This is a genomic window from Nocardia sp. NPDC004860, from assembly GCF_040609015.1.
Classification (GTDB): Bacteria; Actinomycetota; Actinomycetes; order Mycobacteriales; family Mycobacteriaceae; genus Nocardia.
Genome location: NZ_JBEXJI010000002.1, coordinates 284,065 through 341,735 on the forward strand (window position 1 = coordinate 284,065; position 57,671 = coordinate 341,735).

A 57,671-nucleotide genomic window follows, 5' to 3' on the forward strand; every position below is an offset into this window, starting at 1 on the left:
TTCACGCCGCCGGTGACGAAGGTGAAGGGCGCATCGGGGTGGTCGGCGACCCACTCGTCGGGCACGGTGTGGGTGACCACCACGATGGGCTTGTCCGCCGGGTGCACGCCGCCCCAGCCGTCGGTCAGGGTGAACAGGCGCTTGCCGACGATGTAGACGCCGACCCCGTCGAGCCAGGCCCGCAGATACGCGGCGTCTTCCGGGGTCAGGTTGAACGGGATCTCGGGGTGGGTGCTGGGGATCGGGACGTCGCCGCTCTGGTACCAGGCGAACAGGTGCTCGAATCCAGTTTCGCCCGGGCCCGCGATGTATCCGTCGAGGGACATGCTCGCGCCGGTGACTACCTTGCTCATTGCCGAACTCCTTCATGGGTGGGACGAAGCGGCGGGGGATTGCCGTCTCTGCGATGAAGTCGGAGCCGATATCGGCAAATCATCGTTCATGCCCCGAGAAGTTGCCGGGAAACCATGGCGCGGAACCGGACCGGTGCACGCGCCGACCGCGCGCGGACCGATCCGCGCGCGGTCGGGCCACCGCCACGCCGTTCAGTCGTGGCGGGTGGCGTGCCGGGGCAGCAGCACGCACAGCGCCGCGCACCCGAGCATGGCGGCCACGATCCATGGCGCGGCGGCGTGGAAGCCCTCGGCCGGGCCCGCGGAGCTGTGGTGGAAGAACACCGTGCCGATCACCGCGACACCCAGCGCGCCACCGAATTGCTGTGCGGTGGAGAGGATTCCGGATCCGGCGCTCGCGGTCTCGGCGGGCACCGCGGACAGCACCACGTTCGCCAGCGGCACCACCAGGAACCCGAGGCCGGCACCCGCGAGCAGCAGTCCCGGCACCAGCGGCCAGGCCCCGGTGTGGTGGGCGGCGGCGTGGTCGACGGCGTAACCGACCCAGCCGAAACCACCCGCCATCAGCAGCGCGCCTGCCAGCAGCACCCAGCGGCCGAATTTCACGGCCAGGCCGTCGGCGGCGGGTGCGGTGAGGAATCCGCCCGCGGAGAACGCGACGGTGAGTACACCGGCCTGCATCGGGGTGTAGCCCTGGCCGGCCTGCAGCCACAGCGCGAAGATCAGGAAGAAGCCCTGCATGCCGATCGAGAACAGCAGCTGCACGAGCAGACCCACCGAGAAGGCCGGACGCCGGAACACCGGCAGCGGCAGCAGCGGCGCGGTCGCCTGACGCCGGGACTCGGCCAGCGCCAGCCCCGCCAGCGCCACGACACCCGCGGCCAGGCACAGCCAGCCCCACACCGGCCAGCCATTGTTCTCGCCCTGGACCAGTGGGTACACGACGGCCACCAGGCCGCCGGCCAGTACCAGCGTGCCGAGCAGGTCCGGGCGGGCCGCGCCGCGTTCGCCGGTGCCGGGAATCAGCAGCGCGCCCAGCACCACGACGGCCACCGCCACCGGGACGTTCACCAGGAAGATGGCCCGCCAGCCCCAGCCGAACAGATCGGCGTCGGTCAGGACACCGCCGAGCAGCAGGCCGATGGCCGAGGCGAAACCGGCGATGGCGCCGTACATTCCGAATACCGCGCCGCGCTCCTTGCCCTCGAACAGGGTACGGAACGAGCCGAGCACCTGCGGCACGATGAGCGCCGCCGCCACACCCTCCAGCGCGCGGGCCCCGATCAGCTGGCCGGGTGACTGCGCCAGCCCGCAGGCCAGGCTCGCCAGCCCGAATGCGGTGGTGCCGCACAGGAACAGCAACTTGCGACCGTACCGGTCGCCGAGGTGACCGGCCACGATGAGGCTGGCCGCGAATCCGAGCAGATACGCCGACACCAGCCACTGCAACTGATCGCCCGCGGCGTGCAGATCGGTCCCGATCGAGGGCAGTGCGACATTGACGATGGTGACGTCGAGCAGATCCATGAGCGCGGCCACCATCATGACCACGGCCGCGGCCCACCGTCGTGGATGCGGGATGACCTGCGAGTTCTCGGGTGGTGCGGGGGTTGTGAGGGTCATGTCGGACTCCTGGAAAGTATTTCGTTCGGCCGAACAAAACAATATGACCGACGCTGTAGTCCGTCAAGAGGTTCGTTCGGGCGAACGAAATACTTGGTAGAGTCGTGCCATGACCAGCGCCACCGAGCCGGGGGAGTCCGGCGACAGCACGGACGAGCGCCGCGCGGCGGTGATCGGCGAGCTCGACGATGTCGGCCGCGACTCCAGCACGGTCGCCGTCATGTTCCACAGCGCCATCGCCGCCAAACAGGGCCTGGGGGCGACCGATATGAAGGCCATCGACCTGCTCCAGCGGCACGGCCCGCTGACCGCCAAGGAACTGGGCGAGCGCAGCGGCCTGGCCCCCGCCTCGGTGACCGGTCTGGTGGACCGGCTCGAACGACGCGGCTACCTGCGCCGCGTCCCGCACCCTACCGACAAGCGCCGGATCCTGATCGAACTCTGCGAGCAGCCGGTCGACACCGAACTGGTGCCGCTGTTCGAGGACTGGGCCCGCGAAGTCCACTCGCACTACGAGGATTTCAGCACCGAGGAACTCGAAACCGTCATCCGCTTCCTGCGCGGCTCCACCGCCCGCCAGCGCGCACTGGCCGCCCGGCTCGACGCGGAGTAGCCACGGCGGCCGACGGTCTCGGCGCACCGTGCCTCACGGTGACGCGCGCTCACCCGCTGGCAAGCGCCACCGGAATCGTCATGATCGAGGTGCGAGGCGGCTGGAGGACGCCCGGCGCGACGCGGATCGCGCTGGGCGGCAATGGGATCCAGATTTTCGGTGCGGCGCCGCCGGACCGGGTCAGGTCGCCTGGCTCACCGAGGACATGTGGAAGTCGGGAATCCGCAAGGGCGGCATGGCCGTCCGGGTGAACCAGTCCTTCCACTCGCGCGGCAGGGTGATCTCGGTGCGGCCCGCCTCGCTGACCCGGCGCAGCAGATCCAGGGGGCTCTCGTTGAAGCGGAAGTTGTTGACCGCCGCGGTGACCTCACCGTTCTCGACCAGATAGACGCCGTCGCGGGTGAGGCCGGTGAGCAGCAGCGTGGCCGGATCGACCTCGCGGATGTACCACAGGCAGGTCAGCAGCAGCCCGCGTTCGGTGCGCGCGATCATGTCCGGCAGAGTGGCCTCGCCGCCGCCGGTCATGAGCAGGTTCTCACCCGGCACCGTGACGGGCGCGTCGAATTCGGCGGCCGTGGCGCGCGGGTAGACCAGTGACTCGATCACGCCCTCGCGGACCCAGTCGGTGCGCTGCGCGGTCAGGCCGTTGTCGAACACCGACAGCGACTCCGACGACGACGGTGTCGCCACGAACGGCCGGTACTCGAGCCCCGCCGCGCTCGGATCCGAGTACAGCGTGAGCGGAATCCCGGTCAGCCGCTCCCCGATTCGGGTGCCACCCGCCCGCGAGAACGCGGTGTGGCCCTCGTGCGCGCCGCGGCCCTCCATGGTCCAGGCCATGTAGATCATCAGATCGGCGACGGCCGAGGGCGGCAGCAGCGTCTCGTAGCGGCCCGCGGGCAGGTCGACGCGGCGCGAGCTCCAGTCCAGGCGGCGCGCCAGTTCGGCCAGCAGGCCGGGGGTGTCGACATCGGCGAAATCGGTGGTGCCGGTGCCGACCCAGGCGCTGGCCAGCTCCGCGCCCGCGCCCCGCTTGCCATTGATCTCCACCGAGCCGGTGGGCTGCACCCAACGCCGGCGCAGACCGGTGGAGGTGCCCAGCCAGGTGGAGTGCATCTGGTGGTGGGCGAAACCGTAGAGGCGGTCGGCGCCGTCGAAGCCGGCGGCGAGATCGGTTGCCAGCGTGGTGAAGACGCCGATGTCGGTGGTGGCCGGGTCGCCGTCCCAGTCGAGCAGCTTGTCGAGGGTGTCGGCGTCGACGGCGTCCGGGTGCAGCAGCGGCATGGCGTCGCGCGCGGGTTCGGCGGTGCGGGCCGCGGTTTCGCTGGCGCGCACCACGGCTTCGATATCGGCGGGATCCACGCTGGTGGAGCTGACGCTGCCGACGCGGGCGGTGTCCGGGCCGTCACGGAACACCGAGACGACCGCCCAGTCCCGCGAGACCGAGGAACCGTTGGTGGTCATGGAATTTCCGGCCCAGCGCAGCGACGCCTCGTGGGCGTCGGTGACGATCACCATGGCCTCGTCCGCGCGGGAGGCCCGCAGCGCGCGGTCGACGACCTCGGGGGCGGGGAGCACACTCACCGTGTCGGTCCTTTCCTACTGTCCGGCTTCGGCGCGGGTATTGAGAATATTGATGCCGCGCACCAGGACCGAGGGGCAGCCGTGGGAGACCGCCGCCACCTGACCGGGTTGCGCCTTACCGCAGTTGAACGCCCCGCCCAGCATCCAGGTCGAGGGCCCGCCGACCGCCTCCATCGAACCCCAGAAGTCGGTGGTGGTGGCCTGGTAGGCGACATCGCGCAGCTGCCCCGCCAGTTCGCCGTTGCGGATGCGGAAGAAGCGCTGACCGGTGAACTGGAAGTTGTAGCGCTGCATATCGATCGACCACGACTTGTCGCCGACGATGTAGATGCCGTTCTCCACGCGGGAGATGAGCTCGGCGGTGCTGGTGTCGCGGTCGGGATCGGGTTGCAGCGACACATTGGCCATACGCTGGATCGGCACGTGGTGTGCGGAATCGGCGTAGGAGCAGCCGTTGGAGCGTTCGAGACCCAGGCGCGGCGCGAACACGCGATCGAGCTGGTAGCCGACGAGCACGCCGTCGCGCACCAGGTCCCAGCGCTGCCCGGCCACGCCCTCGTCGTCCCAGCCGACCGTGGCCAGACCGTGCTGCTGGGTGCGGTCGCCGGTCACGTGCATGATCGGGGTGCCGTACCGCAGGGTGCCCAGCAGGTCGGGGGTGGCGAAAGAGGTACCCGCGTAGGCGGATTCGTAGCCGATGGCGCGGTCGTACTCGGTGGCGTGGCCGATGGACTCGTGGATGGTCAGCCACAGATTGGTCGGGTCGATGACCAGGTCGGCAGGCCCGGCCTGCACGGTCGGGGCCTTCACCTTCTCGGCCAGCCACTCCGGCATCCGCGCGAGTTCGCCCGCCCAGTCCCAGGTTCCGTCCGCGCCGGTCACGTACTCCCAGCCGCGCCCGGCCGGGGCGGCGAGGGTCCGCATGGTCTCGAACACGCCCGCCGACGGGTCGACGGTGATGGCCTCGAACTGCGGGTGCAGCCGGACCCGTTGCTGGGTGATGCGGGAGCCGAAGCTGTCGGCGTAGAAGGTCTGCTCCTTGACCTGCAGCACCGATGCCGTCACGTGATCCACGCCGTCGGCGGCCTGCAGCCGGCCCGAATAGTCCAGCAGCAGCGCCACTTTGTCCGGCGTCGGCACCTCGAAGGGGTCCACCTCGTAGGCGGAGACGTACTCCGCGCCGTCGTAGCGCGGTTCCGGGGCCAGCTCGACGCGCTCGCGATTGAGTGCGCGCAGGGTCCGCGCGACGGTGACCGCGCGGCGTGCCACCTCGGCGGCGGTACCGGTGGTGAGGTCGGCGTGCGAGGCGAAACCCCAGGTACCGTCGACGATCACGCGCACCGCGAACCCGAGATCGGTACTGTCGGACACTGATTCGACGCGTCCGTCGCGCAATCGGATGGACTGCTGCACGAGTCGATGCACGCGCAGGTCGGCGTACTCGGCCCCGGCCGCGCGGGCGGCGCCGAGCGCGGCGTCGGCCAGCGCGGACAGCGGCAGCGCGCGGAACTGCTCGTCCACGACCTTGGTAGCGATGCTCACCCGCACCACGCTAGAGGCCGACACGCCGGGCGTTCAAGAAACGACTCACCTCGAACCGAATTCACTCCACGCAAAAGTGCATACGCTGCAACGATGCACGAAGTGTGAAGCAGCACAGCCTGAAACGGCGCGCACGACAGCTGGACATGCCGCGTTTTGCTGACCGGATGCCGTACTGTCTGCCCGCGTGCCGCCATCCGCACTCCGCGATCGCAAACGGGAACGCACCCGCCGAGCCCTGCTCGAAGCCGCCGTCGAACAGTTCGAGAGCCGAGGTTATGAGGCGACCACCGTCGCCGATATCGCGGCCGCCGCCGAAGTCGGCACCCGGACGTTCTTCAACTACTTCGCCAGTAAAGAGGAACTACTGTTCCCCGAGCCGGACGAACGTGTGCAGGCCGCCGTGCGCGCCATCGCCACCCGCCGTGCCGGGGAACGCCCTGTCGAGGTGCTGCTGCGCGCCCTGCGCGCCGCCGGGGACAATCCCGGCGACCACCTCGGCGACACCCTCGCCGCCCGCATCGCCGTGCTGCGCGCGCAGGTTTCGCGCACCGTGCCCGCCGTCTCGGGTCGCGCCGCCTACGCCCAGCTCGCCTCCCAGCAGGAGATCGCGCGCCAGCTGCGCGCCGCCTTCCCCGACGAACTCGACGACGTCGGCGCGGCCGCGCTGGTGGGCGCGGTGGTCGGGGCCGTCTCGGGCGCGCTCACCGTGCTGTTCCAGCGGCCCGGCCTCGAGGACGGCGAAGCGCTGCAACGCAAGATCCAGGAGACCACCTCGAAGGTGCTGGCGCCGTGGCTGACCCAGCCCGAGACCGCCGCGCCGCGCGAATTGCCCGGCGAGCAGACCGCATTGCTGTCCGACGGGCCACTACGCCAGGAGTCCGACGCCTTCCGGCCGATGCCCACCGTGCACCGGCTCGGCCCGGAGTCCTTGCAGCGCTCCGCCTTCGACGGCGGCAGCCCGCGTTCGCTGCCGGGCGGTCACCGGCCCGCCGAGGACGCCCGCGTCTGACCGTCGCGGGTCCGGGGTCAGCCGCCGAACTGCTGCCAGCCCAGGCGGATCACCATGGCGACGACCACCGCCAGCAGGACGGCGCGGACGAAGCCGGCGCCCTTCGCCAGCGCCATGCGTGAACCGACCACGGACCCGGCCACATTCGCCACCGCCATGGACAGACCCAGCGCCCACAGCACGTGGCCGGTGCTCGCCAGGAACAGCAGCGAGCCCAGGTTGGAGCCGCAGTTGATGACCTTCGCCATGGCGGCGGCACGCACGAACTCGGTGCCGAGCAGGGTGGCGAAGGTGATGATCAGGAAGGTCCCGGTGCCGGGACCGAGAATGCCGTCGTAGAGCCCGATCAGGCCCGCGGCCAGGGCGACCACCAGGATCGTCTTGCGCCGGGTCGGCGGATGGGTGGCCATGGTGACGCCGACCGAGGGGCGAAGGGTCACGAAGATCGCCACGCCGACCAGCACGACCATCACGATCGGGACGAAGTATTTCTTGTCGATCAGCGCCACCGCCGCGGAACCGCAGGCGGCCGCGATCGCGGCGATGACCGCGCCCGGGATCAGGACCTTCCAGCGCATCGGCACCCGGCGGGCGAAAGTGAGGACCGCGGCGCTGGTGCCGGAGAACGCGGCGATCTTGTTGGTGCCCAGGGCCGTCTGCGGGGCCAGGCCGGGCAGCACCACGAACAGGGTGGGCAGCACGATCAGGCCGCCGCCGCCGACCACCGCATCGACCCATCCGGCCGCCGTCGCCGCGGTCAGCAAGACCGCCCAGTCCGCAAGATTCACAGGGCGACCCAACCAGAAACCCCGGAGCAAGATCAAACGGTTGAGTGCCCAGGACAGGCCGACCCGAGGCCGCCCGCGGGCACGACCGTAGGGTGGACGGGTGCGCCGGTTCAGTTTGTGGCTGCGCGGCAAGCCGCTGATCACCGATTCCGTGGTGGCGCTGCTGCTGCTCACCATCGATGTGCTCGCCCTGAGCAACAGTCAGTACAAGCCGACCTACCTGGTCTTCAGTGTGCTGCTGCCGCTGCCGATCGTGTTCCGCCGCACCCACACCCGCGCCGCGGCGCTCGCGGTGGTGCTGCTGTCCATCGCGGCCTCACTGGTGCACGGGGCGGTCGGTGACACCTCCGTGCATCCGGCGCTGCTCGGGCTGGGCATCATGCTCTACACCCTGGTCGCGTATGTCGGCCGCCGCCAAGGTCTGCTCTACCTGGGCATCCTGCTGCTCGACAGCCTCATCTCGGCGGCCGCCATCGGTAAACCATCGGGCACCGACATCGCCTTCACCGCCCTCTATTACGCACTGTGCTGGACGCTGGCCGAATTCGTCGGCGCCCGCCACGCCTACGACGCCGAGGTCGCCGCCCGCCTCGCCGTCGCCGACTACGACCGCGAACGCCGCGCCCACGACGCGGTCGCCGCCGAACGCACCCGCATCGCCCGCGAACTGCACGACGTGGTCGCGCACGCGGTCAGCGTCATCATCGTGCAGGCCGACGGCGCCCGCTACGCCCTGCGCCACGACCCGGACACCGCCGAACAGGCACTCACCACCATCGCCGGCACCGGCCGCGACGCCCTGCGCGAACTGCGGCGCACCGTCGAACTGCTGCGCACCGAGCATGCGCCCGAACAACTTCCGCAGCACGGCACCGCCGGCATCGCCAAGGTCGTCGACATGATGCGCAGCGCGGGCCTGGACGTCTCCCTCGAACTCAGCGGCGAACTCGACACCGTCACCCCCGAGGTCAGCCTCGGGATCCACCGCATCGTCCAGGAATCGCTCACCAACACCCTCCGCCACGCCGGCGCCGACCCGCACGCCGACGTCCGCGTCACCCGCCGCGACGCCGACGTCCTGCTCGACATCACCGACTCCGGCGGCGCCCCCGTCGAACCCGCGACCACCCCCGGCGGCTGCGGATCCCCCAGCGCCCCAACCACACTCACCATTCTCCCGCCCCCGGCCCGCATCCCGGGCAGCGGCCTGGGCCTGGTCGGCATGCGCGAACGCATCGCCGTCCTCGGCGGCACCCTCACCGCGGGCCGAAATCCCCACGGCGGCTGGACCGTCCGCGCCACCATCCCCCTGGACCGCGACGTCCCCGACTGACCGGCTCCCACCTGCGACGACCAGATCGTCCCGCGATCGGCCCCGGCCCGCGCGCACCACCGCACCGGGCGGCCGGATAGGTTGTGGGGGTGCCGATCACCGTTCTCGTTGTCGATGACCAGGAGCTCATGCGGGCCGGACTGCGGATGGTGCTCGGTGCGCACCCCGACCTCGAGGTGGTGGGAGAGGCGGACAACGGGGCCACCGCCATCGCGCGGGCGGGGGAGCTGCGGCCCGACGTGGTGCTGATGGATGTGCGGATGCCGGTGACCGACGGGGTGACCGCGACGGCGCGGATCATCGAATCCGGGTGCGGGAGCCGGGTTCTGGTGATGACCACCTTCGATCTCGACGAGCACGCGCTGGGCGCGCTGCGCGCCGGGGCCAGCGGATTCCTGCTCAAGGACACGCCTCCGGAGGATCTGATCTCCGCGATTCGCAGTGTCGCCGCGGGGGATGCGGTGGTCTCGCCCAAGGTGACCAAGCGGCTGCTGGACCGCCTCATCGCCGAGGACCCGGCCGCCGGGCGCGATCCCCGCGTCCTCGATGTGCTCACCGCCCGCGAACGCGAGGTCCTCGAGCACATCGCCGCCGGGCGCTCCAACGCCGAGATCGCCGGCGCGCTGTTCCTGTCCGAGGCCACGGTGAAGACCCACGTCGGCCGGGTGCTCACCAAACTCGGCCTGCGCGACCGGGTGCAGGCCGTGGTGCTGGCCTACGAGACCGGGTTGGTGCGGCCGGGCAGCGCCTAGCCGGTGTGACCGGCGACGCATCCGGGAGAAAAACCGCGCGGTCGCGCGTTGCACGGGTAGATCGATCGAAAGGATCGCCCGATGCCTGCCCTGTTGTTCCTCGCCTGGTTCGTCGCCGAGATCGCCACCCTCGTCGTGGTCGGCCACTTCATCGGCGTGTTCCCGACCATCCTGCTGCTGCTGGCGGGCTCGGCCGTGGGTCTGGTGCTGGTGCGCTCGCAGGGTCGGCGCGTGTTCCAGAGCTTCCGCCGCGCCGCCCGCGGTGAACTCGAACCCAGCACCGCCGTCGCCGACGGCGCCCTGGTCGCGGTCGGCGCGGTCCTGATGTTCGTGCCGGGACTGCTCACCACTGCGCTGGGTCTGCTGGCCCTGCTGCCCTTCACCCGTTTCCTGTTCCGCCCGGTCGTGGCCGCCTTCGCCGCCCGCCGCCTGAGCCGCGTCGCCACCGCGGTCGGCCCCTACGGCTACCGCAATGTCGTCATCGACCCCGACGGCGAGGTCATCGACGCCACCGTCGTGACCGAGTACTACGACGACGGCCAGGGCAACGGGTACAAGATGATCGACCCCCGCTGACCCACAGCGCCTTTCCTCACCCCGGTGTGTCCCGGCCTCAGAGCCGGTCGCGCACCGGGGTGATGACGTTGTCGACCAGCCAGGTGGCCACCTTGTCGGGATAGGGCGCCCGCAGGCTGAGCACGATGTGGGTGAAACCCGCGCCGATCAGATCCAGCACCGTGCCGCGGGTGCCCGCCGGGTCGTCGTAGTCGACGATGTACTGCACCGACCGGGTCAGTTGCGCCGCATCTCGCCCGAGCTCGGCGCAGTGCGCGTCCAGTGTCCGGGAGCGCTCGGCGAGGAAGTCCAGGCCGTTGTGCGGCGGGCCCGGAATGTTCCACAGATCGGCGTGCTCGGCGACCAGCCGCAGCGTGCGGTCACCCCAGCCGCCGATCAGCAGCGGCGGGCGGCGGACCGGTTTGGGTTCGTTGCGATTGCCGCGCAGCGTGTAATAGCGGCCGTGGAAGTCGAATTCCGGCTCGCTCCACATCTTTTCGAGGATCTCGATGGTCTCGGCCAGCCGGGCCAGGCCCTCGCCGGGCGAGACCATCGGCAGACCGTACGCCGCGTACTCGGCCTCGGCCGGATTCGGGCCCGCGATGCCGCCGGTATCGGCGGGCTGGCGGGTGCCGCCGACCCCGAGACCCATGATCAGCCGGCCCCCGGCGACCGCGTCGACCGTGCTCGCGATCTTGCCGAGCACCGCCGGTTCGCGAATCCGGTTGCTGGTCACCAGCACTCCCAGCCGCAGCCGCCGGGTGCGGGCGGCCAGGGCCGCGAGCAGGGTCCAGCCCTCGAGGATCGGACCGTCCGCGGGCCCGGCCAGGGGCAGCAGGTGATCCCACAGCCAGGCGTCCGCGATCTCCGGCAGGGTGTCGGCCTCCTCCCAGACCCGCAGGATGTCGGTGTACGCGACCCGCATGGGCGTGGTCTTCAGGCCGAATTCGATATCCATCACTTCATCAATACTACTGATGATCAGCATCGCTGACTATCAGTAGACGGTACGATCGGCGACATGGCCGCCCCCGACCCCGACGACGTGCTCCGCTCCCGCCTCGGCTACCTGCTCAAACAGGCGTACCACCGGTTGGCCGAGGAAATCGGAACCGCCCTGCGGCCCTTGGGAATCGACAGCCGGGAACTGGCCGTCCTGGTCCTGCTGGACGCCACCGACACCCCGCTCTCGCAGCTGGACGCGGCCCAGCGCCTCGGCATCGACCGCACCACCATGACCCAGTTCGCCGACACCCTCGAGGACAAGGGCCTGCTCGCGCGGCGGCGCAGTCCCGAGGACCGGCGCAAGAACATCGTCGAACTCACCGCCGACGGCCACGCCCGGCTGGCCGCGGCCGAACGGGTCCGAGCCGAGGCCGAGGCGAGATTCCTCGCACCGCTCGGTGACGGTGGCCCGGGCCTGATCGACACGCTGCGCACCCTGACACGCTGAACCCGGTGATGCGGTGACGGGCGCGTCGCGGGCGTCGGGCAGACTGGAGACCCGTGAGTACCCAGTTGCTTGTCGGCGGTCGTATCTACAGTTCGAGCAATCCTGACGCGACGGCCATGGCCGTCAGTGACGGGACCGTGGTGTGGGTGGGGCTGGACAAGCCGGGGCGGGCATTGCATCCGGACGCCGAGATCATCGAGCTGGACGGGGCGTTCGTGGCCCCCGGGTTCGTGGACCCGCACGTACACGTGACCGGGCTGGGGCTGACGCTGACGGGACTCGATCTGGCACAGGCCCGTTCGCTGGAGGAATGTCTGCAGCTGGTGCGGGAGTTCGCCGCCGCGCACCCGGACGGGGTGATCCTCGGCGAGGGCTGGGACGAGACCACCTGGGCCGGCGGACGACCGCCGGCCCGCGAGGAGATCGACGCCGCCGCACCGGGACGCCAGGTGTATCTGGCTCGCGTGGACGCACATTCGGCGGTGGCCTCGACCGCACTGCTGGACGCGGTACCCGGAATCACCGAGGCGACCGGGTTCACCCGCGGTGAGCCGCTGCGCGCGGATGCCCACCATCGCGTGCGCGGGGCCGCGCTGGGCGCGCTGAACCGGGCACAGCGGGATGCCGCCCGGCAGGTCGCGCTGGACGCGGCGGCCGCCAACGGCGTTGTGGCCGCGCACGAATGCGCGGGACCCGAGATCTCCGGTGCCGACGACGTGCGGGAACTCCTCGAATTCGGGCACGGCGTCGAGGTGCGCGCCTACTGGGGACAGGCCGTGCGCACCGCCGACGAAGCCCGCACCCTGGTCAAGGAACTCGGCGTGCACGCCCTCGGCGGCGACCTGTTCGTGGACGGGGCGCTCGGCTCGCACACCGCGTGGCTGCGCGAACCCTATGCCGACCGCGACACCACCGGCACCTCCTACCTCGACACCGAGGCCATCGCCGCGCACGTGCTCGCGTGCACCGAGGCCGGCATCCAGACCGGCTTCCACGTCATCGGCGACGCCGCCATGGACGCGGTCGTCGCCGGATTCGAGCGGGTCGTGGGCGAACTCGGCGGCCCGGCCGTCGCCTCCCGCGGGCACCGCCTCGAACACGCCGAGATGATGACCGCCGACCAGATCGGGAAACTCGCCGCCTGGGGCGTGATCGCCAGTGTCCAACCGGGTTTCGACGCCGCCTGGGGTGGACCGGACGGCATGTACGCCACCCGCCTCGGCGCCGGACGCGCCGCCACCCTCAACCCGTTCGCCGCCATGGCCGCCGCGGGTATCTCCCTCGCCATCGGCTCCGACGCGCCGGTCACCGCCCTGAACCCGTGGGAAGCCATCCGCGCCGCGGTCAACCACCGCACCCCGGGCCATCAGATCTCGCCGCGGGCCGCCTTCGCCGCGGCCACCCGCGGCGCCTGGCGCGCGGGTGGCGTCCGCGACGGTGTCGCCGGCACCCTGGTCCCGGGAGCCCCTGCCTCCTATGCCATCTGGGACGCTCGCGAGCTCGTCGTCGCGGCCGCCGCGGATACCGTGCAGCGCTGGTCCACCGACCCCCGCTCCCGCGTCCCCGGCCTCCCGCCCCTCACCCCGGACGCCACCCTGCCGCGCTGCCTGCGCACCGTGCACCGCGGAGTCACCATTCATGAAGCCTGAGCCCGACCCCGAGAACCGCACCGCCGCACCGTCTTCCACCGGACCGGCCACGCCGGATCCCGGACCTCGCGAGACCGACGGTCCCGGCGCCGAAGCACGGACCGGATCGGGACCATCGTCCGGCGATGCGGACACTGCCTCCGGGACCGCCGACGAGGGCCCGGATCGCGTGGCGACTGCCGGGGCCGGGCGTGACGGAGATCGCGCCGTCGGCGCGGCATCGGAAGGCGATGAGGGCGGCAGCATTTCGACGGTCGCGCGGGCCGGGGTCGAGTCCGCGCCGGAGTCCCGGCCGGGAGTGGCGGCGCGAGCGATCGCGGTGGCGACGGCACGCCCGTGGCTGACGCGGTTGCCGGCCGCGGCGGTGGCCGGGCTGCTGCTGTACGCGAGCTTCCCGCCCCGGACGCTGTGGTACCTGGCTCCGGTCGGGATCGCCGTGCTGACCCTCGCCGTGCGCGGAACCTGCCGGGCGCGTGGAGGATTCGGATTCGGGTTGGTGGCCGGGCTGGCGTTCTTCCTGCCGCTGCTGCCGTGGACCGGGATCTATGTCGGTCCGGTGCCGTGGCTCGCCCTGTCGACCGTGTGCGCCCTGTATGTCGGATTGTTCGGGCTGCTGACGCGATGGGTGGCGACGCTGCCCGGATGGCCGCTGTGGGTGGCGACCGTGTGGTCGCTGACCGAGTGGGCGCGGGCCAGCTTCCCCTTCGGCGGGTTCCCTTGGGGCAAACTGGCTTTCGGGCAGGCCGACGGGTGGTATCTGCCCTTCGCGATGGTGGGTGGCGCGCCGCTGGTGAGCTTCGCGGTGGCGCTCACCGGCACCGGGCTGGCGTGGCTTGCGGTGAGTTTGCTGCGCCGCTTCGCATCGGCCGCGGAGGCGAGCGGTGAGCCGGTCGCGGCCGCCTCGGATTCTCCCAGATCGGGGGCTATCCGTCCCACATCCTGGAACCGGATTGTTGCTGCGGCAATGCTTGTCGCTATAGTTCCCCTCACCGGAGTGATCCTCCGGACCGCGCTGCCCGGCCCGGAGGACGGCAACCGGCCGATCACGGTCGCCGCCATCCAGGGCAGCGTGCCGCGCCTGGGCCTGGACTTCAATGCCCAGCGCCGCGCGGTTCTCGACAATCACGTCAAGCGCACCGAGGAACTGGCCCGCGACATCGCGGCCGGCCGGGCCCCGCAACCGGACGTGGTGATCTGGCCGGAGAACTCCTCCGATATCGATCCGCTGCGCAATGCCGATGCGGCCCAGGAGATCTCGCAGGCGTCCAAGGATGTGAAGGCCCCCATCCTGGTCGGCGCGGTGCTCGTCAACGACGACCGCACCACCACCAACTCGGTCATCGTCTGGAACAGCGACGCCGGACCGGGGGAGCGGCACGACAAGAAGATCATCCAGCCCTTCGGCGAATACCTCCCGTACCGCAACTTCTTCCGGCACTTCTCCCAATACGCGGACCGCGCAGGCTATTTCGTCCCCGGTACGGGCGACGGCGTGGTGCACGCCCAGCCGTTCACCGGCGGCGCCCCGATCGCCATCGGCGTGGCCACCTGCTACGAGGTGGTCTTCGACCGCGCCTTCGAGGAGTCCGTGCGCGCCGGCGCGCAGCTGCTCGCGGTCCCGTCCAACAACGCCACCTTCGGCCGCAGCGAGATGACCTATCAGCAGCTGGCCATGTCGCGGGTGCGCGCGGTGGAACACGGGCGCGCGGTGGTGGTCTCGGTGACCACCGGCGTCAGCGCCATGATCACCGCCGACGGCGTGATCCGGCAGCAGACACCGCAATTCGAACCTGCGGCGCTGGTAGCGACGTTGCCGTTGCGGAACAATACGACATTTGCCACTCGTTTAGGCCCCGCGCCCGAGGCGATCGTGTGTATCCTGGCCGCTGCTGCCACCGCGGCAGCGCTGATCCGGCGTCGGGCTGTGCGCGCGTGACTCCGATCGACCGGATCTGATCCCGGAGGCTTTTCCGGCGTAGTACCCGCGGGCACGTGTGAGAGGGCCGTCCCGCGTCGGCGCGGCATTTTCGCCAGTTCATTGCCATGGCTTGTTGGAGTCTCCGGTCTGTCTGTGGTCGTGCGGTTTCCTTAGGCGAGTTAAGCGATCCTAGCGAGGTTTGCTATGGGGTAACTGAACTTAATCTTCGCGCCGTCAACGCCCGTTCGTTGCGGACAACTCGAGATCACCACCGATCCGCTCGGCGGGATGCTCCGAATCATAGGACGTGGATCACGTCCTACGGCTCGCGCATGCGCGCGATCGCCGGGCCATCGGGGCGGACCGTGATCGATTTTCGGGGCTCGGGGAGTTGCGTCTACAGCGGCAGAACGGAGTTTTTTGATGAGTTCATTGGCCACCGACCGTGTCGACCAATGTTCTTCTGGTGAATTCTCGGCTCAACCTTTCGCGCTCTCTCCCGCGCAGTCGGCTCTCTGGTACGCCCAGCGCATCCGGCCCGACATCCCCCTCACCATCGCGCAATACGTCGAGATTCACGGCGACCTGGACGTCGGCCGCCTGCTGTACGCCATCGAGCGCTACGGCGCCGAGAGCCAAGTCGGCCACGTGCGCCTGATCGAGATCGACGGGGTGCCGCACCAGCTGGTGGACTACCACCGGCGGCCCGGCTGGGCCCGCTACGACCTGCGCGCCGAGACCGATCCGCGCGCCGCGGCCCTCGCCTGGATGAACGAGCACGCCAGCTCGCCCATCGACATCGAGCACGACCCGCTCACCACCAATGTGGTGCTGCAGGTCGGCGACTCCGACTGGATCTGGTACAGCCGCGGCCACCACATCGTCATCGACGGCTACGGCGCCATGAACGCCACCACCCGCGCCGCGGAGATCTATACGGCCCTCGAAGCCCATGACGAGCCGGCCGACTCCCGGGCCACCCCGCTGGCCACCATCTACTCCGACGAGAACCGCTACCGGGAGACCAGCCGCTTCGTCACCGACAGCGACTACTGGCGCCAGCAGCTCGACGGCGCCGGCGAGCCGATCACCCTGTCCAGCAACGGAATGCTGCCGGCGGTGTCCGACGCCGGCCGCCGCAGCGCGACCGGCGTGCTCGCCGATGACGCCCAGGCCGCCGTCGAGGCCGCCGCGACTGCCTCCGGCTCCAACAGCTCCGCGCTGTTCGTGGCCGCCCTGGCCGCTTACGTGCGGGCCGTCACCGGCACCCAGGACGTGGTGCTGAGCCTGCCCGTGTCCGCGCGCACCACCGTGGCGCTGCGCCGTTCCAGCGGTGTGGTCTCGAACGTGGTGCCCATCCGCGTGCAGTTCACCGACACCCACACCGTCGCCGACACCGTGCGCGCGGTCGAGCTGCAGATCACCGGCGCCCTGCGCCACCAGCGCTATCGCAGCGACGACATCCGCCGGGACTGTGGCTATTCGCGCGACGCCCGCGGTTTCTTCGGCCCCATGGTCAACCTCATGCTCTTCCACAGCGAGCTGAAGTTCGGCAGCCTGATGGGCGCCATCAACGTGCTGTCCACCGGCCCGGTCGAGGACCTGTCGATCAACCTCTACAACGGCCTCGGCGATCGCATCCACATCGACTTCGAGGCCAACCCGCGCCTCTACAGCGATGCCGAACTCGCCGCGCACCACGACCGGCTGCTGGATTATCTGGCCCGCTTCGTGTCCGCCGACCCGGAGACGCCGGTCGCCGACATGCCGGTGCTCACCGATCCGGAACGCGAACGCGTCCTGCACGAGTGGAATTCGACCCAGGTGGCCCGCCAGGAGGGCACCCTGGCCGGGCTGTTCGCCGACCGGGCCGCCGCCTCCGCCGATCAGATCGCGCTCGACTTCGAGGGCGAGACCCTCACCTACGCCGCCTTCGACGAGCGCACCAACCGGCTGGCCCGCGAACTCATCACGCGCGGCGCGGGACCCGACACCCTGGTCGGCCTGGCCGTCCGGCGCAGCCTCGACCTGCTGGTCGGCATGTACGCCATCGTCAAGGCGGGCGCCGCCTACCTGCCCATCGACCCCGACCACCCGGCCGACCGCATCGAGGCCATCCTCGACCAGGCTCGGCCGCTGTGCGTGCTCACCGCGTCGCGCGACAGCCTCGACATGCCCGGCACCGCACCGCGATTCGACATCGACACCGCGGATGCGTCGCGGCACCCGGGCCGCCCGGTCACCGATACCGATCGGACCGCGCCGCTGCGTCCCGACCACCTCGCGTACGTCATCTTCACCTCCGGTTCCACCGGCACGCCCAAAGGCGTCGGCGTCACCCACGCCGCCATCGTGAACCGGCTGCGCTGGATGCAGGACGCCTACCCGCTCGACTCCTCCGACGTGGTGCTGCAGAAGACCCCCGCCACCTTCGACGTCTCGGTGTGGGAGTTCTTCTGGCCCTTGCAGATCGGGGCCCGCCTGGTCATCGCCGCCCCCGACGGGCACCGCGATCCCGCGTATCTGGCCCGCGTCATCGCCGAGAAGGGCGTCACCACCGCGCATTTCGTGCCGTCCATGCTGTCGGTGTTCCTCACCGACACCGATGTGCGGGGCTGCACCGGACTGTCACGGGTCTTCTGCTCCGGTGAGGCGCTGCCCGCCGCCACCGTCGCCGAATTCCACGCCGCCCTCGGCAGCGGCGCCGACGCGCCGCAGCTACACAACCTGTACGGCCCGACCGAGGCCGCCGTCGACGTCACCGCCTGGCACTGCACTCCGGGCAGCACCGACGTCCCGATCGGCTCGCCCATCTGGAACACCCGCACCTATGTGCTGGACGCCCGGCTCCAGCCGGTCGCCCCGGGCGTCGTGGGCGAGCTGTACCTGGCCGGCGTCCAGCTGGCCCGGGGCTATGTGGGCCGAGGCGCCCTCACCGCCGACCGTTTCGTGGCCAACCCGTTCACCCCCGGCGCCCGCATGTACCGCACCGGCGACCTGGTGCGCTGGCGCGGCACCGGCGCCGCCGGCGTCCTGGAATACCTGGGCCGCAGCGACTTCCAGATCAAGGTGCGCGGCCTGCGTATCGAACTCGGCGAGATCGAGGCCGTCCTGCTGGCCGACGCCCGCGTCGCGCGCGCCGTGTGCGTGGCCCGCCGCGGCCGCAGCGGGGACGAGCTCATCGCCTACGTCGTGCCCGCCCCCGGCGCGGGCGACCTCGACGCGTCCGACCTCACCGCCACGGTGCGCCGGACCCTGCCCAGCTACATGGTGCCGTCGTACCTCATGGTGCTGGACGAGCTACCGCTCAGCGCCAACGGCAAGGTGGACCGCAAGGCGCTGCCCGCACCCGATGCGGGCGCCCGCCGCCCGGCCCGGCCCGTCGCCGCCCCGCGCACCGCCATGGAACACCAGCTCACCGGCATCTTCGCCGAGGTGCTCGGCACCGACGAATTCGACGTCGAGGACAGCTTCTTCGACCTCGGCGGCAACTCGCTGACCGCCGCCCGGGCGGTCGCACGCGTGAACGCGGCCCTCGGCGCGTCGCTCACCATCCGCGATCTGTTCGAAACCTCCACCATCACCGCGCTCGCTACCCGGCTCTCGGCCGCGGAGCCGGAGAACACCTCCCCGAAACTGGTGGCCGGGCAACGGCCGCAACAGCTTCCGCTGTCGCTGGCCCAGCAGCGGCTGTGGATCCTCAACCGGTTCGCCGAGCACGCGGCGGCCTACAACATGGCCTTTGCGGTGAAACTGACCGGGCCCCTGGATATTCCGGCGCTGCGGGCCGGCCTGGTGGATGTGCTGGAACGGCACGAGAGCCTGCGCACCACCTTCCCCGACACCCCCGACGGGCCCTGCCAGCTGGTGCACCCGGCCTCGGAGATCCCGCTCACCCTCGATCCCATCGACGCCACCGGCGAGGACGCGGTCGCGCTGGCGAGCGAATTCGCCGGGTACGGCTTCGATCTGCGCAGCCAGGCCCCGGTCCGGGTGGCGCTGTACGCCATCGGGCCCGACACCCACCTGTTCCTGGTGGTGCTGCACCACATCAGCGGCGACGGCTGGTCCATCGCCCCGCTGAGCCGCGACATCATCACCGCGGTCGCCGCCCGCGCCCAGGGCGCGGCGCCGCGGTGGACGCCGCTGCCGGTGCAGTACGCGGATTTCGCACTGTGGCAACGGGAACTGCTCGGCGACGAGGCCGACCCGGCCAGCGCCCTGGCCCGGCAGCTCGCCTTCTGGCGCGCCGCGCTCGCCGACCTGCCCGACCAGCTGGACCTGCCGATGGACCGCCCCCGCCCGCGGCACCGCAGTACCGCCGGCGGCACCGTCGAGTTCGACATCTCCGCGCAGACCCGCCGGGCCCTGGCCGGGGTTGCCGCCGCACGCGGGGTCAGCACCTTCATGGTCCTGCACGCCGCGCTGGCCGCGGTGCTCGCGCGCCTGTGCAACACCACCGACATCGTGATCGGCACGCCGATCGCCGGGCGCAGCGATCCGGCGCTCGACGATCTGGTCGGTATGTTCGTCAACACCCTCGTGCTGCGCACCCGGGTGGACCCGGCCGCCGGGTTCGACCGCATGCTCGCCGAGGTCCGCGAAACCGACCTCAATGCCTTCGCCAATGCCGACGTGCCGTTCGAGCGGCTCGTCGAGGTGGTCAATCCCGAGCGCTCCGCCGCCCGGCACCCCCTGTTCCAGGTGATGCTGTCCTACGACAGCAACCCCGAGCTGGATGTCGACCTGCCCGGCGTGGAGACCGAGGTGGTGCCCCTGGCCACCGACGTCGCCAAGTTCGATCTGCAGCTGACCGTCCAGGAACCGGCCGGAGTCCCCGCCGAGGACGCCGGACTCATCGCCGAATTCGGTTATGCCGCCGACGTTTTCGACCGGACCACGGTGGAGGCCATCGCGCGGCGCTTCGGCGCGCTCCTGGCCGCCGCGGTCGCCGACCCGTCCACCCCGGTCGGCGACCTGCCGCTGCTGGACGTCCGGGAGATCGCGAAGCTGGTGCCCATCGTCGGTTCCCCCGCGGTGCCCAGCATCACCCTGGCACGGCTGCTCAGCGACACCGCCGAGCGGGTGCCCGACGCGGTCGCGGTCCGCTACCTGGGCGTCGACACCACCTACCGGGAGCTCGACGAACGCTCGAACCGCCTGGCGCGGGTGCTGATCGAGCACGGCGCGGGCCCGGAGGTGGTGGTGGCGATCGCGCTGCCGCGCAGCCTGGAGAGCATCCTCGCGGTGTGGGCGGTGGCCAAGACCGGTGCCGCGTACGTGCCCGTCGACCCCGACTATCCGGCCGACCGCATCGCCCACATGCTCGCCGATTCCGGCGCCATGCTCGGCATCACCAATGCCGAACGGCGCGAGAACATGCCGACCACCTGGCCCGGCAACCGGGGCCGCCACCGCAAGAGCTACGTCGACTGGCTGCTGCTCGGCTCCGAGCAGCTCACGCAGGAGTGCGCGCAGTTCCCCGACACCCCGGTCACCGACGCGGACCGGCACCACCCGCTGCGCATCGGCGGGCCGGCCTACCTGATCTACACCTCCGGTTCCACCGGCAAGCCCAAGGCCGTCGTGGTCACCAATGCGGGCATCGCCTCGCTGGCGCACGAGCAGATGCACCTGTTCAAGGTCACCGATTCGGCTCGCACCCTGCACTTCTCGTCGCCCAGCTTCGATGCGTCGGTGCTGGAACTGCTGCTCGGTTTCGCGGCCGGGGCCACCATCGTGGTGGTGCCCGCGGGCGTCTTCGGCGGCGCCGAGCTGGCTCGCATCCTGCGCGAGGAGCACGTGACGCACGCCTTCGTCACGCCCGCGGCCCTGGCCACCGTGCCCGCCGCCGACCTGCCGGAGCTGGAGGCCGTCATCGTCGGCGGCGAGGCCTGCCCCGAGGACCTCGTCGAGGTCTGGACCGCACCGGATTCCCGGCCCGGCCGCCCGGCGCGGCGCATGCACAACATGTACGGGCCCTCCGAGGCCACCGTCGCCGCCACCGCCACCGGGCCCATGCTCGCGGGGCAGCCGGTGCCGATCGGCGGGCCCGTGCGCGGTATGCGGCTGTTCGTGCTCGACGGCCGCCTGCACCCGGTGCCGCCGGGCGTGGCGGGTGAGCTGTACCTGTCCGGTCCCGGCCTGGCCCGCGGCTACCTGGGCCGGCACGGCCTGACCGCGCAACAATTCCCGGCCAACCCGCACGGACGGCGCGGCGAACGCATGTATCGCACCGGCGATCTCGTGGTCGCCGACCGGGCGGGACAGCTGCGCTTCCTGGGCCGGGCCGACGATCAGATCAAGATCCGCGGCTTCCGCATCGAACTGCGCGAGATCGACCACGTGCTGGCCGCGCATCCGGGAGTCACCTTCGCGCTCACCGTCGTTCACCACGACGAGCGCGGAATCCCACGTCTGGTCGCCTATCTCACCGCCGACACCGACATCGACCCGGCCGCGGTGCTCGAGACCGCGCGCGGACGGCTGCCGGGTTACATGGTGCCCGCCGCGCTCACCGTGCTCGACGCCGTACCGGTCTCCCCGACCGGCAAGCTGGACCGCAAGGCGCTGCCCGCACCGGAGTTCGTGGCCGCCGCGCCCACCCGCGCCCCGGAAACCGAACTGGAGCAACAGGTCGCGCTGATCTTCGGCAGTGTGCTGGGCGGCCTCATGCCGGGTGCGGACGACAACTTCTTCGAGATCGGCGGCAACTCGCTGCTGGCCACCCGCCTGACCTCGGCCCTGCAGGGCCAGTTCGGGGTGGAGCTGCCGGTGCGCGACATCTTCGAGCTGCCGACGGTGGCCGGGGTGGCCGCACGGCTGGCGGAAGCGCCCCGGGCCGAGCGGGTAGCGCTGGCTGTGCATACGCCGCGCCCGGAGCGCGTGCCACTGTCGTTGCCGCAGCAGCGACTGTGGTTCCTCAACAGATATTCCCCCGAATCCAGCGCTTACAACATCGCATTCGTGCTGCGGATCGATGGCGATCCGGACATCGACGCGTTGCGGGCGGCGCTGGCCGACGTGGCCGAGCGCCACGAGGTGCTGCGCACCGTCTTCCCGGAGGACGCCCAGGGCGCCTACCAGGTCGTGCTGGACACCGCACGGTGCCTGCCGATGCTGGACGTGGTCGAGACCGACGAGGTGGGCGCGCGCCACGCCCTGCGCTCGCTGGCGCGGCGCGGCTTCGACCTGACCCGCGAGATCCCGCTGCGAATGACCTTGCTGCGCACCGGAACCCGCCGGCACCTGCTCGGCATCGCGCTGCACCACATCGCCGCCGACGGCTGGTCGCTGGGCCCGCTGACCCGGGACCTGGCCATCGCCTACACCGCCCGCCACGGCGGTGCGGCCCCCACCTGGACGCCGCTGCCGGTGCAGTACGCCGACTTCAGCCTGTGGCAGCGCGCGATTCTCGGCACGGAGGACGACGCCGAGAGCGCCGCCGCCACCCAGCTGGCCTACTGGCGTGACGCGCTGGCCGAGCTGCCCGGGGAACTGCCGCTGCCCTACGACCGGCCCCGCCCGGCCGAACCCACCCACCGGGCCGGATCGGTGCGGTTCGAGGTGCCCGAAGCCGTGCAGCGCAGGCTCGCCGAGGTCGCCCGGGCACACGGCGTCAGCGTGTTCATGGTGCTGCGCTCCACGCTCGCCGTGCTGCTGCGCGTGGTCACGGGCGGCCGTGACGTGATCGTCGGCACCCCGGTGGCCGGGCGGACCGACACCCGCCTCGACGATCTGGTCGGCATGTTCGTCAACACGCTGATCCTGCGCTCGGATGTGGACCCCGACCGCGGCTTCGCCGAACTGCTGCAGGCCGACCGCGACACCGAACTGGCCGCCATGGCGCACGCCGAGGTGCCCTACGAGCGGGTCGTGGAGGAATTGCAGTCCGCTGACGCCGGGCAGCGCCGCTACGGCGCGAGCCCGCTGCTGCAGGTCGCGCTGACCGTGCAGGACACCCCGGTGCCCGCGCTGCGGCTGCCCGGATTGTCGCTGCAGGCCGAGGAACTCGATATCGCGCTGGCCAAGTTCGATCTGGAGCTGCGGGTGCTGCCCGGCGCGGGCGAGGACCAGCGGGCCTTCGAATTCGTCTACGCCGCCGAGCTTTTCGACCAGTCGACGGTCGGCATCCTGGCCGAGCGCCTGGTCAAGGTGTTCGGCGCCGTCACCACCGACGCGCACGTGCGCATCCGTGACATCGACGCGCGCACCGAACTCGAGCACGACATGCTCACCCCGGCCTGGGGCCCCACGCCGGAGCCCCAGTGCAGCCTGGCGGCCTACTTCGCGGCCACCGCGCACCTCCATGCCGACCGGGTGTTCCTGCGGCTCGACGACACCGAGCTCACCTACCTGGAATCCGACGTGTATTCGAACCGCTTGGCGCGGGCGCTCATCCACCGCGGCCTGGGCCCGGGTGACCGGGTCGCGCTGGGCCTGACCCGGTCGGTGGAGTCGGTGCTGACGGCGCTGGCCGTCACCAAGTGTGGCGCGGCGTTCGTGCCGGTGGACCCCAACTATCCGGCGGACCGGGTGCAGCACATGCTCGCCGACTCCGGCTGCCGGGTGGGTGTCAGCATGACCGAGCACGCCGACCGGCTCCACGCCGCCGACGGCGCCGACAGCGTGGAGTGGCTGCTGCTCGACGACGCCGTACTGCTCGACGAGCTCGAGGTCCTCGACGACGGGCCGATCACCGATGCCGAGCGCACCGGCACCCTGTGGACCACGGATCTGGCGTACATCATCTACACCTCCGGCTCGACCGGAAAACCCAAGGGCGTGGCCGTCACCCACGGCGGCCTGTCCAATTTCGCCGACGAGGTCCGTGAGCGCGCGCGGGTCGACCGGGACTCGCGGCCCATGCACTTCTCGTCCCCGAGCTTCGACGCCTCCGTCTACGACCTGCTGTTCGCGATCTGCGCGGGCGCGACCATGGTCATCGCCCCGCCCGACGTGTACGGCGGCGACGAACTGGCCGAGCTCATGGAACGCGAACGGGTCAGCCACACCTTCATGACCCCGGCCGCGCTGGCGACCATCGACCGGGACCGCTGGCCGCTACCGCACCTGCGCGCGATCATGGTCGGCGGCGAGGCCGTGGGACCGGAACTGGTGGCGCGCTGGGCCCCCGGCCGCCTGATGTTCAACGTGTACGGCCCGACGGAGACCACCATCGTGGTCACCATCTCCTCGCCGCTGCGGGTCGGCGAGCCCATCACCATCGGCAACCTGGTCCGTGGCGCCCGCGCCGTGGTCCTGGACGAGCGCCTGCGCCCGGTCCCGGTCGGCGTGCCCGGCGAGCTGTACATCGGCGGACAGGGTTGTGCGCGCGGCTATTTCGAGCGGTTCGAGCTCACCGCCTCCCGGTTCGTCGCGGATCCGTACGGCCCGGCGGGCTCTCGCATCTACCGCACCGGCGATGTGGTGCGCTGGACCCGCGACGGTGACATCGTCTACCTGGGCCGCAGCGACCACCAGGTGAAGCTGCGCGGTTTCCGTATCGAGCTGGGCGAGATCGACGGCGTGCTCACCGCCCACCGCGCGATCCGCTTCTCCCACACCGAGGTTCGCGAGATCGCGGGCGCGCGCCGCATCGTGTCGTTCGTGCTGCCCGTGGACCACGCCGCCGCACCCGATCTCGAGGAGCTGCGCGCGCACTGCGCCGAGCACCTGCCGGCGCACATGGTGCCCAGCGCCCTCGCCCTGCTCGACCACATTCCGCTCACCCCGGTCGGCAAGCTCGACCGCGAGGCGCTGCCGCAGCCCACGGCCGTCGTCGCCGGGGTCTCGCGGGAACCGGAGACCGACACCGAACGCCTGGTCGCCGAGGTGATGGGGGAGCTGGTCGGTGCCGAGGCCCTGGGCGCGGACGACAGCTTCTTCGAAGTCGGCGGAAACTCGCTGCTGGCCACCCAATTGGTGGCCCGGCTGGCCACCGTCACCGGGGTGCGGGTGGAAGTGCGGTCGGTCTTCGCCGCGCCGACCGTGGCCGGACTCGCCGCGGCCCTGGACGCCGGATCCTCCTCGGCGGATCTGCGGCCGGAACCGCGCCGGCGCACCCGGCCCGCGCGGATCCCGCTCTCCGCGGCCCAGCGGCGGCTGTGGTTCCTGGAGAAGTTCAACGCCGGCGAGCACGGAGAAGCGCTGGGTGCCTACAACGTTCCGGTCGCCCTGCGCCTGCACGGTGAGCTGGACATCCCGGCACTGCGCGCGGCCCTGCACGCCGTGCAGGACCGTCACGAGACCCTGCGCACCGTCTTCCCGGAGATCGACGGCGAACCCTGCCAGCGGATCCTGGAGCCGGGCGAGGGGGCGGTCGGGCTGCCGGTGCGGACGGTCGCCGCGGACGAGGTGCCCGGCGAGATCCGCCGCGTCACCGCCGGCGGTTTCGACCTGGCCACCAGCGTGCCGGTGCGCGCGGCCCTGCTGCGCCTGACCGGCAGCAAGACCGAACACGTGCTGGTGCTGGTCGTGCACCACATCGCCATGGACGGCTGGTCGCTGCAGCCGCTGGCCGCCGATGTGGCCGCCGCCTACCGGGCGCACACCGGCAAGCAGACCCCGGAATGGCCCGAACTGCCCATCCAGTACGCCGATTACACGCTGTGGCAGCAGGATGTGCTGGGGCGCGAGGACGATCCGGACTCGGTGATCAGCCGCCAGCTCGACTACTGGCGGCGCGCCCTCGACGGCATCCCGGAACGGCTCTCCGTTCCCGCCGACCGGCCGCGGCCGCCGGTGCCGACCTACCGGGGCGGCACGGTGGAGTGCAAGCTCGACGCGTTCACCCACCGCGAATTGCAGGCGCTGGCAGCCGAACACGGCGTCACCATGTTCATGGTGCTGCACGCGGCACTCGTCGCACTGCTGCATCGCCTGACGCACGACGACGACATCACGGTCGGCACACCCATTGCGGGACGCGGACATCCGGCGCTGGACCGCCTGGTGGGCATGTTCGTCGGCACCCTGGTGCTGCGCACCCACATCGACGGCGGCGCCGCGTTCGGGGACCTGCTACGTGCGGTCCGCGACACCGATCTGGAGGCCTTCGCCCACGCCGATGTACCGTTCGAGCGCCTGGTCGAGGTGCTGAATCCGGTGCGCTCCCAGGCGCATCACCCGATGTTCCAGGTCATGCTGTCGGTGCAGAACCAGCCCGCGCGGGTGCTGGAGCTGCCGGCCATGCGCATCGAGGCCGACGACGCCGACCCGGGCATCGCCAAGTTCGACCTGCAGTTCACCCTCACCGAATCCTGGACGCCGCGCCGCGAACCCGACGGCATCACGGTGTCGGTGAACTACGCCTCCGACCTGTTCGAGGCGGCGACCGCGCAGCGGCTGGCACAGCGGTTCGTGCGGCTGCTGGCCGCGGCCGCCGCGCATCCGGCCACCGCCGTGGGCGATCTGGACGTGCTGGACTCGGCCGAATGGTCGGCGCTGGCGCCGGTCCGCGGCACCGAGCCCGGTCTGCCCATCACCTTCCCGGAGGTGTTCGAGGCCGCGGCCAACCTCAACCGGTCGGCCATCGCGGTCCGCTCGGACGGCACCCAGATCTCCTACGACGCTCTGGACCGCTGGACCAACCGGCTGGCGCGGGTGCTCATCGGCTACGGAGTGGGCCCGGAAACCTTGGTCGCCATGGGGATTCCGCGTTCGGCCGAATCGGTGGCGGTGATGCTGGCCATCGCCAAGGCCGGTGGCGCGTTCGTGCCCGTCGACCCGAACTACCCGGAGCAGCGCATCAGCCACATGCTGCTGGATTCCGGTGCGGCCGTGGGCATCACGCTCTCCGGCTATCGGGAGCGCATGCCCGACGCGGCCAACTGGACGATGCTGGACGCGCCGTCGTTCCGGCGCCGGGTGCTCGCCACCTCCGACGCGCCGATCCGCGACGCCGAACGCATCGTGCCGCTGCGCATGCACAACCCGGCCTACGTCATCTACACCTCCGGCTCCACCGGCATCCCCAAGGGCGTGGTCGTCACCCACGGCGGCCTGTCCAACTTCGCCGCCGAGACCGCGCAGCGCTTCGACGTCGGCCCCGATTGCCGGGTCCTGCACTTCGCCACACCGAGTTTCGACGCCGCCATGCTGGACCTGCTGCTCGCTCTCGGCGGGGCCGCCACCCTGGTGATCAGCCCGCAGGGTGTGGTCGGCGGGCAGGAACTGGGGCAGGTGTTCATCGAGGAGGGCATCACCCACGCCTTCATCACCACCTCGGCGCTGGGCACCGTCGATCCGGCCGGCGTGACCGCACTGCGGCACGTGCTGGTCGGCGGTGAGGCGCTGCCCCCGGACCTGGTCAGCCGGTGGGCCCCGGGCCGCAGGCTCTACAACGTGTACGGGCCGACGGAGACCACCATCGTCACGGTGATCTCGCACCCCATGACGCCCGGCGGGCAGATCACCATCGGCGGACCCATCCGCGGGGTCGGCGCGAGCGTGCTCGACGCGCGCCTGCACCCGGCCCCGGCCGGGGTCACCGGGGAACTGCACCTGGCCGGCGCGGCGCTGGCGCGCGGCTACCTGCGCCGCCCGGGCCTGACCGCACAGCGGTTCGTGGCCAACCCGTTCGGCAAGCCCGGTGAGCGCATGTACCGCACCGGCGACCTGGTCCGCTGGCTCGAAAGCGAGGGCGGCGCACGGGATCTGGAATACGTCGGCCGCACCGACCACCAGGTCAAGATCCGCGGCTTCCGCATCGAACTCGGCGAGATCGACACGGCGCTGGCCAAGCACCCGGAGGTGGAGTTCGCCACCACCATCGGGTACCGCACCCCGGCCGGCTCCACCGCGCTGGTGTCGTATGTGAAGCCGCGCACCGGAACCGCGCCCACCACCGCCGAGCTGACCGCGCACGTGGCCGAGCTGGTGCCCAACTACATGGTCCCGCAGTCGATCATGCTGCTGGACCGGGTGCCGCTGTCCCCGGTCGGCAAGCTCGACCGGAAGGCGTTGCCGGAACCGGTGTTCGCGGCCCGCGAGGGCTACCGGGCCCCCGCCACCCCGCTGGAGGAGGCGCTGTGCGCCGCCTTCGCCGATGTGCTGGGCGTCGAACAGGTCGGCGCCGACGACGGGTTCTTCGAACTCGGCGGCAACTCGCTGCTGGCCACCAAGGTGGTGGCCCAGCTGCGGGCGGGCGGCATCGACCTGCCGGTGCAGGCCATGTTCGGCGAGTCCACCCCGGCCGCCATCGCCGGGCGGCTCGCCGCCGCCGAGGGCGACGCGGGCGCCGCGCTGACCGCGGCCCTGGGCGCGGTGCTGCCGCTGCGTGCGGTCGCCGATTCCGGTGTGCCGCCGCTGTTCTGCGTGCATCCGGCCATCGGCCTGTCCTGGTGCTTCGCCGGGCTGCTGTCGCATCTGCCGCCGGAGCGGCCCGTGTACGGCCTGCAGGCCCCGCACGTGGCCGGGGAGGCTGGTCACCGCACCATCGCCGAGGCCGCGAAACACTATGTGGCGCACATGAAGTCGGTGCAGCCCACGGGCCCCTACCAGGTGCTGGGCTGGTCGCTGGGCGGGCTCATCGCCCACGAGATCGCCGTGCAGCTGCAGGAGGCCGGTGACGAGGTCGCGTTGCTGGCCATGATGGACAGCTACCAGCTGTCGGACCGGTGGCTCGAGGACGCGGTGCCGTCGGTGGCGGCCGTGGTCGCCGAATTCGGTTCCGACCTGCTCGGCGGTGACGCCGACATCGATTCGCGCCTGACGCTCACCGAGGCGGCCGAACTGCTCCGCGGGCGATCCGGGCCGTTCGCGGCGCTCACCGTCGAGCACCTGGAACGGCTCTACACCGGATACGAGAACGGCGCGGCGCAGGCGCACGGGTTCCGGCCCCGCGTCTTCGACGGTGATCTGCTGTTCTTCACCGCCGCCGACGACGAGATCAACCGGGCCGACCCGGACCGCTGTGCCGCGGCCTGGCAGCCCTACGTCACCGGTGCGGTGCACGACCAGCTGGTGCGCTGCACGCACGCCGGCATGACAACGCCCGAATCCCTCGCCGTCATCGGGCCGGTGTTGCGGGATCAGCTGGCAGCCATCCGAGCCCGGCGGGAGGGTATGCGATGAGTCTGGCCGTGGAAGTCCAAGGGCTGGTGAAGTATTACGGCAAGGTGCGGGTGCTGGACGGTATCGATCTCGAGATCCCGTCCGGCACGGTGATGGGCCTGCTCGGGCCCAACGGCGCGGGCAAGACCACTACGGTCCGCATCGTCACCACCCTGCTACGCCCGAGCGCGGGATCGGTGCACGTCGCGGGCGTGGACGTGCTGAAACATCCGGCCCGCGTTCGCACCCGGATCGGCCTGTCGGGCCAGTACGCGGCCATCGACGCCAACCTGTCCGGATTCGAGAACCTGCGCATGGTGGCCCGGCTGTACGGCATGAACCACAAGCGGGCGGCCGAACGCGCCACCGAACTGCTCACCGCCCTCGGCCTCGACCACGCGGCCGGGCGGCGGGCGGGCACCTACTCCGGCGGTATGGCCCGCCGGCTGGACCTGGCGGGGGCGCTGGTGTGCCGGCCCCCGGTGGTCGTGCTGGACGAGCCGACCACCGGCCTGGATCCGCGCGGTCGCCTCGACATGTGGCGTGTCATCGGCGAACTCGTCGACGACGGCACGACCGTGCTGCTCACCACCCAGTACCTGGAGGAGGCCGACCTCCTCGCCGACCGCATCACCGTCATCGACCGTGGGCGGGTCATCGCCCGCGGGTCGGCCGACGAACTGAAGACCTCCATCGGCGGCGACAAGCTCACGGTCACCCTCGCGCCCGGCCAGGATCCCGCCCCCGCACAGCAGGTGCTGGGTGAGGTGGGCATCGGCGAAGCCGAATTCGACGAGGGCGCCGACACGGTCACCGTGGTGGTCGGCGACGGCAGCCGCACCATGGTGGAGGCGCTGCGCCGCCTCGACGACGCCGGGGTGCACGTGGTCGACGCGGTCGTGGACCGGCCCACCCTCGACGACGTATTCCTTTCCCTCACCGGCAAATCCGGCGAACGCAAGCCGGACGTCCCCGCCCCCGAGTCTGTCCAAGAGGAGATCCTGTCGTGACGACCCTCCCCGCCGAACCGGAAGCTCCCGCGCCGCCCGAGGAGGAACAGGGCCGCCCCCGTGTCGAGGGACCCGTCATGCTGCTACCCCGGGTGGTGCGTGACTCGGCGATCGTGGCCTACCGCAACCTGCTGACCATCCTGCGGGTGCCCACCCTGCTGGTGACGGCCACCATCCAGCCGCTGATGTTCGTGTTCCTGTTCGCCTACATCTTCGGCGCGTCCCTGGGCGGCGGCCAGTACCGGGAGTTCCTGCTCGCCGGAATCTTCACGCAGACAGTCGCTTTCAATGCCGCGTTCACCACCGTCGGCCTGGCCAACGACCTGCACAAGGGCATCATCGACCGGATGCGGACGCTGCCCATGTCGCGGCTGGCGGTGCTGATGGGCCGCACCCTGTCGGACCTGGTGGTCAACATTCTGGCGCTGGCGGTGATGGTGGTCTGCGGGTACGTGGTCGGCTGGCGGATCAACGGGTCGATCATCGACGCGGTGCTGGCATTCGGGGTGATCCTGCTGTTCGCGTTCGCCATGTCGTGGGTCGGGGCGATCACCGGGCTCATGTCGCCCAGCGTCGAGGTGGCCCAGAGTGCCGGTCTCATCTGGCTTTTCCCGCTGACCTTCATCTCCTCGGCCTTCATCTCCGGGGAGACGCTGCCCGGCCCGCTGCGTACCGTCGCCGCCTGGAATCCGATCACCGCGGTGTCGGCGGCCGGGCGCAAACTCTTCGACAACGGCTCCCCGCCGTCGTTCGAACCGGCCACCGGCTGGCCTGCCGACCACTGCGTCGAATACTCCGTCTACTGTTCGCTGGCCATTCTGGCGATCTCGGTGCCGATCGCCCTGCTGCAGTACCGGAAGGTGGCCAGTCACTGAGCCGACAACACGGGAAGGGCCCCGCACCGGTGTGGTGCGGGGCCCTTCCCGTGTTGTCGCGGTGCTCAGCCGCGGCGGCGGGTCTTGAGCAGCTCCATGCGCTCCTGCAGGAGCTCTTCGAGCTCCTCCTTGCTGCGACGCTCCAGCAGCATGTCCCAGTGGGTGCGGGGCGGCTTGACCTTCTTGGGCTCCTGTGTGGTGCCCTCGAGCAGGATGCCCTCCTGGCCGTTGCGGCACAGCCAGGTCGGCGGGATTTCGGCGTCGTCGGCGAAGGGAACGTCGAATTCCTCGCCGTTGTCGGTGCGGTACCGCGCCATCCGACGCGGCGCCAGGTCGTGGTCGCGGTCGGTCTCGTAGCTCACCGCTCCGAGCCGAGACCCCCGGAGTACGCGATCTGCCATGAGTGCGGTCCCTTCTCGCCTGTCGGCAATGTTCTACATCAGTGTTTCTGCAGCTGCGCTACCTACTGTCAACGCAGCCGCGCACGTGTCGGTTCCCGTGGGAGAACCCTGCCATCCTACTCGTCCGGCGCGCCCACTCCGCCGCGGCGTGCCCTTGCGCCCGGTCGCGGCCGCAAACCGCTAATGTGACGGACCATGTCTCGACGCGTGCTGTCCTGCTGCCAATGGTGCGGGCGGGAGATCGCCGAATCGGAGATCGGACGCCGCCGGCGGTACTGCCGGCAATCGTGTCGCCAGCGGGCGTACGAACATCGAAACAGCGTGAAGGGCACCGGCATTCCCGAGGATTCGGTGGTGCTCAGTGCCCAGGAGGTCTCGGACCTGTCCGATCGCTGGTTCGCCGCCCGCTGCGCCGCCGAGGATGTGGCCACGGCGGTCGCGGAGGGCGCCGAGATGATCGAACTCGCCGATCTCACCGCGACATTGGTGGCGTTGACGCGCGAGGCGGAACGGCTGCGCTGACCGCGGCGTGGCGGCCGGCGGGCAGGGCGCGCACGCCCAGTGCGTAGACGAGGCCGATGCCGAGCGCGGTGACGGCGGCGACAAGGCCGAGGGCGGTGAGGGTTTCAACGTCGGGCCGGGTCACCGGCTGCCCGCGCAGCGCCTGCCACATCAGCAGCGCCACCAGAGCGGTGTAGCCGAGCGCCAGCACCCCGATCAGCCGGGTGCGGGTGCGCTCGGTGCGCAGCCATGTCACGGCCGGGGCGAGGCGGGCCAGCACGATGGCCGCCACGATGAGCAGTTGGATGCCGTGCAGGCCCGCGAAATGCGCGATCCGCATGTCGCCGCCCGCGGTGCTCCAATGGGTGATCGGCATGCCCTCGACACCGTCGCGGACGGCGGGCTGCCCGCTGACGAAGGTATGTCCCGCGCCCAGCCGGACCGGGTGCCCGTAGGCGTCGGTGGTCTGCTGCTGGCCGCTGAAGCCCATGGTGTAGCCCAGCGCCATGCCGAACACCGCGATGCCCAGGCCCGCGCGGATGGCCAGCGAGGTGGGCCGGTCGGTGACGCGCTGCCACGAAAGGGTCACCGCGATCACCAGATTCGCGAGGAACAGTCCGGGCACGCCGGTCATGAACACCCACTGGCCGATGGTGTTGACCGCGTCGTGCTGGGTGTTGAAGTGGCTGAAGGTGCCGCGCGCGGCCTGCACCACCACGAAGCCGACGTCCACGATGGCGGTGGCGGCGAACAGGGCGCCCATCCACCAGGTCAGCCGCTGCCCGCGGTGCGGGAACGACACCAGCCAGGCCAGGGTGCCGCAGTAGAGGACCATGGCGATGGCGAACTTGAGCGGTTTGAGCCACACCGATTCGCCCAGCAGCATGCGATCGTCGAAGGCCATGGCGCCCAGGGAGAACACGGCCAGGGCCGCCATGGCCGCGGTGGTGACGAGCAGGGGACGGTGCAGCCGGCGAGCGGGGACGGTGGGGGTGAACGGCGCGAGCGGCGGACGATCGAGCGTGGTCATGACGGTGACGCTAGGTCCGTGCGGCCGCCCGCCACGTCCCCCGGCGGTGGGGTGGGCACGTAGTACCCGGGTATGAGAACAGCCCCGGCGGTATGAGCCGGGGCTGTTCTGCGTGGGTCGCGAACGCCGTTGTCGCGCAACCGATCCGTGCGCCCTGCAGCGGGCGCCCGGATGAGCGGTGGGGTCAGTCGGCGGACATGCCGACGTCCATGCCGCGCCCGGCCAGGTAGGGCAGCGGGTCGACGGGCGCGCCGCCGCCGGTGTGCACCTCGTAGTGCAGGTGCGGTCCGGTGGAGTAGCCGCGGCTGCCGACCGTGGCCAGTACGTCGCCGGCGCGCAACTGCTGGCCCACCTGGACCAGGATGTCCTGCATGTGGCCGTAGACGCCGATGGTGCCGTCGTCCTGCAGCACCCGCACCCACAGACCGAATCCGGAGGCGGGGCCCGCCTCGATGACGGTGCCGTCGGTGATGGCGTGGATCGGAGCACCGAAGCCCGCGCCGAAGTCGATGCCGGCGTGCATGGCGCCCCAGCGGATGCCGAAGCCGGAGGTGAGCGGACCGGCGACCGGGCGCACGGTCTTGGGGCGGGCCTGCTCGGCGTGCAGGCCGTCGAGGAAGTCGAGCACCGGCTGCGGGACCACCTGCGGCATCTGCGCCTCGCGCGGGGTGAAAGCGGTGAACGCGCCGTCGACCTGGGCCGCGTTTGCCACGGAGTCGCCCGCGAGCTCGTGGGTGGCGTGCGGGCCGGTGGCGGCCAGCGCGGTCAAGGTGGCGCCGACGACGGCGGTGACGGCCGCGGCGCGGGTCGCGACCGAGCGGTACCGGCCGGTTCCACGCAGGCGAGATAACGGAACGGTTACGGGCATTGCTCGACCGTACGAGAAGCCTGGTGTCGTTCAGAAGCCGAGTTGCGACCGTCACAGTGCACCGAAAGTCCAGTTCGTGTATTACGAGACGATAACGGCACCGGGCAATTCGTGGATGACGTCGGCCTCCGGGGTTTGCCGGCGAATTGACCCCGGGAGGGCGGTGCGGGCACTCTGCTTAAGTGGTCACTAATGGAGTGCGGGTGTTGAGCGCCCTCGCCGACGGTACTCGCCGAGCGGTGTTCGAAGCCCTTCCGCAGGGCCCGAAATCGGTGGGTGAACTCGCCGAGGCATTGGGCGTCACCAGTTCGGCAATCTCCCAGCATCTGAAGGTGCTGCGTGAGGCACGCCTGGTGATGATGCGGCCGCAGGGCAACCGCCGTCTCTACTCCCTGGACCCGCGCGGGCTGGCCGATGCGCGTGACTATCTCGAACAGTTCTGGCCCAGCGCCCTGGCCGCCTACTCCGCGGCCTTGTCCAGCGCGCAGACCGGACCCTCCTCCGAGTAGCGCGAACCTGCGGGCCGGCCGAACGGGGCGGGAACGGGCCGGGGTCGCAGGAGCAGACGCGAGGCTGCGGGAGCGGACCCGAGTCAGGAGACGGGCAGCAGTCAGCAGGGCGGCGTACGGCTGGATCGCCGAGACCCGGGCGGCCGGGCGGTTACGGTGGCGGGGTGGGTACGTCCGTCGTTGTCGAGAGTCCGCGCCGGACAGTGCTACCCGGCTGGTCGGTGCCGCTGATCTTCGTCGCGGGCGGCGTCTCGCAGTATCTCGGTGCGGCGATCGGCGTCCATCTGTTCGGCACGGTCGAACCCGCGACGGTGGCCTGGCTGCGTGCGGCGGCCGCGGGTGTCGCCCTGCTGGCGTGGCGGCGGCCCTGGCGCCGGCGCTGGACCCGCCGCTCGATCGGGGTGGCTGCCGGGTTCGGCGTGGTGACCCTGGGCATGAATATCGCCTTCTACGAGGCGATCGCGCGGACCCCGCTCGGCACGGCGGTCGCCATCGAATTCCTGGGACCGGTCGCGGTGGCCGCTCTCGGGTCACGCCGGCCCCGCGATCTCCTCGCCGTCGCCCTGGTGGTCGCCGGTGTCTTCGCGCTGGCGGGCGTCTCCTCGGATGCCCGGCCGGCCGGTGTCGGGTTCGCCTTGCTCGCGGCCGCGCTGTGGGCGGGCTACATCCTGCTGGGCAAGCGGGTCGCCGACGCGGGTTCGGGCCTGGACGCCCTGGCCGTCGGCATGGCCGCGGCCGCACTCCTGCTGGCCCCGATGCTGGTGACGCGCCAATGTGTGCTCGCCCCAGCCGCTTTCGCGGACGCGGATACCTGGCTGCTGGGCGTCGGTGTCGGCGTGCTGTCCAGTGCCGTTCCCTACGCCCTCGACCAGTTGGTCCTGCGCACGGTCGGCCGCGCCCGTTTCGCCTTGCTGCTGGCGCTGCTCCCGGCCACCGCGGCCGTCATCGGCGCGCTCGCGCTGGCCCAACGGCCCGCTGCCCCCGAACTCGCGGGCATAGCGCTGGTGATGGCGGCTCTGACTCTCAGTGCGACACAACGTGATAGCCGTCCGCGGTTGCGCGGGAACGTGCGGCCGTCCCGATCGCGGGAATGAACGCGGTCGCGCGATCTCAGCGGATTCGCCCGGCGAAGCCCCGCAGAGTTCCGAAGATGGGATTCACCCCACCCGCCGGAAGGTCTGCTGGGCGCGGCGGTCCAATCCGGTGCCGGGCCAGGGGCGTTTGCGCAGTTGCTTGTCGACGGCGTTGACGACCTCGGGCACACCGATCTTCAGCAGCCCCGGGTCGATGTCGTCGGCGTCCGGGTCGCCGGTCTGCCCGGCCCAGAGCACGGCGTGGCGGCCGAGCAGGTGCGGGGGCGGGCCGCTGCGGCTGGGCGGGTTGGGGCCGAAGAGCAGCACGGTGCGGGTGCCGAAGGCGGTGGCCAGGTGGGCGACGCCGGTGTCGCCGCACACCACGAGGCCGGCCTCGGCGACGGTGGCGGCCAGTTCGATGAGGTTCTGCTGGCCGGCGAGGACTCGCGCCGAGGAGAGTCCCGCGCGGGTGGCGACGCCGAGCGCGGTCTCGCGTTCGGATTCGTCACCGGTCACTACGACATCGCGATCCTGGACCAGCAGATGCCGGACCACAGCGGCGAACCGGTCGGCCGGCCAGCGCCGGGCGGTCGCGCCCGCGCCGATGTGCACGACCACGGCGTCGCGGTGGCTGGTGCTGGCCACCGGCGGCACCAGGCCGAGGTTGCGGCGGTCGGCGGCGATGCCGTCGGATTCGAGCAGATGGCACCAGCGGTCCACGTCGTGCATCTCGGGCTGCCATTCCGGGCCGGGCAGATCGGGGAACGCCGGATTGCGGTAGGTGAGAATACGTTCGGGCTTGGTGCGGGTGAGTTCCGCGATGCCTTCCGTGCCGTCGAGATTGACGGCCAGGGCCGGTGATTCGCCGTCCCAGCGCAGTCCGACGGTGTCGTGGATGGGGACCATTTCGTCGACGGAGGCGATGAGGTCGACGATGGGTTTCAGGCGATGGGGTGCTGCCAGTGCGATGTGGTCGCCGGGCCGGGCCCGGCGCAGGGCGCGCAACGCGGGAACGGCGGTGAGGAGATCACCCAATCCGCGTGCTCGCAGCACTAGTACAACCGCCACCTGAATTCTCCTAGCCGCTCACGTCGCCCACGACGCTGCGGTCCGCCACCGGACGTGCGGGGACCATTGCGTGAGGACTACCCGGCCCGCGCGGGGGTGAAACCCAGGGGACCGGTCCGCACCATGGCGGAAAACCGCTGTTACTACCGGCTGTCGTTGTCGCGGGTGGATGGATTACCGTGTGCAGTCATGACGGTCGTCTACAACCTCATGGTCACGGCTCACCTGCTCGGTATGGCGGCGGTGGTCGGCGGGTATGTCGCCTCCCAGCCGCGGGTGTCGGAGCTGATGGTGTGGGGTGCGCGCGTGCAGATCCTCACCGGGGTGATCCTGCTCGGCATGGCCGAGTCGATCCATTCGCTGGGCAAGGACCCCAATATGGCGAAGATGATCACCAAACTGGTGGTGGCGGTGCTGGTTGCGGCCTTCGCCGAAATGGGGCGTGCGGACGCCAAGCGCGGCAAGGAAGTGGCGTGGATGACCCACGCGGCCGGCGGGCTGGCGATCCTGAACGTCTTCATCGCGGCGCTGTGGAAGTGAGTGGACGCGAAACCGTGAGCGCGACAACCGCATAGCGTTTTCCTGCGTGAAAGGCGATGCCGCACAGGGTGCATGACTGCACCGCGTGCGGCATCGGGCGTTTCCGGGGCGGGCTCAGGGGTGCCGGACGAGCTCGGGCGGGAGTTCGCGGGCGCTGTGGCGGGCCAGGTTCTCGGCGATCTCGGCGGCGACCACCGCGTGCCCGGCCATGGTCAGGTGGATGAGATCGGCGGAGAGCCAGTCCGGGCGCAGTCGCGCGGGGTGGTCCCAGAATTCGGTGAGGATGGCGTCGTGGCGCTCGGCGACGCGGCGCACGGCGTCGGCGAATCCGGCGAACAGCGGGCGCAGGGGAGCCATGCGCCCGGTGAAGGAGTCGGCCAGGGTGAACAGGGACAGCCGCGCGCCGGTGGCGGCCACCCGGGTGCACAGCTCGTCGAGGGCGGCCTCCACATCGGGCAGCCGGGCATTGCGCAGGAACAGGTCGTTGCCGCCGCAGGTGACGTGCACCAGGTCCGGGCGGAATGCCTCGAGCGCCGGCAGTTGCGTGGTGGTGACGTCGGCGATGACCGCGCCCAGGACGCCGGTGTTGAGGTAGTCGGTGCTCGGGTGGGTGGCGAGCAGCCAGCGCGCCACGCGGTCGGCCCAGGGGACCGTGGCGTAGCCGGGCCAGAGGTCGCCGGTGCCGGCGGCGGTGGAGTCGCCGATGACGGCGAACCGCCGGAACGGCACGTCGCGCAGGAGGGCGGCGGCCGCCGGATCGGACAGGGTGAACGGATCGGTGGCTTCGGTGCGGGCGGTCATGGCTGGGGCTCCTCGGCTCGGATCGGCAGGGCGGCGAGAACGGCTGCGGCGACGGCGATTCCGGCGCACACGGCGAACAGGGTGTGGAAGGCGGTGAGCGGCTGGGCCGGGTGGGCGGCGAAGACCGCGGCGAGCACGGCCACCCCGAGCGCGCCGCCGGATTGGCGGGCGGTGAGGTTCATGCCGACCCCGGCCGCGAACCGGTGCGGCGGCAGCGATCGCGCGGCGGCGGTGCCGAGCACGGTGATGAGCAGGCCGATGCCGCCGCCACCGAGCAGTCCGGCCGGCACCCACGCCGTCCACAGCGCCGGGGTGGCGTCCCAGCTGCCGGTGCTCATGGAGAGGGTGGACGCGGCGAACATGACGGCGCCGAGCACGCCCAGCCACCGCTGCCACGGCACCGGCGCGCGCCCGGCCAGGACCGCGGTGACCATGGAGGCGATCGCGCCGACGGTCATGGCGGCCGCCGACTGCAGCACCGAGTAGTGCCACATGGTGTCCAGCCACAGCGGCCCGGCCAGCAGCCACGCGAACATGGTCGCGCCGAAGACGAAGGCGACGGCATTGACCAGCGCGTAGTGGTGGCTGCGCCACAGCCCGACCGCGATGGCGGGACGCGGATGCGTCCGCGACCGCCACAGTGCGAGGCCCAGCAGTACGAGCCCGCCGAGACCGGTGACGAGGGTTTGCCGAGCGCCCCAACCCCATTGCTGTCCCTGGGTGACCGCGGCGACGACCGCGCCGATGCCGAGTCCGGTGGCGACGGTGCCGATCGGATCGGGCAGCCCCTGCGCGTGCCGCTGATCGCCGCGCGCGAGCCGCAGCCCGGTGGCGATGAGCAGTGCCGCGATCGGCACGTTGATGACGAAGACCGAACGCCAGCCGAACCAGTCGACGAGCGCGCCGCCCACGGCCGGGCCGACGGTGGCGGCGAATCCACCGGCCGCGGTCCAGGCGGCCATGGCGACGCCGATGCGGGCGGGCGGGGTGACGCTCAGGACCAGGCCGAGTCCGGCCGGGATGAGGAAGGCTGCCGTCGCGCCCTGCAGGAAGCGGCCGGCGATGAGCCAGTCCGCCCCCGGCGCGAGTGCGCACAGCAGTGAGGTGAGCGCGAATCCGGCCAGGGCGGTGAGGAATACGCGACCGCGGCCGAGGGCGTCGGCCAACTGTCCGGCGGGGGTGAGCAGGGCGGCGAAGGCGACGGCGTAACCGCTCACCACCCAGGTCAGGGTGGTGGCGGCGGTGCCGGGGTAGTCGCGGGTGATGGCGGGGAAGGCGATGTTGACCACGGACAGGTCCAGGAAGGACACGAACGCCGCGCCGGAGGCGACGAGCAGGGCGAGGCGGGCCGGGCGGTCGGAGGACGTGGTGGCCGAGAGGGATCGGCCGGCGCGAGCTTCGATGCTCGGCGGGGAGGTTTCGGGTGCTGCGGGCTGATGCCGGCTGATGTCGGTCATGACGGGCTCTCCACGGAACGGGTGTCGGAGCTGGATCAAAACAGTACGCACGATCGTTCGTATTTATGAAAAGTACGACCGATCGTGCGTAAAAGCAACCGTTGGTGCGAAGATGAAGAGGTGGATGAACCGGTGCAGCCTTCCGAGCAGGAGATTTCCGATCAGCGGCGGCTCAAGGGGGCCCGCGCCCGCGCGGCCATCGCCCGTCACGCCGCCGATGTGGCCTCGGTCGAGGGATTGACCGGGCTCAGTCTGGGCCGGCTCGCCGGGGATCTCGGGGTCAGCAAGTCGGGGGTGGCGACATTGTTCGGCACCAAGGAGAACCTGCAGCTGGCCGCGGTGCAGTCGGCGCGCGAGGTGTTCATCGAGCACGTCGTCCGCCCCGCCCTGAGCGCGGACCGTGGCATGCCGCGACTGCGGGCGATCATCGACCACTGGTTCGACTACGTGGGTGAGCCGCTGCTACCCGGCGGCTGCTTCCGGGGCGCGAGCGTGCCCGAGTTCGACAGCCGCCCGGGCCCGGTGCGTGACGCCCTGGCGGCCGACCGCGACGACTGGTTCGCGGTGCTGGAGAAGGAGATCGGCCGCGCTCAGGAGCAGGGCTACCTGGCCGGGCTGGACCCGCACGCCGTCGCGTTCCAGTTGGATGCGGTGGTGGCCGCGGCGAATACGGCCGCGCGGATGGGTGACGAGACGGCGCTGCCCACCGCGCGCGCGATCATCGACGGCCTGCTCGGGGCCGGCCGCTGACCATCGCCGTGACCGGCGGGAAGGCGTAATCCGTTCGCGCCCGGCAATTCTGCATCGACTGCACGTCGGCGCGATCCGGTGGCGATGCGTGGCATGCGTGAATGCGGTTCGGGCGCAGCCGGTTTCACGTGGAGCAATGTCACCGCGTGTCTCGCACCCGCGTGTCTCACGCCGAGCGCGGTGCGTACATGATGAGCCCCACCCCGGCCAGGCACACCAGCGCGCCGATCACATCCCAGCGGTCGGGCCGGAAGCCGTCCAGCGCCATGCCCCACAGCAGCGACCCCGCCACGAAGACGCCACCGTAGGCGGCGAGGATGCGCCCGAAGTGGGCGTCGGGCTGCAGGGTGGCGACGAACCCGTAGCAGCCGAGCGCCACCACCCCCGCCCCCATCCACAGCCAGCCGCGGTGCTCGCGCACTCCCTGCCAGATCAGCCACGCGCCACCGATTTCGGCGACGGCGGCCAGCGCGAAGAGCACGATCGATCGCATGACGGTCATGGCAGCCCACCCTAGAGTCCGCGACCGGTGTCCGGTCGGACCGCCCCGTGTGCGGTCCGACCGGTCCGGATCATCGTTGGGCGTCGGCGTGGTCGAACAGCTGCTGTCCGAGGTAGCCGCCCGGGCCGGGCACGCCGGGCGGGACGGCGAAGACCGCCGAGCCGACCGGTGTGGTCCATTGGTTGAGGGCGTCGAAGTCGGCCAGTCGCTGCTGTACCGGCAGGTACTGGGCGTCGATGTCGCGCTGGAAGGACGCGAACAGCAGGCCCGAGTTGGAGACGTGCCCGGGGGCGGGCGCGTCGTCGTAGTTGTAGCCGCGGCGCAAAAACCGCTCCCCGTCGTGGGCGTGGTGGGCGCGGGCGATGTGGGAGGACGGCGGGATCTTCGGGATGCCGTACTGGTCCACGGCCGCGAAGTCGGGTTCGTCGAATTCCCGGGTGCCCGACAGCGGCGCCCCGTGCTCGACGGTGCGGCCGACGGTGATGGCACGCCCGTCGGCGTCGAGTTCGTCCCAGGTCTCGAGGTTCATGGCGATGCGCCGCAACACCATCGAGGTGCCCCCGGCCAGCCACGGCCGCACCGATCCGTCGTCCCACACGAGGCGATCGAAATCGGTTGTGCCGGGCGCGATGTTGACCGTGCCGTCCACCGAGCCCATGAGATTGCGCATGGTCCGGCCGCGGGCGGCATTGCGGAACCCGCGCTGCACCCATTTCACCGTGACCAGCGATTTCACATGCTTGGACAGCACCCGTACCGCGTGCGAGACCGTGGTGGCCTCGTCGGCGCAGATCTGCAGCAGCAGATCACCGCCGCACCAGGCGGCATCGAGCTTGTCGATGGTGAAGGGCGGCAACGGTTTCAGCCAGTGCGGCCGCTGGTCCTCGAGTCCGGCGACGGTGAACAACCGCGGCCCGAATCCGGTGGTGACGGTGAGCCGGGCGGGCCGGGCGGCCAGTTCCGGTTCGGTGTCGGCGAGTGCCGGTCTGCCCTGGGTCAGGCGCGAGGCGTCGTCGGTCCAGATCTTCAACAGCCCGACGATGTCCTCGCGCTGTGCGCCCGCCACCAGGTCGAAGGCGACGAAGGCCGCGTGCAGCGGCGGATCCGTCGCGATGCCCGCCTGATGCGGGCCGTGGAAGGCGACCGTGTCCAGTCCGGGATCGCGATCGTGGTCGCGGTGGGTGAGTGTGGCCGCGCCCCAGCCGACGCCGGCGGAGCCGGCGATTGTCACCGCGGCGGCCCCCGCGGCGGCGCCGCCGCCGAGCAGTCGCCGCCGGGACAGGCGGGGGTGCGGTTGCGGCCGGTCAGCCACCGTGGGCGGCGTTGTCGCCGGAGGGCTGGTAGTTCTCCTTGCCACCCGCGAAGTCCCGCACCTGCGCGGTGACGGTGGTGCTGGACCCGTCGGAGAAGGTGAGCGTGATGGGGGTGTCCGCGCCGGTGCGCAGCGGGGCCTTCAACCCCATGAACATGAGGTGGTCGCCGCCGGGCTTCAGGGTCGCGCTGCCGTGGGCGGGGATGACGATGCCACCGGCCTTGGGCCGCATGACCTTCTCTCCGGCCGCGTCGGGGGCGATCTCGTGGATCTCCACGGTGGCCGAGGCCGGGCTGGTGGCCGCGACCAGGTTGATCGGCTGGTCGGAGGTGTTGGAGAGGGTGCCGAAGGCGGCGGACATGCCGCTGTCGGCGGCCTTGATCCACTGATCGGTCATGGTGATCCGGTCGGCGGCCTTGCCGGTGGCGTCCGAGGCGGTCTGCGAGGAGGAGCAGGCCACGGGCAGCAGCGCCAGTGTCGCGACGGCGGCGGCCGCGCCGACGCGGCGCGCGAATCCGCCGGTGCGCAGGCGGAAGCTGTGGCAGGAGGGCATCTGGGACATGGGAAATGGACTCCGTGTGTCAGGGGGAAGGGAGGTCACCCCGGACCGGTGCACGGCGACACCCGTTCGGCGCAGGCCTGATTCGGCCACTGCGCGGGGAGGAGGCGTCGCGGATCTATGCCGGAGCGAGGTGTGCGAACGGTGCGCCGGCCCGGGGTGGGCCACGACGCCCGATCCCCGGACTGACGAGCAGGCGACGCGCCTCGGCGCGATCGTCGGCGCGGCACGGGCGCAGGCGCGGCGCGGGCGGCCGCAGGATCGAACCCAGCGCGAGGATGAACCGCCGCACGCTGGTGATGGCCCGGCGTATACCGGCCTCGGCGGCGCGAATCGCGAGCGCGCCCACCGGAATTGCGACCAGGTGGGCCAGCAGCATCGACGGCGAGGAGCTGTGCTGGTGGTGGCCCGGCGACATCGACAGTGCCGCATGGCCGATGGACTGACCCACCGCCAGCATGGCCATGGTTCCGGCGATCCCGTAGCGGGGGCGCAGGGTCGCCACCACGACCCCGATCAGCGTGCACGCGGCGAACAGCAGGGCGAGCGCGGAACCGTCGAGCAGGGTCGCGCCGCCGCCGAGTCCGTGCGCGAGAATCGCTACCGCGCCGGAGGATGCGCCGACGGCAGCGCCGCGCAGGCGCGCGGTGTGATCCGTCGGTGAGCGCACCCGGCCATGCTACGACGTCGTGTCGCAGACGATGCTTCCAGGTGGTATGACCGGCGTCTCCACAGGATCTTCACAATCGATGCGAACCATCTCCACGGCGGTTGCCTAATGTCACCTGCATGGAAACCAGTGCGCGCCGGATCCTCGTCGTCGAGGACGAGCCGACCATCGCGGAATCCGTCGCCGCCCGCCTGCGCGCCGAGGGGTACGCGGTCGACATCGCGCACGACGGGCCCGCGGCCGTGGCCGCCGACGCGGCCGGGGACCCGGATCTGGTGGTGCTGGACGTGATGCTGCCCGGTTTCGACGGGCTCGAGGTCTGCCGCCGCATCCAGGCCCGCCGGCCGGTGCCGGTGCTCATGCTGACCGCCCGCACCGACGAAACCGACATGCTCGTCGGGCTCGGGGTCGGCGCGGACGACTATCTGACGAAACCGTTCTCGATGCGCGTGCTCACCGCCCGCGTGCACGCCCTGCTGCGCCGCGTGGACCGCACCGCCGCCCCGGTCGCCGCCATCGTGGTCGGTGATCTGCGCATCGACACCGATCAGCGGCGGGTGTGGCGCGGCGACGCCGAAACCCAGCTCACCCCACTGGAATTCGAGCTGCTGGTGCACCTGGCCCGCCGGCCGCGCACCGTGCTGGCCCGGGAACGGCTACTCAGCGAGGTGTGGGGCTGGGCCGACGCCTCGGGCACCCGCGCCGTCGACAGTCACGTCAAGGCGTTGCGGCGCAAGCTCGGCGCGGACCTGATCCGCACCGTGCACGGCGTGGGGTACGCGCTGGAGGCTCGATGAACGGCGGCGGGCGCGCAGCGGAGGGGCGGCGGTGAGCGTGCGAGAGTGGTTGCGGGCGGCCGGGAATCGGGCGGCGGGGTGGATGCCGCGGCCGTTGGACCGGGTGCGGTCGATCAAACTGAAGCTGGCCATTCTCATGGTCGGATCCGGGGCGGTCGCGTTCGGGTTCTTCGCCTCACGCATCGGATGGCTGCCGCCGCGCACCACCATCGCGGCCACACTGCTCGCGCTGCTCTTCTCGCAGGTGCTCGCCCACGGCATGACCCTGCCGCTGCGGGAGATGACCGCCGCCGCCAAACGCATGGCGCAGGGGGACTATTCGCGGCGGGTACGCGCCACCTCCCGGGACGAGGTGGGTGAGCTGGCGGCGGCGTTCAATCAGATGGCCGCCGATCTGGCCGCCGCCGACCAGCAGCGGCGCGAGTTCATCGCCAATGTCTCGCACGAACTGCGCACCCCCATCACGGCGCTGGGGGCGGTGCTGGAGAACCTGGTCGACGGTGTGGCCGAACCAGATCCGGCGACCCTGCGCACCGCGCTCGCCCAGACCGAGCGGCTGAGCCTGCTGGTGTCGGAGCTGCTGGCGCTGTCGAGCGTCGAGGCCGGTGCGGTGGCGCTGGACCGCGAAACCGTCGCCGTGGAGCCGCTGCTGAAAGAGGTCGTGGCCGAAGCGGAGGTGATGGCGGCCGCGGTCGACCGGCCCGTCCGCTTCACCATCGCCGCCGCTCCCGATCTCACCGTGCACGCCGATCGTGCCCGCCTGCACCAGGTTCTGCTCAACCTGCTCGACAACGCCACCCGCCACGGACCCGCCAGCGGTGAGGTCCGCATCCACGCCCACGCCGACCGCGCCGGCACCGTCATCGATGTCGCCGACGACGGCCCCGGCATCCCGATCGCCGACCGTGCCCGCGTCTTCGAACGCTTCACCCGCGGCGGCCGCGCCACCGGTGGCGGCACCGGCCTCGGCCTGGCCATCGCCCGCTGGATCGTCGACCTGCACGGCGGCACCATCGCCGTCGCCGACCCGGGCTCCTGTATCCGCATCACCCTCCCCGCTTCCTGACCTCACCCCGTCCGCAACCCGCAGCGCCCCGGCGCTCCCGGGTCGCTCCCGCACACCCATCGGAGGCCTTGCCATGCCCGAAAACCCTTCCGCCGCACCCTCTCCCGACGACCAGTCGCCCGCGCCCGCGGCACCTGAACTCACAGCGAGTGAACCGGCACCTGGTTCGGGACCGCGCGAACCCGAAGAACTCCAACCCGGGCAGGCAACGACCGGCCCGAGAGCCTCCGAATGGGCAAGGCCTGGAGCGCCGCAACCAGAGCCGGGAGTGCCCGAACCGTGGACAACCGGCGTGGCGAGCCCTGCTGTGGCGACTCCCGACATGGCGAGCTCTGCGGGGGCGACCCCCCTGATCGCGCCCCCCGGGCGGTGGTCCGCCCCCGCACTGCCGGCGGTCCCGGCCGTTCCCGGCCTGCAGTGGCCCGTGCCCGCACAACCGGCCGGTTCGTCGACAGTACGCCTCGACGCCACGAATTATGTTCCACCCCAGCTGATTCCGCCCCGCTCGGCGCGGGTGGCCGTGCCGAGCGGGTTGCTGCCCGCTACCGTCGCGGCGGGATGTGCCGGGGCGATCCTGGTGCCCGTCGACCGTCCCGGTGTCGGATGGCTGCTCGCGGGCCTGGTGATCACGGGCGCGGTGTACGCGGTCGACCGGTCGGCCCGGCGGACGGTTCCGAGCGAGCACGGCGTTGTCTCGGCGGCGCGTGACGCGGATGCAGCGGTCGCCGCTGCTTCTGGGACTGTGCCCGCTGCGCAGCCTTCTTCCGCACCGGCCGCGCCTCCCACGTCCAGCACCGCCACCCGCCGTCCCGTTGATGTCGGCTCGGTTGCTCCTTCCGTCGGCGGCCCCGGTGGGCCCGAGGACGGTGCCGGGACCGGCGGTGCGGGCCGGCTGCGTCCCGGTGGATCGGGGCGTACGGGCGGGGTGTCGTGGGATCGGATCTGGTGGGCGGGGGTGGCGCTGACGCTGCTGGGTGTCGGTGTGTTCCGCGCTGCCCCTTGGCTTTTCGTGCTCTGTGTGCTCGGGGCAGCGCTGGCCGGGTCGTTGGCGGTGGTGCGGCGGTCGGTGTACGGGCTGTGGTTCGACCTGCCGGCGGTGGCGTTCGCGGGACTGAATTCGCCGCCGTGGCTGTATCGGGCGATGACGGGGGCGCGTGGGCGCTTCGGGAAGGGTTCGCAGCGGGTGTGGTGGTCGGTGGCGGTGGCCGCCGCGCTGCTGGTGATGGTGGTGCCGTTGCTGGCGGGCGCGGATGCGGTGTTCGCGGGGCTGGTGGACGGGCTGATGCCGCGCATCGACGTGCCTGCGGCGCTGCGATGGGGTTTGGTGTTCGTGGTGGTCGGGTTGGGGACGGCCGGGGCGCTGTATCTGCTGGCGGGGCCGCCGCCCGTGGCCGACGATGCGGGCCCGGGCCGGGGGCTGGATCCGGTGGGTTGGCTGGGGGTGCGCAGGTTCTCGCCGATCGAGTGGGGAATTCCGGTGGGCGCGTTGACGATCGTGTTCGCGGCGTTCGTGGGCACACAGGTGGTGGTGCTGTTCGGCGGCGACGGGTATGTGCAGCGCACGGCCGGGCTGACGTATGCCGAGTACGCGCGCTCCGGGTTCTGGCAGCTGTCGATCGTGAGCATGCTGACCCTCGCGGTGATCGGGATGGTGCTGCGGCATGCGCTGCAGAACACGGTGATCGAGCGGCGCTGGTTGCGGGGCGCGGTCACGGTGGTGATCGGGTTGTCGCTGGTGCTCGTGGCGTCCGCGCTGCATCGCATGTGGACCTATCAGCAGGCGTACGGGTTCACGGTGATGCGGCTGCTCGTGGAGGTGTTCGAAGCCTGGATCGCGCTGGTCTACCTGCTGCTGCTGGCGAGCCTGGTGCGGTTGCGGCGCGGCTGGGTGCCGCGCGCGGCGGTCGGCGCCGCGCTCGCGACCGTGCTGGCACTGGCGGTGGCGAACCCGGAACGGTTCATCGCCCAACGCAATGTGGAGCGCTGGCAGGCGGGCAAGTCCCTCGACACCGGGTATCTGAGCACTCTGTCGCCGGATGTGCTGCCGGTGGCCGACCGGCTGCCCGACGCCGAGCGTGCGGCCATTGCGGACGTCATTCGCGCACGCCTGTCCGGTGATTCGTGGCAGGGCTGGAACTACGCCCGCGCCACCGCCCACCGGTGATCAGGAGCCGAAGCTGACCGGGGTCCAGGTGCGGCCCGCGTCCTGGGTGGCGAGCATCGTGGTGGCCAGGTGCTTGGATCCGGTCTGCGTCATGATCACGAAACCGGTTGTCTCGGTGACGAAATGGCCCGAGCTCTCGCGCCAGCCCTGGGCGGGTGCGCGGTAGGTGGTCGTCCACGTTGCGCCGCCGTCGGCCGAGGTGAGCAGATGGTCGTCGAGAGCGGCGACCAGATGGGTGGAGTCGGCGGGGATGAGCGCGGCAGCTGCGGACAGCGTCGGCGACAGCTGCCCGGTCTCGGTGAAGGTGGCACCGCCGTCGGTGGAGGTCATGAGCGTGGTGGTGGTGCCGCCGTCGGAGTACGGGCCGGATCGGCCACACAGGGCGACGAGCCGCTTTTCGGAGAACGGGTGCCAGGCGGCGGGACCATTGCCGCCACAGGGCAGTTTCCACGGTGTCCACGTGCCGTCGACCGATCGGGCACCCTCCGCACCCCGGTTGGTGACGACCATCCAGGCCCGGCTGCCGAGCACGGTGACAGCGGCCGAGGGGTCCGGGCCGCCGCTGCCGGGTACCGGGATCTCGGTGGGACCGGTCCACGCATCACGGGTGAGAGGGCTGGTGAACAGCACGGTCCGTTCACCGGGCTGCACGGTGGCGATGTACACGCTGTCGTCGGAGATCGTGAACGACCAGGCGTCGACGACCGGATCGATGTCGAGATCGATCTCGCGCCAGGTCTTTCCGCCGTCGTGGGTGGCGAACAGCTTGTCGCCGGCCCGGATCCAGCCATTGCGGGCGTCGGCGAACCTCAGCCAGTGGCCCTTGGACCCGGAATCGCGCAGCGGGGCCGGGAGCGGGGCCTGCTGCCAGGTCTGCCCGCCGTCGGTGGTGTGCTGCAACGCCAGGCAGGGCTCGCTCGCGCACGGATAGGTCCGGCCCAGCACCCAGCCTTCGTCGGCGGAGATGAAGGTGATCGAATCGGGTTGGAAGCCGGCCGGATCCGGCGCCGCGGCCTCGACGGCGGTCGGCGTCAGGGCAGGCCCGGTGGTCGGGGCCGCGGTCGCGGGGGCCGTCGTCGTGTCGGTCGCCGCCGAGTCCGGGCCGCTCTCACCGGTTTTGATGGTGAGCGCCGCGACCACCCCCGCCGCCAGGACCGGTACTCCGACTCCGACGACTCCGGCCAGCACGACCGGATTCCGCAACCCCACCGGCCCGGACTCCCTTCAGCACATCACCGGGGCCTTGTTCCGGGCGGTCACCCGGCGGCCCTGCGGCACAACGGGATCGAGTATGCCCGGTGAGTGCCCGATTTGCCCACCCGGCTCGGGATTCGCCCACCCTGCTCGAATCCCCTGCGCGCCGGGCGGCCTGTGGACAGCGATATCGCCGATGAGCTGGTAGGGGACCGGGGTATCCGGCAATGCTGAGCGGAGGGCGGCGCGCCGCTGATGGAGGGCGGCGCGGGTGGGTAGCGGGCCGGTTCAGCCGCGCAGCCGGCCCAGCAGCTGCAGTGCGGCGTCGAGCATGCCGTCGAGGGAGTCGGTGACATAGAGCAGGTCGATGAAGAAGTCGTCGAATCCGGTATCGGCGGCGACCTTCTCGATGGTGGCGGCGACCCGTTCGAGGTCGGTGCCCGCGGCGACGTTCACCCGCAGCACGGTGCCGATGTCCTTCGGATCGCGGCCCGCGGCGAGCGCGGCCTCGTCGATGACGCCGCGCAGCTTCAACAGCTGCTGAACCCAGGTGGGCGGGCCCGGCACCGGCACCACGGGCAGCCAGCCGTCGGCGCGTCGGCCGATGCGGGCCAGACCGGCCGGGCTGAACGCGCCCAGATAGATCGGCGGCCGCGGCCGCTGCACCGGCTTGAGCTCACTGCGATGCTCGGGCACCGACACGTAGCGGCCGCGATATCCGGCCGGGTCGGTGGTCCAGATCGCTTCCAGCGCATCGAGGGTCTCGTCGAGCCGGGCGCCGCGATGGGTGAAGGGGACCTCGGCGGCCTCGTACTCCTCCGGCGACCACCCGATGCCGAAGCCGGGAATCAGCCGGCCGTTGCTGACCACGTCGACCGTGGTGAGCGCGCGGGCCAGCTGCGCGGGCCGATGCAGCGGCGCGATCAGCACATTCGCGCCGAGGGCGACCCGCTCGGTCACCGCGGCCGCGATCCCGAGCAGCACCAGCGGGTCGAGCACCGAGTTGAACTCGCCGGGAATGGTGTCCTTGCCCGCGTAGCCGACCTTCGGATCGGTGGCCGCGATGAGCCGCTCACCCACCCAGAGACTGTCGGCCCCCGCCTGCTCCAGCACGGTCGCATAATGCGCCACCCGCGCGCCCTCACGGGCCTGTGAACCATGCTGAGGAAGAGCAAAGCCGATTTTCACCCTTCCGGTGATACCAGAACGCGATCACGCCGGGCCACGGGATCGCGGACAGGATGAACGGGGTGGGAGAGCACATGGGAGACGGCCGCGCCCATCACCATCGGCGACAATGTGTGGCTCGGCGGCGGGGTCATCGTCTGCCCGGGAGTGAGCATCGGTGCGAACACGGTGGTCGGGGCGGGCAGCGTCGTGACCCGTGAGCTGCCCGAAAAGGTGTTCGCCGCAGGCAATCCCGCGCGGGTGATCCGGCCGCTGTGACCGATATCGGCAACGGGCATGGAATCGGATCTGGTGCGACTTCGCTCACCGATGCGAAGCTGGTTCGGCGTGACCTTATCCGGGCAGGCCCGCCAGGTCAGCGCACAACCGGTGCAGGCGGGTGGCGGCCGCGTCGTCCTGGGCGGCGGGGGAGGGCGCCTTGACACGGTTGCGCGCGAAGTAGCAGCCGGACACGCAGGAGACGTCGGGGTCGGTCGCCAGGTAGGTGAGGGCCCTCGCGGCCGTGCCGGCGTCGGTCATGAACAGGCGTTTGCCGAGCGCCAGCGCGGGCCGGGCGAACCAGGGCGCGGCATCCCAGATGCCGGTGGCGACGACCCCCGGATGGAAGGTGTTGGCGGTCACCCGGGTTCCGTCCAGCCGCCGGGCCAGGTCGCGCGTGTACAGAATGTTGGCGAGCTTGGCGCGGCCGTAGGCGGTGGCGCCGCTGTAGCCGTGCCGCAGTTGCAGGTCCTCGAAGTCGAGGGCATTGCCGTAGTGCATGACCGACGAGGTGAACAGGATCCGTGCCGGGGCACTGTGGCGCAGCAGATCCAGCAGCAGTTCGGTGAGCAGGAATCCGGCGAGATGGTTCACCGCGAAGGTGGCTTCCAGACCGTCCCCGGTTTCGGTGCGCGACATGTGGAATGCGCCCGCATTGTTGGCCAGCACGTCGAGCCGGTCGTATCGAGCGGCGACGGTTGCGGCGAGCTGCCGCACCTCGGCGAGGGAGGAGAGGTCGCATTCGAACGCATCGACCGGCGCGGCGGCGGTAGATCGCACCGATTCGACTGCGGCACTGAGCTTTCCGGGATTGCGGCCGACCAGGATGACACGGTGACCGGCCGCCGCGAGCTGCCCCGCCGCCGCCAATCCGATCCCCGACGTGGCCCCCGTGATCAGCATGGTCTTCATGCCCGGCCAGCCTGCCACACCCCGGGCGCACTGTCGCGGTACGCCGGACCGCGTATCCGGCGCCGAACCGCTGTCCGACTTCGCCGTTCCCGCGCCTCGAGCCCGGTCCGCCGCGGGCCGGGGCCGGTCAGACGGCCGCGGGAATCTCGCTCAGGCTCAGATAGATTCGCTTGCCCTCCGCGCGCGCCTGCGCCACCATCCGATCGGCGCCCTCGGACGGACCGCCGATGCGCAACACCGCGTCACAACGGGACAGTAGCTGCTCGGCGATGGGATGGAAGATCTCGTCGTAGAGCGGGTCGCCCGGGCGCGTGCTGCCGGCGGTCTCGAGCAGCGGCAGCGCCAGCGCCTCACCCGTGACCGCGAGATGCCCGGCGCGGAAGAGGGTCAGGGCCGTCTCGTTCATGGCCCGCACATTGGCTGCCAGCTTGACCGGATCGTCACCGGTCCCCGAGCGGTACGGGCCCGCGACCAGGATCATCTGAGAATTCGACACGGTAGCTCCTTCGATCATCGGTTCATACGCCAATTCGGTTCACGCCGTATGGAGGACGACGCCCGCCTCACGCAGGGCGTCGAGGGTCTGCGGACCGGCCGGATGGATCGCCGGGTCGGACGCGGAGCGGTCGGTGACGAACTCCTGGACCGCGCCCAGCCCGGCCACCTGGCTGAAGGCCCGCACCCCGAGCTTGGTCGCATCCGCCACCGCCAGCACCCGCGCCGACTGCGCGATCCCGGCCTGCTTGACCGCGGCATCGTCGAGACAGAACTCCGACCAGCCGTACTCGGCGTGCACCCCGCCGATCGACATCACGAACACGTCGAACGCGAGCGACTCCACCGCCCGCAAAGCCAACGGCCCGACCAGGGATTGCTCACCCGGCCGGGACCGGCCGCCCGCCACCAGCAACTCGATCCCGGGACGGTCGGCCAGGCACACCGCCGTCTGCAGGCTCAGCGCGGTCACCGTCAACGGACCGCGCTCGGCCAGCGCCCGGGCCACATGCACGGTTGTCGTCCCGGCGTCCAGCAGGACGCGCGACCCGGGTGCGATGAGGGCCGCGACGGCCGCGCCCAGCCGATCCTTGGTCGCGGCCGACCAGCCCGCGCGATCGGCGAACCCGCCCGCCTCGGTCCGCGCCCGGGTCGCCACCGCCCCGCCGTGCACCCGCCGCACCAGGCCGCGCTGCTCGAGCGCGTCCAGGTCGCGGCGCACGGTCATCTCCGAAACACCCAGGCGCTGCGCCAATTCCGCCACCGCGGCCCGCTCCGCGCCCTGCACCAGGCGCAGCGTCACATCCAACCGTTCACCGGCATCCACCCGACATTTCTAACAGAGATGTATTCGAATGAACAGAGCTGGTTTCGTATTGCCCGAGGCCGGGCGCTTACCTCCCAGGTAATGGCCTGCGGTGGTTGATCATTCGTACGATCGGCACATGGCGACTCACACGGCAGGCGACCTCCTGCGGCACTGGCGCACCACCCGGCGGCTCAGCCAGCTCGAACTCGCCGGCCGCGCCGAAACCTCCACCCGCCACCTCAGCTTCATCGAAACCGGTCGCGCCACCCCCAGCCGCCAGATGCTGCTGCACCTGTCCGACGAACTCGACATCCCCCTGCGGGAGCGCAACCGCATGCTCCTGGCCGCCGGATACGCACCCGTCTACGCCGAACCCGAACTCGACACCCCCGCCATGCAATCCGTCCGCGACGCCCTCCGCCGCATCCTCACCGGCCTCGAACCCCACCCCGCCCTCGCCATCGACGCGAACTGGACCATGGTCGACGCCAACGCCGGCATCGGACTGTTCCTCGACGGCATCGACCCCGCCCTGCTCGCGCCGCCCGTCAACGCCCTGCGCCTGACCCTGCACCCCGACGGCTTCGCCGCCCGCATCATCAACCTCGCCGAATGGCGCGGCCACCTCTTCGAACGCCTGCAACGCCAGATCGAAGTGACCGGATCACCCGAACTCACCGCGCTGCTCGACGAATTGCGCGCCTACCCCGGCGGCGCGGAATCACCCGGCCTGCCCGAACCGGACCAGGCCGTGGTCCCACTGCGTGTGCGCCTCGACGGCCACGAACTCGCCTTTCTCAGCGTCACCACGGTTTTCGGCACCCCCATGAACGTCACCGTCGCCGAACTCGCCATCGAAGCCTTCCTCCCCGCCGACGCCGCCACCGCCGGCCACCTCCGCGATCGCCTCACCGTCGCGGGAACCTGACCCCCGCAACCCGATCCGACTAGTCGGTCCGCGCGGGCCGGTCCATACCTCACAATGAGATGCCATGGACGTGCCCGCGCACCTCGCCCACCTCACCGGCACACCCATCACCCGCGTCGACCACCTCGGCCACAGTCACGCCTGGACCCTCCACCGCGCCCACACCGCCGACGGCCGCACCCTCTTCGTCAAAGCCGTCCAGAACGGCACCGCCTCCGCCGTCCTCACCGCCGAAGCCGCCGGCCTCCGCTGGCTGGCCACCGGCCACCCCACTCTCGTCCCACCCGTCGTCGCCGCCGACCCCCACATGCTCGTCCTGCCCTGGCAGCCACCCGAACCCGCCACCCCCACCGCCGCCGAACACCTCGGCCACGACCTCGCCACCCTCCATACCGCCACTCCACCCGCCTACGGCGCCCCCTGGGACGGCTACATCGCCACCCTCCCGCTGGACAACACCCCCAGCACCGGCGACTGGGGCCCCTGGTACTCCGAATACCGCCTGGCCCCTTACGTTTCCGCGGCCGCCTCCGAACTCGGCCGCGACGGCACCCGCCTCCTCGACCGCGTCATCGACCGCATCGACCACCTCGCCGGCCCACCCGAACCCCCCGCCCGCATCCACGGCGACCTCTGGTCCGGCAACATCCTCTGGTCCACCGGCCACGCCCTCCTCATCGACCCCGCCGCCCACGGCGGCCACCGCGAAACCGACCTCGCCATGCTCACCCTCTTCGGCGCCCCCCACCTCGACCGCATCCTCGCCGCCTACCAAGAATCCACCCCCCTGAGTTCGGGCTGGCGCCAACGCATCCCCCTCCACCAACTCCACCCCCTCCTCGTCCACGTAATCCTCTTCGGCGGCTCCTACCGGGGCATGCTCCTCGCCGCAGCCGCCTCCGCCCTGGCGGGCTAGGTCCGCGATCGCTGCTGCAACCTCTGCTCGGTGGCATTGGCCGTGGGCTAGCGTCGGGGGAGTGAAGCTGCAGCGGATTCATCATGTCGCGATCATTGCGTCGGACTATGAGAGATCGAAGGCGTTTTATACCGAGATTCTCGGGTTGCGGGTGATTGCGGAGAACTATCGGGCCGAAAGGTGTTCGTACAAGCTGGATCTCGCATTGCCCGATGGTGGGCAGGTGGAGTTGTTCTCGTTTCCGGAGCCGCCGGCGCGACCGTCGAGACCCGAGGCTGCTGGGTTGCGGCATCTGGCGTTCCTGGTAGCGGATGTGGGGGAGGCGGTCACCGAGTTGCGGGGTAGGGGAGTGGCGGTGGAAGAGGTGCGGGTTGATGAGTACACGGGGAAGCGGTTCGTATTCTTCGCTGATCCGGACGGCCTGCCGCTGGAGCTGTACGAAGCCTGAGGTCAGGGCCTCCGTCGGAGGCTTTCTAAACTGAACATCAAGAAATGGAAATATGCGCATCTACGCATGTTGCTCTGTTTCGAGCAGACTCCGGCACTCACCACTGCGCAAACCCGCCCGACCGCACCCATCACCACCCAACCTCGAAGAGGGGAGAGGCTATTCGATGCCGCTCGGTCGCTGGGTTGGGGGCTCCCATACGATGGTCCGCATGACCAAAGTGCTCCTGAAGACCTCCGCCGGGGACATCACCCTGGAACTGGACGAGGCCAAGGCACCCAAGACCGTCGCCAACTTCGTCGACTACGTCAAGGCGGGCCACTACGCGGACACCGTCTTCCACCGGGTGATCCCGAACTTCATGATCCAGGGCGGCGGTCTGACCGCCGACATGCAGCAGAAGGCTGCCAAGCAGACTGTCGAGAACGAGGCTGCCAACGGCCTCAAGAACGACAAGTACACCGTCGCCATGGCGCGCACCTCGGCCCCGCACTCGGCCAGCGCGCAGTTCTTCATCAACACCAGCAACAACGCCTTCCTGAACTACCCGGGCCAGGACGGCTTCGGCTACGCCGTGTTCGGCAAGGTCGTCGACGGCACCGCCGTCGTGGACGCCATCGAGGGTGTGCGCACCGGCAACAAGGCCGGCCACCAGGATGTGCCGGTCGAGCCGATCACCATCCTGTCCGCCGAACTGGTCTGATCAGTCCCTGCGGCAACTGAACAAACGGCCCGGAACCGAATGGTTCCGGGCCGTTGTCGTTGCCGCGTAGTGGTTTTCGGGTCAGGCGTCGAGGACGCGCGCCTTGCGTTCGACGACGGGCGGGAGCACGGACCAGGGGAAGTTGATCCACTTGTCGGTGCGTTTCCACACGTATTCGCAGTCGACCTCGGAATGCGGCTTCTGGTAGATGACCGCGCAGCGCACCTCGGCGACGTGGTGGGAGCAGAAGTCGCGCACGAGTTTCAGGGTTTTGCCGGTGTCGGCGACGTCGTCGGCGACCAGGACGGTCGCGCCGGTGAGGTCGACGGCACTGGGGACGGGCGGCAGCATGACCGGCATGTCGAGGCGCTGGTCGACGCCGGTGTAGAACTCCACGTTCATGACGTGGAGGTTCTTGACGTCGAGGGCGTAGCCGAGGGCGCCGGCGACGAAGAGCCCGCCGCGGGCGATCGACAGGATGAGGTCGGGTTCGAAGCCGTCGTCGGCGATGGCCTGGGATAGTTCGCGGCTGGCGTCCCCGAACAGTTCCCAGCTCAGTTCCTCGCGATCGCTCATTCCCGACTCCGTTCTGCCCGCTGCGGTGGTCTTCGGATCATACGAGCCGGGTTGCCGGTCGTTGCCCGGTCCGGCGCCGTTCGGCTCACGGATGGTGGGTGAGGGTGTACCAGAGCAGGGCGAGGGTGCCGAGGGCGAAGAGGGGCACCAGCACCATGGTCTCGATCTTGTTGCCGGTGCGGTCGATGATCGGGATGCGCGTGCGGATCTTCAGCGGCCACAGCAGCCGGCAGCCGCGGTCGGTGAGGCAGTCGCCGACGAGGTGGGCGAGGGCGCCGAGTCCGACGGAGAAGGGCAGCCATGTGGGTTTGTCGCTGATCCAGTGGTCGATGGCGAAGGTGCCGCAGACGGCGAGAATGACGACGGTGCCCCAGGATTTGAGTCCGTCGCCGGTGGGTGCGAGACCGAGCGCCTTGATGGCCAGGGCGAGCAGGAAGAACACCAGCGAGAGCGTGAAGTAGCGGCCGAGCAGGTGTTCGCCGGCCCAGGTGCCGTAGGTGACGGCGGCGACGAAGGCGAAGGAGTGGGTGCCGTGGCGGTGCCCGCCGGAGATCCACGAGATGAACTTGCACGCGTAGTGCGAGATCGGCCCCAGCACATGGGAAATGGTGCCGGAGGGGTGATCGGCGTCTGGCAGCAGCGCGGCGCCCGCGGTGAGGAAGGTGCCCATCACCAGATCGACGGAGCCGATGGCCCCGGATTGCACTGCGGGATAGGTCAAGACGGTGAACGGTAGCGCCGCGGCCGCCGCCGACCAGGCGAGCGCGCCGCTGGTCGCATGTGAATGTCCTAGCACCGCTTGAAGGTTAGCGGATGTAACCGACAGGTCTTTCCGGCTGCGTGGTGCGGTGAGGGACCTTGCTGGGCAGTGGATTCCGGTGCCGCGAGGCAAATATGTTTCAGGACAGTCGGTTTGGTGTTGGAAGTGCTCTCTCCCGGTCACATTCGGGTGACCCGTGTGCGGCCGGTCGGCGGCCTGAAATAGTCTCGGATCGATTGCGCTTTCCGCTCAGAGAGGAACGGACATGTCGGTAGCGTCCGCGGTGAAGGATCAGATCCAGACGATCGGTGGGGGATTCATGTTCTCCCGGGAAGCCCGAGCCTTCGCCGACAGCACCGGTGTCCCCGGCTTCATGCCCGGCTACACCCGCGGTCGCGCCGGCGTCCTGGGTGATGTGGATGCCGATGTGGTGACCGCGGCCTTCGGCTTCTTCCGTCCCGAGGCGATCCGGGAGGCGTGGGAGGCCACGGCCTCGATGCCGGCCGCGGCAGCAGCGCAGGGATATCTGACGGCGTGCCAGGACTTCGGCCGCCGGAAGCTGGCCTCCTTCGAGGACTCCGGGCGCCTGGCCGAGCTGCTCCAGCGGGTGGTGGCGGCCGCGGATCCGGTGGGCACGCCGCTGTTCGCGGGCTGGCGTGCGCTGCCGCAGGCCGAGGACGGGCCGGGCCTGGTGCTGCAGCTGATCCATGTGCTGCGGGAATTGCGTGGCGGCCTGCACCTGATCGGCGTGCTGGGTAGTGGCCTGACCCCGTTGCAGGCGGTGCTGATCGCGGGCTCCCCGCTGAAGCCGGGTCCGGATCAGGCCCGCAATTTCGGCTGGCCGGAGCCGTTCGACGAGATCACCGCGGAGCTGAAGGGCCGCTGGATGCAGGCGGAGTCGATCACCGAGGATCTGATAGCACCCGCGTTCGCGGTCCTCGACGACAAGGAGGGCGAGGAGCTGGTGACGCTGCTGAACGCCTGCCAGCTGGCCGTGTTCGGCGACCGCTGACCCGCCGCCCGGGTGGGCCGGTGAGCCCACCCGGGAATCCGCTTCAGCGGTGCAGGAATTCGAGGGTGACGCGTTCGAAGGCCTCCTTGGCCTCGTACATGACCCAGTGCCCGCACTTGGGGAACACGTGCAGTTCGGCGTTGGGGATCTGCCGCAGCGGGATGAGCGCCATATCGGTGGGGCATTGGCGGTCGTCGGCGCCCCAGGTCATGAGCACCGGGCTCTTGATCTTGTGGAGCATGGACCAGTAGGGCGGGGTGGGGGAGTTCTCCAGGAACTGTTGTTGCAGC

48 protein-coding genes and 1 pseudogene (2 of these 49 only partly in view) are annotated in these 57,671 nt (G+C 70.9%); 25 read left to right on the plus strand and 24 right to left on the minus strand.

From position 1 onward, the window contains the following. A protein-coding gene (locus tag ABZV44_RS05290; RefSeq protein WP_354832277.1) for a dihydrofolate reductase family protein crosses the window boundary here: on the minus strand, positions 1-353 show its 5' portion. The gene continues 244 nt to the left of window position 1, outside the view; 353 of the gene's 597 nt are visible here — the first part of the coding sequence; it begins with the start codon at positions 351-353; the stop codon falls past the left edge of the window. A 192-nt stretch (positions 354-545) separates the two neighbouring features. Continuing rightward, a complete protein-coding gene (locus ABZV44_RS05295; RefSeq protein WP_354832279.1) occupies positions 546-1,976 on the minus strand; it encodes an MFS transporter in 1,431 nt (476 codons plus the stop codon). Between the two features lie 109 nt (positions 1,977-2,085). On the opposite strand from ABZV44_RS05295, the gene ABZV44_RS05300 reads away from it, so the two are divergent. Then, on the plus strand, positions 2,086-2,589 hold the full coding sequence (locus ABZV44_RS05300) for a MarR family transcriptional regulator (protein WP_354832281.1): 504 nt from the start codon (positions 2,086-2,088) through the stop codon (positions 2,587-2,589). 180 nt (positions 2,590-2,769) lie between these two features. Here ABZV44_RS05300 and ABZV44_RS05305 read toward each other — a convergent pair whose 3' ends face one another. Then, the gene (locus tag ABZV44_RS05305; RefSeq protein WP_354833108.1) at positions 2,770-4,167 is read right to left on the minus strand and encodes a TldD/PmbA family protein; all 1,398 of its coding nucleotides are present in this window, start codon (positions 4,165-4,167) and stop codon (positions 2,770-2,772) included. A 21-nt stretch (positions 4,168-4,188) separates the two neighbouring features. Continuing rightward, positions 4,189-5,724: a TldD/PmbA family protein gene (locus ABZV44_RS05310; RefSeq protein ID WP_354833110.1), complete on the minus strand. Its 1,536-nt coding sequence runs from the start codon at positions 5,722-5,724 to the stop codon at positions 4,189-4,191. Positions 5,725-5,902: 178 nt separating this feature from the next. Here ABZV44_RS05310 and ABZV44_RS05315 point away from each other — a divergent pair, with 178 nt between their 5' ends. Next, positions 5,903-6,727, plus strand: coding sequence for a helix-turn-helix domain-containing protein (locus ABZV44_RS05315; RefSeq protein ID WP_354832283.1), 825 nt, complete (start codon positions 5,903-5,905; stop codon positions 6,725-6,727). A gap of 17 nt (positions 6,728-6,744) precedes the next feature. On the opposite strand, the gene ABZV44_RS05320 is transcribed toward ABZV44_RS05315, so the two are convergent. Beyond that, on the minus strand, positions 6,745-7,515 hold the full coding sequence (locus tag ABZV44_RS05320) for a TSUP family transporter (RefSeq protein WP_354832285.1): 771 nt from the start codon (positions 7,513-7,515) through the stop codon (positions 6,745-6,747). A 100-nt stretch (positions 7,516-7,615) separates the two neighbouring features. On the opposite strand from ABZV44_RS05320, the gene ABZV44_RS05325 reads away from it, so the two are divergent. The 3 genes from ABZV44_RS05325 to ABZV44_RS05335 all read left to right on the plus strand — a co-directional run bounded on the left by ABZV44_RS05325 (position 7,616) and on the right by ABZV44_RS05335 (position 10,176). Next, positions 7,616-8,848, plus strand: coding sequence for a sensor histidine kinase (locus ABZV44_RS05325; protein WP_354832287.1), 1,233 nt, complete (start codon positions 7,616-7,618; stop codon positions 8,846-8,848). A gap of 89 nt (positions 8,849-8,937) precedes the next feature. Next, positions 8,938-9,600: a response regulator transcription factor gene (locus tag ABZV44_RS05330; protein WP_354832289.1), complete on the plus strand. Its 663-nt coding sequence runs from the start codon at positions 8,938-8,940 to the stop codon at positions 9,598-9,600. Between the two features lie 81 nt (positions 9,601-9,681). Beyond that, entirely contained in the window at positions 9,682-10,176 is a 495-nt protein-coding gene (locus tag ABZV44_RS05335) for an FxsA family protein (protein WP_354832291.1), read from the plus strand. Positions 10,177-10,213: 37 nt separating this feature from the next. On the opposite strand, the gene ABZV44_RS05340 is transcribed toward ABZV44_RS05335, so the two are convergent. After that, positions 10,214-11,113, minus strand: a complete 900-nt coding sequence (locus ABZV44_RS05340; protein WP_354833112.1) for an LLM class flavin-dependent oxidoreductase — start codon at positions 11,111-11,113, stop codon at positions 10,214-10,216. Between the two features lie 63 nt (positions 11,114-11,176). On the opposite strand from ABZV44_RS05340, the gene ABZV44_RS05345 reads away from it, so the two are divergent. From ABZV44_RS05345 to ABZV44_RS05370, 6 genes are all read left to right on the plus strand, one after another. After that, positions 11,177-11,608 carry a MarR family transcriptional regulator gene (locus ABZV44_RS05345; RefSeq protein ID WP_354832293.1) on the plus strand — a complete coding sequence of 144 codons (432 nt, stop codon included), beginning with the start codon at positions 11,177-11,179 and terminating at the stop codon, positions 11,606-11,608. Positions 11,609-11,661: 53 nt separating this feature from the next. Then, complete coding sequence (locus ABZV44_RS05350; protein ID WP_354832295.1) at positions 11,662-13,257, plus strand: amidohydrolase family protein; 1,596 nt, start codon at positions 11,662-11,664, stop codon at positions 13,255-13,257. Next, a complete protein-coding gene (gene lnt, locus ABZV44_RS05355; protein ID WP_354832297.1) occupies positions 13,247-15,193 on the plus strand; it encodes an apolipoprotein N-acyltransferase in 1,947 nt (648 codons plus the stop codon). The genes ABZV44_RS05350 and lnt overlap by 11 nt, the downstream gene beginning before the upstream one ends. A 405-nt stretch (positions 15,194-15,598) precedes the next feature. Beyond that, positions 15,599-29,251 (plus strand): amino acid adenylation domain-containing protein, encoded by a 13,653-nt coding sequence (locus ABZV44_RS05360; protein WP_354832299.1) that lies wholly within the window; start codon positions 15,599-15,601, stop codon positions 29,249-29,251. Further along, a complete protein-coding gene (locus ABZV44_RS05365) occupies positions 29,248-30,240 on the plus strand; it encodes an ATP-binding cassette domain-containing protein (RefSeq protein ID WP_354832301.1) in 993 nt (330 codons plus the stop codon). Before ABZV44_RS05360 ends, ABZV44_RS05365 begins: the two co-directional genes overlap by 4 nt. 92 nt (positions 30,241-30,332) lie before the next feature. Next, positions 30,333-31,115 carry an ABC transporter permease gene (locus ABZV44_RS05370; protein WP_354833114.1) on the plus strand — a complete coding sequence of 261 codons (783 nt, stop codon included), beginning with the start codon at positions 30,333-30,335 and terminating at the stop codon, positions 31,113-31,115. Positions 31,116-31,180: 65 nt separating this feature from the next. Here ABZV44_RS05370 and ABZV44_RS05375 read toward each other — a convergent pair whose 3' ends face one another. Continuing rightward, positions 31,181-31,516 carry an RNA polymerase-binding protein RbpA gene (locus tag ABZV44_RS05375; RefSeq protein WP_040857934.1) on the minus strand — a complete coding sequence of 112 codons (336 nt, stop codon included), beginning with the start codon at positions 31,514-31,516 and terminating at the stop codon, positions 31,181-31,183. A 195-nt stretch (positions 31,517-31,711) separates the two neighbouring features. Here ABZV44_RS05375 and ABZV44_RS05380 point away from each other — a divergent pair, with 195 nt between their 5' ends. Then, positions 31,712-32,038 (plus strand): hypothetical protein, encoded by a 327-nt coding sequence (locus ABZV44_RS05380; protein WP_040857932.1) that lies wholly within the window; start codon positions 31,712-31,714, stop codon positions 32,036-32,038. Here the strand turns inward: ABZV44_RS05380 and ABZV44_RS05385 are convergent. Together ABZV44_RS05385 and ABZV44_RS05390 are read right to left on the minus strand one after the other, a co-directional pair. Then, positions 31,989-33,047, minus strand: a complete 1,059-nt coding sequence (locus ABZV44_RS05385) for a hypothetical protein (protein WP_354832304.1) — start codon at positions 33,045-33,047, stop codon at positions 31,989-31,991. The genes ABZV44_RS05380 and ABZV44_RS05385 overlap by 50 nt on opposite strands. Before the next feature lie 184 nt (positions 33,048-33,231). Then, on the minus strand, positions 33,232-33,915 hold the full coding sequence (locus ABZV44_RS05390) for a M23 family metallopeptidase (protein ID WP_354832306.1): 684 nt from the start codon (positions 33,913-33,915) through the stop codon (positions 33,232-33,234). 182 nt (positions 33,916-34,097) lie between these two features. Between ABZV44_RS05390 and ABZV44_RS05395 the strand changes: the two genes are divergently transcribed. Continuing rightward, entirely contained in the window at positions 34,098-34,424 is a 327-nt protein-coding gene (locus tag ABZV44_RS05395; RefSeq protein ID WP_354832308.1) for a metalloregulator ArsR/SmtB family transcription factor, read from the plus strand. A gap of 164 nt (positions 34,425-34,588) precedes the next feature. Next, positions 34,589-35,518 (plus strand): EamA family transporter, encoded by a 930-nt coding sequence (locus tag ABZV44_RS05400; RefSeq protein WP_354832310.1) that lies wholly within the window; start codon positions 34,589-34,591, stop codon positions 35,516-35,518. 63 nt (positions 35,519-35,581) lie between these two features. On the opposite strand, the gene ABZV44_RS05405 is transcribed toward ABZV44_RS05400, so the two are convergent. Further along, complete coding sequence (locus ABZV44_RS05405; RefSeq protein WP_354832312.1) at positions 35,582-36,565, minus strand: glycosyltransferase family 9 protein; 984 nt, start codon at positions 36,563-36,565, stop codon at positions 35,582-35,584. Between the two features lie 189 nt (positions 36,566-36,754). On the opposite strand from ABZV44_RS05405, the gene ABZV44_RS05410 reads away from it, so the two are divergent. Beyond that, complete coding sequence (locus ABZV44_RS05410) at positions 36,755-37,105, plus strand: hypothetical protein (RefSeq protein WP_354832313.1); 351 nt, start codon at positions 36,755-36,757, stop codon at positions 37,103-37,105. 114 nt (positions 37,106-37,219) lie between these two features. On the opposite strand, the gene ABZV44_RS05415 is transcribed toward ABZV44_RS05410, so the two are convergent. Both ABZV44_RS05415 and ABZV44_RS05420 read right to left on the minus strand, forming a co-directional pair. Then, positions 37,220-37,906, minus strand: coding sequence for an SGNH/GDSL hydrolase family protein (locus tag ABZV44_RS05415; RefSeq protein WP_354832315.1), 687 nt, complete (start codon positions 37,904-37,906; stop codon positions 37,220-37,222). Continuing rightward, positions 37,903-39,363: an MFS transporter gene (locus tag ABZV44_RS05420; protein WP_354832317.1), complete on the minus strand. Its 1,461-nt coding sequence runs from the start codon at positions 39,361-39,363 to the stop codon at positions 37,903-37,905. The genes ABZV44_RS05415 and ABZV44_RS05420 overlap by 4 nt, the downstream gene beginning before the upstream one ends. 120 nt (positions 39,364-39,483) lie before the next feature. Here ABZV44_RS05420 and ABZV44_RS05425 point away from each other — a divergent pair, with 120 nt between their 5' ends. Further along, complete coding sequence (locus ABZV44_RS05425; protein WP_354832319.1) at positions 39,484-40,113, plus strand: TetR/AcrR family transcriptional regulator; 630 nt, start codon at positions 39,484-39,486, stop codon at positions 40,111-40,113. 166 nt (positions 40,114-40,279) lie between these two features. Here ABZV44_RS05425 and ABZV44_RS05430 read toward each other — a convergent pair whose 3' ends face one another. The 4 genes from ABZV44_RS05430 to ABZV44_RS05445 all read right to left on the minus strand — a co-directional run bounded on the left by ABZV44_RS05430 (position 40,280) and on the right by ABZV44_RS05445 (position 43,156). Then, on the minus strand, positions 40,280-40,615 hold the full coding sequence (locus ABZV44_RS05430; RefSeq protein WP_354832320.1) for a YnfA family protein: 336 nt from the start codon (positions 40,613-40,615) through the stop codon (positions 40,280-40,282). 70 nt (positions 40,616-40,685) lie between these two features. Continuing rightward, positions 40,686-41,927: a Dyp-type peroxidase gene (locus ABZV44_RS05435; RefSeq protein ID WP_354832322.1), complete on the minus strand. Its 1,242-nt coding sequence runs from the start codon at positions 41,925-41,927 to the stop codon at positions 40,686-40,688. Beyond that, the gene (locus ABZV44_RS05440; protein WP_354832324.1) at positions 41,920-42,489 is read right to left on the minus strand and encodes a copper chaperone PCu(A)C; all 570 of its coding nucleotides are present in this window, start codon (positions 42,487-42,489) and stop codon (positions 41,920-41,922) included. The genes ABZV44_RS05435 and ABZV44_RS05440 overlap by 8 nt, the downstream gene beginning before the upstream one ends. Before the next feature lie 115 nt (positions 42,490-42,604). Then, positions 42,605-43,156: a hypothetical protein gene (locus tag ABZV44_RS05445; protein ID WP_354832326.1), complete on the minus strand. Its 552-nt coding sequence runs from the start codon at positions 43,154-43,156 to the stop codon at positions 42,605-42,607. 119 nt (positions 43,157-43,275) lie between these two features. Here ABZV44_RS05445 and ABZV44_RS05450 point away from each other — a divergent pair, with 119 nt between their 5' ends. The 3 genes from ABZV44_RS05450 (at position 43,276) to ABZV44_RS05460 (ending at position 47,183) form a co-directional block, all read left to right on the plus strand. Continuing rightward, complete coding sequence (locus ABZV44_RS05450) at positions 43,276-43,953, plus strand: response regulator transcription factor (protein ID WP_354832328.1); 678 nt, start codon at positions 43,276-43,278, stop codon at positions 43,951-43,953. Between the two features lie 82 nt (positions 43,954-44,035). Beyond that, positions 44,036-45,019, plus strand: coding sequence for an ATP-binding protein (locus ABZV44_RS05455; RefSeq protein WP_354833116.1), 984 nt, complete (start codon positions 44,036-44,038; stop codon positions 45,017-45,019). 322 nt (positions 45,020-45,341) lie between these two features. Next, on the plus strand, positions 45,342-47,183 hold the full coding sequence (locus tag ABZV44_RS05460; RefSeq protein ID WP_354832330.1) for a DUF4153 domain-containing protein: 1,842 nt from the start codon (positions 45,342-45,344) through the stop codon (positions 47,181-47,183). Here the strand turns inward: ABZV44_RS05460 and ABZV44_RS05465 are convergent, their stop codons facing one another. Together ABZV44_RS05465 and ABZV44_RS05470 are read right to left on the minus strand one after the other, a co-directional pair. Further along, positions 47,184-48,392 (minus strand): hypothetical protein, encoded by a 1,209-nt coding sequence (locus tag ABZV44_RS05465; protein WP_354832332.1) that lies wholly within the window; start codon positions 48,390-48,392, stop codon positions 47,184-47,186. A 273-nt stretch (positions 48,393-48,665) separates the two neighbouring features. Further along, positions 48,666-49,565, minus strand: a complete 900-nt coding sequence (locus ABZV44_RS05470; protein WP_354832334.1) for a TIGR03619 family F420-dependent LLM class oxidoreductase — start codon at positions 49,563-49,565, stop codon at positions 48,666-48,668. Between the two features lie 75 nt (positions 49,566-49,640). Here ABZV44_RS05470 and ABZV44_RS05475 point away from each other — a divergent pair. Continuing rightward, positions 49,641-49,823, plus strand: a pseudogene (locus tag ABZV44_RS05475) (DapH/DapD/GlmU-related protein); the annotation flags it as partial. A 75-nt stretch (positions 49,824-49,898) separates the two neighbouring features. On the opposite strand, the gene ABZV44_RS05480 reads toward ABZV44_RS05475, so the two are convergent. The 3 genes from ABZV44_RS05480 to ABZV44_RS05490 all read right to left on the minus strand — a co-directional run bounded on the left by ABZV44_RS05480 (position 49,899) and on the right by ABZV44_RS05490 (position 52,056). Continuing rightward, positions 49,899-50,735: an SDR family NAD(P)-dependent oxidoreductase gene (locus ABZV44_RS05480; RefSeq protein ID WP_354832336.1), complete on the minus strand. Its 837-nt coding sequence runs from the start codon at positions 50,733-50,735 to the stop codon at positions 49,899-49,901. Positions 50,736-50,862: 127 nt separating this feature from the next. Continuing rightward, positions 50,863-51,231 (minus strand): hypothetical protein, encoded by a 369-nt coding sequence (locus tag ABZV44_RS05485; RefSeq protein ID WP_354832338.1) that lies wholly within the window; start codon positions 51,229-51,231, stop codon positions 50,863-50,865. A gap of 39 nt (positions 51,232-51,270) precedes the next feature. Continuing rightward, positions 51,271-52,056: a DeoR/GlpR family DNA-binding transcription regulator gene (locus ABZV44_RS05490; protein WP_354832340.1), complete on the minus strand. Its 786-nt coding sequence runs from the start codon at positions 52,054-52,056 to the stop codon at positions 51,271-51,273. A 118-nt stretch (positions 52,057-52,174) separates the two neighbouring features. On the opposite strand from ABZV44_RS05490, the gene ABZV44_RS05495 reads away from it, so the two are divergent. From ABZV44_RS05495 to ABZV44_RS05510, 4 genes are all read left to right on the plus strand, one after another. Next, positions 52,175-52,966 (plus strand): helix-turn-helix transcriptional regulator, encoded by a 792-nt coding sequence (locus tag ABZV44_RS05495; protein WP_354832342.1) that lies wholly within the window; start codon positions 52,175-52,177, stop codon positions 52,964-52,966. A gap of 64 nt (positions 52,967-53,030) precedes the next feature. Further along, on the plus strand, positions 53,031-53,882 hold the full coding sequence (locus ABZV44_RS05500; protein ID WP_354832343.1) for a fructosamine kinase family protein: 852 nt from the start codon (positions 53,031-53,033) through the stop codon (positions 53,880-53,882). 61 nt (positions 53,883-53,943) lie between these two features. Next, positions 53,944-54,330 carry a VOC family protein gene (locus ABZV44_RS05505; RefSeq protein ID WP_354832345.1) on the plus strand — a complete coding sequence of 129 codons (387 nt, stop codon included), beginning with the start codon at positions 53,944-53,946 and terminating at the stop codon, positions 54,328-54,330. 202 nt (positions 54,331-54,532) lie between these two features. After that, positions 54,533-55,033, plus strand: coding sequence for a peptidylprolyl isomerase (locus ABZV44_RS05510; protein ID WP_354832347.1), 501 nt, complete (start codon positions 54,533-54,535; stop codon positions 55,031-55,033). 81 nt (positions 55,034-55,114) lie between these two features. On the opposite strand, the gene ABZV44_RS05515 is transcribed toward ABZV44_RS05510, so the two are convergent. Next, on the minus strand, positions 55,115-55,609 hold the full coding sequence (locus ABZV44_RS05515) for a phosphoribosyltransferase (RefSeq protein ID WP_354832349.1): 495 nt from the start codon (positions 55,607-55,609) through the stop codon (positions 55,115-55,117). Positions 55,610-55,694: 85 nt separating this feature from the next. Then, positions 55,695-56,405, minus strand: a complete 711-nt coding sequence (locus ABZV44_RS05520; RefSeq protein WP_354832351.1) for a metal-dependent hydrolase — start codon at positions 56,403-56,405, stop codon at positions 55,695-55,697. A gap of 229 nt (positions 56,406-56,634) precedes the next feature. Here ABZV44_RS05520 and ABZV44_RS05525 point away from each other — a divergent pair, with 229 nt between their 5' ends. Next, a complete protein-coding gene (locus tag ABZV44_RS05525) occupies positions 56,635-57,381 on the plus strand; it encodes a hypothetical protein (RefSeq protein WP_354832353.1) in 747 nt (248 codons plus the stop codon). A gap of 43 nt (positions 57,382-57,424) precedes the next feature. On the opposite strand, the gene ABZV44_RS05530 is transcribed toward ABZV44_RS05525, so the two are convergent. Continuing rightward, positions 57,425-57,671, minus strand: partial view of an alpha/beta hydrolase gene (locus ABZV44_RS05530; RefSeq protein ID WP_354832355.1) — the final stretch only. 605 nt of this gene lie beyond the right edge of the window; 247 of the gene's 852 nt are visible here — the last part of the coding sequence; its start codon lies off the right edge, out of view; it ends in the stop codon at positions 57,425-57,427.

Coding starts and splice junctions, on each gene's coding strand:
- ABZV44_RS05440 (WP_354832324.1), bottom strand. CDS start 42,489: ATGTCCCAGATGCCCTCCTGCCACAGCTTCCGCCTGCGCACCGGCGGA.
- ABZV44_RS05365 (WP_354832301.1), top strand. CDS start 29,248: ATGAGTCTGGCCGTGGAAGTCCAAGGGCTGGTGAAGTATTACGGCAAG.
- ABZV44_RS05455 (WP_354833116.1), top strand. CDS start 44,036: ATGCCGCGGCCGTTGGACCGGGTGCGGTCGATCAAACTGAAGCTGGCC.
- ABZV44_RS05295 (WP_354832279.1), bottom strand. CDS start 1,976: ATGACCCTCACAACCCCCGCACCACCCGAGAACTCGCAGGTCATCCCG.
- ABZV44_RS05375 (WP_040857934.1), bottom strand. CDS start 31,516: ATGGCAGATCGCGTACTCCGGGGGTCTCGGCTCGGAGCGGTGAGCTAC.
- ABZV44_RS05345 (WP_354832293.1), top strand. CDS start 11,177: ATGGCCGCCCCCGACCCCGACGACGTGCTCCGCTCCCGCCTCGGCTAC.
- ABZV44_RS05525 (WP_354832353.1), top strand. CDS start 56,635: ATGTCGGTAGCGTCCGCGGTGAAGGATCAGATCCAGACGATCGGTGGG.
- ABZV44_RS05335 (WP_354832291.1), top strand. CDS start 9,682: ATGCCTGCCCTGTTGTTCCTCGCCTGGTTCGTCGCCGAGATCGCCACC.
- ABZV44_RS05390 (WP_354832306.1), bottom strand. CDS start 33,915: ATGCCCGTAACCGTTCCGTTATCTCGCCTGCGTGGAACCGGCCGGTAC.
- ABZV44_RS05430 (WP_354832320.1), bottom strand. CDS start 40,615: ATGACCGTCATGCGATCGATCGTGCTCTTCGCGCTGGCCGCCGTCGCC.
- ABZV44_RS05300 (WP_354832281.1), top strand. CDS start 2,086: ATGACCAGCGCCACCGAGCCGGGGGAGTCCGGCGACAGCACGGACGAG.
- ABZV44_RS05495 (WP_354832342.1), top strand. CDS start 52,175: ATGGCGACTCACACGGCAGGCGACCTCCTGCGGCACTGGCGCACCACC.
- ABZV44_RS05385 (WP_354832304.1), bottom strand. CDS start 33,047: ATGACCACGCTCGATCGTCCGCCGCTCGCGCCGTTCACCCCCACCGTC.
- ABZV44_RS05500 (WP_354832343.1), top strand. CDS start 53,031: ATGGACGTGCCCGCGCACCTCGCCCACCTCACCGGCACACCCATCACC.
- ABZV44_RS05515 (WP_354832349.1), bottom strand. CDS start 55,609: ATGAGCGATCGCGAGGAACTGAGCTGGGAACTGTTCGGGGACGCCAGC.
- ABZV44_RS05460 (WP_354832330.1), top strand. CDS start 45,342: ATGGCGAGCTCTGCGGGGGCGACCCCCCTGATCGCGCCCCCCGGGCGG.
- ABZV44_RS05360 (WP_354832299.1), top strand. CDS start 15,599: ATGAGTTCATTGGCCACCGACCGTGTCGACCAATGTTCTTCTGGTGAA.
- lnt (WP_354832297.1), top strand. CDS start 13,247: ATGAAGCCTGAGCCCGACCCCGAGAACCGCACCGCCGCACCGTCTTCC.
- ABZV44_RS05415 (WP_354832315.1), bottom strand. CDS start 37,906: ATGACCGCCCGCACCGAAGCCACCGATCCGTTCACCCTGTCCGATCCG.
- ABZV44_RS05420 (WP_354832317.1), bottom strand. CDS start 39,363: ATGACCGACATCAGCCGGCATCAGCCCGCAGCACCCGAAACCTCCCCG.
- ABZV44_RS05480 (WP_354832336.1), bottom strand. CDS start 50,735: ATGAAGACCATGCTGATCACGGGGGCCACGTCGGGGATCGGATTGGCG.
- ABZV44_RS05510 (WP_354832347.1), top strand. CDS start 54,533: ATGGTCCGCATGACCAAAGTGCTCCTGAAGACCTCCGCCGGGGACATC.
- ABZV44_RS05340 (WP_354833112.1), bottom strand. CDS start 11,113: ATGGATATCGAATTCGGCCTGAAGACCACGCCCATGCGGGTCGCGTAC.
- ABZV44_RS05450 (WP_354832328.1), top strand. CDS start 43,276: ATGGAAACCAGTGCGCGCCGGATCCTCGTCGTCGAGGACGAGCCGACC.
- ABZV44_RS05380 (WP_040857932.1), top strand. CDS start 31,712: ATGTCTCGACGCGTGCTGTCCTGCTGCCAATGGTGCGGGCGGGAGATC.
- ABZV44_RS05410 (WP_354832313.1), top strand. CDS start 36,755: ATGACGGTCGTCTACAACCTCATGGTCACGGCTCACCTGCTCGGTATG.